This is a genomic window from Chryseobacterium sp. Mn2064, assembly GCF_049319685.1.
Classification (GTDB): Bacteria; Bacteroidota; Bacteroidia; order Flavobacteriales; family Weeksellaceae; genus Chryseobacterium.
The window spans coordinates 57,672-115,342 of sequence record NZ_JBMOUE010000004.1 but is presented as its reverse complement, the minus strand read 5'-3'; the positions used below and the strand labels follow the sequence as shown (position 1 = coordinate 115,342).

Genomic DNA, 57,671 nt, shown 5'->3' with positions numbered 1-57,671 from the left:
ACAGGGCAACCCACTTCTTCGGTACAGGAGAAGGTCAGGGTGCGAGAATGGCACTTCCAATCTGGGCTATCTTTATGAAGAAAGTATGGGCAGACAAAAGCTTAGGAGTAACTCCTGATGACAAGTTTGTCAAACCTTCAGACTGGAAAGACGGCTGTTCAAACCTTAAAGGATTAAGCGGCGGATACGGAGATGACGGAAGCCTTCAGACAATTGACGAGATCAAGAATCCGAGACCTTCAGATCCTTCCCCTAAAAAACCTACAGAAAAGAAAGAGGACAATATCAACGAAAATCTTCATTCTAATGATGAAGTAGATTTTAATAAATAATTTCTCTTTTAGAAATATACAAGACCTTTCAATAATTTGGAAGGTCTTTTCTTTTATAATGTATACCTTTGATGTATGAATATTGAACGTATCAGCCAACCTTTTATTAAGGAATTTCCCGGAGATTTTTCCAACAACACTATGCAGAGAAACACTCCGAAGGTTTTATTTGCCACCGTTAAACCTGCAGGTTTTGATGATCCTAAACTGATTGCCTTTAACGAAGCTCTTTCCGAAGAAATAGGACTGGGAAAATATGAAGACAAGGATCTTGACTTTCTCGTGGGAAATAACCTTCCTGAAAACGTTCAGACGTATGCAACCGCCTACGCCGGACATCAATTCGGAAACTGGGCAGGCCAGCTTGGAGATGGCCGTGCAATCCTCGCCGGGGAAATCACAAATGATTCAGGGAAGAAAACCGAAATCCAATGGAAAGGTGCCGGAGCGACTCCTTATTCCCGACATGCTGACGGAAGGGCCGTACTCAGATCTTCAGTAAGAGAGTACTTAATGAGTGAAGCAATGCATCATTTGGGAGTTCCTACAACCAAAGCTCTTAGCTTAGCTTTTACAGGAGAAAATGTGGTTCGTGATATTATGTATAGCGGAAACCCTCAGCTTGAAAAAGGAGCCGTTGTTATAAGAACCGCTGAAAGCTTTCTTCGTTTTGGGCATTTTGAGCTGATGTCTGCACAAAGAGAATACAACAGTCTACAGGAGCTTGCTGATTTTACAATTGAAAATTATTATCCGGAAATCACATCGTCCGATACTCAGAAATATAAAGACTTTTTCGAAAACATATGTACCCGCACGGCAAACCTTATGGTGGAATGGTTCAGAGTGGGCTTTGTACATGGCGTAATGAACACCGATAACATGTCCATTCTTGGTCTTACCATTGATTATGGACCCTATTCTATGATGGATGAATATGATCTGAATTTTACTCCCAATACAACAGATCTTCCAGGCAGAAGATATGCCTTTGGAAAGCAGGGACAGATTTCACAATGGAACCTTTGGCAACTTGCCAATGCTCTTCACCCATTAATTAAAGATGAAAAATTCTTAGAAGAGACTTTGAATAAATATGGCACCTATTTCTGGGAAGCTCACGATACAATGCTTTGCAGAAAATTCGGATTTGATAGTTTATTAAAAACAGACGAAGACTTTTTTACCAACTGGCAAGGCTTAATGCAGGAATTACAACTGGACTATACTTTATTTTTCAATCAGTTGGAAAAGATAACTTCAGGCACTCCTATTCAGGAGCATTTTAAAGACACGTCTTACACTGTTCTGAATGAAGAAAAAGCAGAAAAACTGAAAGACTTTATCAAAAATCACGAATCAAGACTAAGTTTAAACACAATTTCGAGGGAAGAATCATTAAATATGATGAAAAAAACGAACCCTAAATTCACACTCAGAAATTACCTTCTCTACGAATGTATTGAAGAGATCAATCTGGGTAAAACAGAAATGCTGGATAAACTAACAAAAGCGCTAAAGTCCCCTTATCAGGAGGTTTTCCCGGAGTTCTCAACCAAAAGGCCTCCTTATTACGATGGCACTGCCGGATGTTCTACGCTTTCCTGTAGTTCATAAACAAAATACACAATTAAAGACATTCCATTGAACAATTTGCATCATATTAGATATTTTCACTAATTTTAGAAAAATCTTTAACATGAAAAAAATTATACTGTCTTTAGGATTATTATTGGGAACGATCGCGCATTCCCAAACAGTTTTGCTCGATGAGGGCTTTGAAACGTACTCCAATTTCGTTACAACAGGAATCGGAAGCTGGCAGACACTTGATTTAGATGGCTTGAACACCTACACAGGCGGAGGCCCAACAGTTGGCGGAGTAACATCCAACTCTTGGACCGCTAACTGGCTTAATGCAGGTTCTCCAATGGCATTCCAAATCTTTACCCCTTCTGCTTCTAATGTTGTTAACAATCTAACGGTAATTGCTACAGATGATGAGGTAAGAAATTTCACTCCTCACGGAGGATTAAAATTCGCTGCTTCATGGGCTGGAGTTCCTACTGCATCTGTAACAGCTAATAATGATTGGCTTATTACACCTGCTGTAACACTTGGTGCCTCTTCCAACACTTTAACATTTTGGGTAAAAGCATTATCTCCTAACTTTACAGAAAGCTATAAAGTAGGAGTTTACACTGGAAGTGGTACTCCAACAGCAGCGTCCAATTTTACAATCATCACAGGAGCTACTGCAAGTACTGCCCCTTACGCAGCTTGGCAACAGGTAACACTGAATCTTGATGCCTACGCAGGACAAACTGTAAAAATCGGGTTCCAGTATATGTCATCTGATAAATATATGTTTATGTTGGATGACGTAAAAATTACTACAGCGGCTACTCTTTCTACGAATGAGGTTTCAAAAACAAAATCAGCCGTAAGTCTTTATCCAAACCCAACTAAAGGTGAGATCAACATCAAAACAGATAAAAAAGTAAAATCAACTTCTGTTGTCGATATGTCTGGAAAAACAATCAACAGCAGCAACTCCGAAAAGGCAGACATTTCGTCTTTACCAAAAGGAACCTATCTTCTGAAAGTAGACTTCTCCGACGGAACATCTACAACGGAAAAAGTAATCAAGCAATAACACCTGTTATATAATCTTCATAAAAACCACCAGCTTTGGTGGTTTTTTATTTTACTTTTGCAAAAAATTCCAAACGTGTCTTTTATCAAAACTAAATTTATCAATTTCTTAAGGTTGGTTTTTCCTTCATCTTATACAGAATTGGCAGTCTTTATGTTCTTCATCATCTGCTATGGGATATTAGGATCTTATATAGCCATACACTATAGGATCATATTCGACAGTAGAATTCCCTGGGATGCTTACTTCAGTTTTGATAACAAATCGATCCTGATGACTGGAGGAAGTTTTGAAAGACATCCTCTATCCTATTACTTTTTCAACTGGATCAGAGAATTTTCATTATTTGTTTCGGGAGGAAAAATGGATGCCAACTTTAGGTTAACACTTGCATGGCTAAGTAACATTGTCATCACGCTCAATATCCTTCAGATTTTTAAATATCTGAAAAATATTATCAGGCTACCTTTAAAACTCAGCCTTTTGATTATTTTGTTTTTCGGACTGTTTTCAACCAACATTATTCTCTCATTTACTCCGGAAAATTTCACATACACTCTTTTCCTACTTAGCCTTTATAATCATTATGCTGCTATAAAACTTAGAGAAGAAAAGAAAACACCTTCCCTTGCTTTATCTCTTGCAGCGGTAAGCATTGGAGGACTTACTATTACCAATTTCATTAAGGTTTTTATCCCTGTACTCTTTGAAAAAGATCTTTTTAAAAGCTGGAAAAAACTAGCAAATGCGGCATTAAGGGTGATAGTAGCGACTATCTGTTTTGTTCTTCTTTATTTGAACAGAATTGATTTCAAATACCAAAATATATTCTCCAAAACCAATCAACAGTATGAAAAGTTTTCTAATGTAGAATCTATGCCTACTTGGGATATGATCACTTCTTTCTTTTTTGGAGGGAACATTCTTTTCCCGGGATTTGTTATTTCCGATAAACACAATATGAAAGGTTTTGATTTCAAAGGATTGTATATGGTTCTTTATTCATCAGCCTTTCCCTACATTTTTGTAGGGGCACTCCTACTCCTTATAAGTTGGAGTTATCTTAAAAATTTTAAAAACAAATGGGTACAGGTCATCATGATTTCATTTTTCATTGATGTGATCATTCATTGCGTTATGAGATTCGGGCTTCACACTTCATACATTTATGGAGGACACTTTGTTTTTGTTTACCCTATCATGATCGGATGGCTTTTTTACGCTTACAGATCATCTCCTAAAATTCTATTTGTTTTAACATTATCCTTCGTGTTACTGTCATTTTATCTGCTTTGCAATAATGTATTCCGGATGTCAGAATTCTTCTGGTTTTTGGAAACCTATTACCAATAAAAAAAGCGGAGAAATTTCTCCGCTTTTTCTTTATTTTATTTAAAGTCTTCCTATTACTTAGCTTCTGCACAGAAAATTCTATATTGTACCGTAGTTGCAGATTTGAAGTATTCTCTGATCTTTGCAATATCGCTTGCCGCACTTTGCTTGGTAAAATAACTTCCAGCCAAAATCTTATAATTTGGTCGTAAAGAAGCATCTGTTTCTACCTTTAGATTAGGAAATCTTTTTCGGAAATATGACTTCACTTCGTTGGCCTCCTCGTTACTTTTTACTGTTGTAATTTGAATTTTAAATCCTAAAATTCTTGGATTTTTTTTACAAATTTCAGCATTCGTAAGCTCTCTGTTGGGAACATAGATTTTGTTCGGTTTTGTAGTCGTTCCTGTAGAAATTCCACTATCAATACTACTGATATCTTTAGAAGAATTATTCGTAGCAACTTTAGAACACTTGCCTTCAATTCCTTCCAAAGCAGCATTTATTTTGGAATCCATAGTCATGACAAGCTCTGTCCCTGAAAGAGTATCCTTTTTAACAACCTGCTGTGCATCAATACTATAAAAAGCAAATAATGATAATATCGAAAATATTTTAATCAAATTTCTCATTTAAACTTGTTTGCGCAAATTTATACAAATTAAAAAACTATACCAAACTAGTTATTTAGAATCAATACAAATTAAACGTAAATGATATTTTCCCTTTTCGATATACCGTTAAATTCCTGTTAAAAATATTATTTTTGCGGAATTGATTGAATGTTCAATAATTTACTAACATAAGATAATTTAAATGATTAGTTGGAGAAAGCATTATAAAAAAACGTTGATCGCAATAGGCTTATTGCTATCAACCAGTGCTTCATTTTACGGGCAAGACGGCGATCCTAAAAACGGAGAGAAACTTTTCAAAGCGAATTGTACTGCATGTCACGCGCTGGACAAACAAGTTGTCGGACCTCCATTAAAAGGGGTTGTAGAACGAGTAAAGACAGAAGGTGGTGTAGACAAAGATTGGCTTCACAAGTGGATCAAAGACAATAAAGCTCTTAGGGCTTCTGGGGACAAATACGCCAATGAGATTTTTGAAAAGTTTAATAAGACTGAAATGCAGGTCTTTCCAAATCTTACAGATAAGGATATAGACGACATTTTAGCTTTCACTACTAATCCTCCGGCTCCGGAAGAGAAAAAACCGGAAGCGACTCCTGCAACTGACGCAGCTGCGGCAGCTCCTGCAGACAAAACTACTACAAACGTTGTAATCATTTCACTTTTAGCGATCGCAGGTTTATTAGTTTGGATCTTAATTAAACTAAGACAATTAGTAACATTAGGCCAATCTGAAGAGCTGGCAGGTCTTAACGAGACCAGAGTTCGTTCGTTTAGCGAAATGTATGAGAAGTTCCACTATGTAGGTAAAGCTTTACTAGCTATCTTAGCTATTCTGGCAGCTTACGGAGTATGGAACTGGTTAATGTGGATTGGTGTTTACAAAGGGTATAAGCCTGAGCAGCCTATCTACTTCTCTCACAAAATCCACGCTGGAGAACAGAAAATTGACTGTCAGTTATGTCACTCTAGTGCTAAATACGGAAAGGTATCTGAAATTCCTTCTATGAACGTTTGTATGAACTGTCACAGAACTATTTCTGAATACAACAAAGATCACTACATGGAGCCAGGAAAAGACAAGGCATTCTATGACGGAGAAATCCAGAAGATCTACGCAGCAACAGGTTGGGATCCTGCTAAACAACAGTACACAGGAAAAACACAACCGGTTGAATGGACAAGAATCCACAACATGCCAGACTTCGTTTACTTCAATCACTCTCAGCACGTAATTGCTGGTGAACAAGCGATCATCAATTCTTTCAACAAAAAGAATCCTAACAACAAAATTGATGTTGTATGTAAAGCTTGCCACGGAAAAATTGATACAATGAACGTTGTTCAAATGGCTAATGACTTTACGATGGGATGGTGTATCGAGTGTCACAGAACGACTGAGATCGATATGAACAACGGTTATAATAAAGAGTACTTCAAAAATCTACACGACAAGTTGAAAAAACAATATCCACAAGATGGAGGTAAGATCACTGTAGATGCAATTGGAGGTCTTGAGTGTGGTAAATGTCATTATTAATAACTAAAAAATTAGAAGTATAAATGGCTTCAAACAAAATACAATTCAGAAGTATTCATGAACTTAAAGACCCAGCTTTAAATGGAAAGCTGGCTCTTAAAGAGTTCCAGGAAGAAATTCCGGTAGAAGATTTCCTTGGAGATGCTGAACAGAATGGTTCCAGTACTTCAAGAAGAGATTTCTTAAAATTACTAGGATTCTCTACAGCAGCGGTAACTCTTGCTGCTTGTGAAGCTCCGGTAATTAAAACGATTCCTTATGTGGTAAAGCCACACGATATTATTCCAGGAGTTCCTAATTATTACGCTTCAACATATTTTGATGGTTTCGATTTCGCTAGCGTTTTAGTAAAAACCCGTGAAGGTAGACCAATCAAAATTGATCCAAACCCAGTTGCAGGTGATTTAGGAAAAACAAATGCAAGAGCTCAGGCAAGTGTACTTTCTCTTTATGATAATGATAAAGTAAAACAGCCGAAACTAGACGGAAAAGATGAGACTTTCGATAAAGTAGACAGTTTCGTTCTTAAAGGTCTTGAAGAAGCTAAAGCGTCAGGCAAAAAGATTGTTCTTTTATCACACTCTTTTGCTTCACCAACTTTCAAAAAGTTATTTGCAGAATTCAAAGCTAAATATCCTACAGCAGAATTAGTAACTTATGATGCTTTCCCTTACTCTGCGTCTCTAGATGCAGCTCAGGAAGTATTCGGACAAAGAGCATTACCAGTATATGACCTTAAAGGTTCTGAGTTGGTAGTTGCTTTCCAGGCTGATTTCTTAGGAGACTATAATGCATCAAGCTTAGAAACTTCTTACGCAGCAGCAAGAAAGCCAGGTTCAAACATGTTGAGACACATCCAAGTGGAATCTAACATGTCATTAACTGGTGCCAATGCTGACTCAAGATACAGATTAAAGCCAAGTGCAGTAAACAAAACTTTAGTTGAAGTTTACAACGCAATCGTAGGTGGTGGTACTACTGATAAAACTGCTACTGAAATTGCTAACGAACTTAGAGCAAAAGGAAGCAAAGCTGTTGTTTTAGCTGACGGTTCTAAAGGAGCACAGGTTTTAGCACACTTAATCAACCAAAAATTAAATTCAGTTGCTTTCACAGGTAAAGCTAATTTCTTAAAAGAATTTGATAAAGCAAGATACCAGGAATTCTTAGGATGGGTAAACGCAGGTCAGGTTGGAGTATTAATTACCAACAACGTAGACCCTATCTACTCTCATCCAAAAGGAGAAGATTTCAAAAAATCTTTAACTAAAGTTCCTTATGTAGTTGCTGTAGCAGATAAGAAAAATGAAATGTACAAAGCAGCGAAAGCTGTAATTCCGGTAGCTAACTGGCTAGAGTCTTGGGGAGATATCGAACCACAGACTGGAGTATATTCATTAATGCAGCCTACGATCCAAAAGATCTACAAATCAAGACAGATTGAAGAGTCTCTATTGGTTTGGAAAAACGGTAAAAATAATGCTGCTAACAATTACTATGATTATTTAAAATCTAGTGCAGGGTCTATCTTAGGAGCAACTTCTTTCAACAAAGCATTATACAATGGTATCAATACTTCTAATAATGCAACAACATTGGCTTATGCAGGAGGAAATGCTGCTCAGGCAATTGCTGAATTAGGAAACTTCAAAGCTTCAGAATTAGAATTGGTATTATATACTAAGACTTCTATGGGAGACGGTACTCAGGCAAACAACCCTTGGTTGCAGGAATTACCAGATCCGTTAACAAGAATGTCTTGGGATAACTACTTAACAATTTCTCCTAAAGATGCAGAGAAATTTGCAATTGACAACGATCTTAACGCGAGAATGCAGTTGGATGGTTCTATTGTAAACCTTACTGTAAATGGAGTAACAATAAAAGATGTTCCTGTATTTATTCAACCAGGTCAGGCAGAAGGATCTGTAGGTCTTGCTCTTGGTTATGGTAAGAAGAATTCTGGAGCAACTGCTGATACAGGAGTAAATGCTTATCCTTTATTTGACGGTTCTAACCTTGTTGTTTCAGGTGCTAAAATCGAAAAAACAGGAGAAGATCACGAATTCGCAGGGATCCAGCTTCAAAATACATTGATGGGTCGTTACGAAATCGCTAAGGAAGTTCCTTTGGCTGATTTCATTGGAGTAGCTTTCGATGATGAGCACAAAGGATGGAACAAGCCTTTGGAATACCACACAATCAGTGGAGCTCTTCCAGCAAGAAAAATTGACCTTTGGGATGCATTTGATGATACAGATGGACCTCACTTCAACTTATCTATCGACTTGAACTCTTGTACAGGTTGTGGTGCTTGTGTAATTGCTTGCCAGGCTGAAAACAACGTTCCTGTAGTAGGTAAAGAAGAGGTAAGAATGTCTAGAGATATGTATTGGTTAAGAATTGACCGTTACTACTCTTCAACTCAAAAAGTAGAAGTTTACGAAGGATTAAAAGAAGGAATGGCTGTTCCTGAATTGTACGGAACTGCATTCGGTGGTGAAGGAGCATTAAACAATCCTGCTGAGAATCCAGATGTAATCTTCCAGCCTGTAATGTGTCAGCACTGTAACCACGCTCCTTGTGAAACTGTATGTCCTGTAGCGGCTACTTCACACGGTAAGCAAGGTCAAAACCATATGGCTTACAACAGATGTATCGGTACCAGATATTGTGCAAACAACTGTCCGTACAAAGTAAGACGTTTCAACTGGTTTACTTATAACCTAAACGACAAGTTCGATTTCAACATGAACAACGATTTAGGAAGAATGGTACTTAACCCAGACGTAGTTGTAAGAACTAGAGGGGTAATGGAGAAATGTTCAATGTGTATCCAAGAAACTCAGGCTACTATTTTAGCAGCTAAGAGAGACAACAGAAAAGTAACAGACGCTGAGTTCAAAAACTCTTGTGCTTGTGCTGCTGCTTGTTCTACTGGAGCAATGACGTTCGGAGACATGAATGATAAAGAATCTGAAGTGAGAGAATTATATTCTAGCAACAGAAGATATTATTTACTAGAGGAGATCGGAACAAAACCAAACGTGTTCTATCACACTAAAGTAAGAAACAGAGTAGAAAAATAAAGTTTAAATAATAAATAGGTAAAAAATGTCAGGACATTACGAAGCTCCGATAAGGGAACCTCTAATTATTGGTCACAAAACTTATCACGATATCACAGAAGATATTGCACGACCTATCGAAGAAAGAGCAGGTAAATTATGGTGGATCTCATTATATGCTGCACTAGTTCTATTCCTCTATGGATTCGGCTGTATCGCTTACACTATCGGAACAGGTATTGGAGCATGGGGGCTTAACAGAACTATTAACTGGGGTTGGGATATTACCAACTTCGTATGGTGGGTAGGTATCGGTCACGCCGGGACCCTAATCTCAGCAGTATTATTATTATTTAGACAGAGATGGAGAATGTCTGTAAACAGATCTGCAGAGGCGATGACGATCTTTGCGGTTGTACAGGCAGCAATCTTCCCTGTAATTCACATGGGTAGAGTTTGGGTTGGATACTGGGTATTCCCTTTACCAAACCAATTCGGTTCTCTTTGGGGGAACTTCAACTCTCCTCTACTTTGGGACGTATTTGCGATCTCTACGTATTTCTCGGTATCAACTGTATTCTGGTTCATGGGACTAATCCCTGACTTTGCAATGATCAGAGATAGAGCTAAAACTCCTTGGACTAAGAAAATTTATACATTCCTAGCATTCGGTTGGGGTGGTAAAGCAAAACACTGGCAAAGATTCGAAGAACTTTCTTTGGTTCTTGCAGGGTTAGCAACTCCACTTGTATTCTCAGTACACACAACCGTATCTTTTGACTTCGCGACTTCAGTAATTAAAGGATGGCACTCTACGATCTATCCTCCTTACTTCGTTGCTGGGGCGATCTTCTCAGGATTTGCAATGGTACAAACACTATTGTTAGTAGCTAGAAAAGTTTGTCACTTAGAAGAATACATCACTATGTATCATATCGAAATTATGAACATCGTAATCGTTCTTACAGGTGGTATGGTAACGGTAGCTTATGCAACTGAATATTTCATCGGATGGTACTCAGGATCTAGATTTGAAGATTTCACATATCTTTCTCCAGGTGCTGCTGTAGGACCTTACTGGTGGGCATTCTGGTCATTGATCATCTGTAACCTTGTAGTTCCTGCTTCATTCTGGTTCAAAAGACTTAGAACGAACATTATCTGGACATTCATTGTTGCATTAATCATCAACATCGGTATGTGGTTTGAGCGTTTTGATATCATCGTTATCAACCTTTCTAGAGACTACTTACCAGGATCTTGGACAATGTTTAAGCCAACGATCATTGATGTGGGTGTATACTTAGGAACTATCGGATTCTTCTCTGTATTATTCTTATTATACGCAAGAACGTTCCCTGTAATTGCACAGGCTGAATTAAAATCGATTTTGAAAATCTCAGGTGAAACTTATAAAGCAAAAGAAGGAGATGAGCACCACTAAAATTGTATACGGACTTTATGCTGACGACGACGATTTAATGAACGGCGTTAAAGCATTCAACGATAAAGGAATCGCAATAAACGAGGTTTACACTCCGTTTCCGGTTCACGGACTAGATAAGGCTTTAGGATTAAAGAAAACTAGAATTTCTGATGCTGCTTTTCTATACGCTCTTTATGGTGTTACTATCGGTGCTACTTTAACCTGGTATGTAATGAACCACGACTGGCCTCAGAATATCGGTGGTAAACCAGCTTTCGACTGGGCACACAATATGCCGGCATTCGTAGTTCCTATGTTCGAATTGATGGTATTCTGCGCAGCTCACATGATGTCTTTAACTTTCTTGGTTAGAAACAAAATGTATCCAGGAGCTCCAGCTCAGAATCCGGATCCAAGAACTACTGATGATAAATTCATGATGGAGTTTGTAACTGAAGATGTAGAATCTGTAAAACAGTTGCTTATTGAAACTGGAGTTGAAGAAATAACTGTTAAAGACGCTTAAAATGAAAAAGAATGTATTAAAAATTACAGCAGTTTTAGGTTTAACAACAGTTTTACTTAACTCTTGCGGACCAAAAGAAAATACTCCGTTGGTATATTTCCCGGACATGTATTTTCCGGTAGCTTATGATCCATTGATGAAAGCTCAGGACGCTTATTCAGATCATGAAAATGAAATTCCTGCTTTCGTTAAAAATAATGGAGCAACAGGTCTTTCTCCTGTAGAAGGATCCGTTCCTCAAAATAAAGATGGAGTTTTTGAAGAAAGCTTATTACCTAAGAATGTTGACCAGTACAACGCAGGGTATGATGCTTCTAAAAAACTGACAGTATCTCCTCTAAACCCAGCTAACGCAGCTAAGGATATTGAAAGAGGAAAAATATTGTTTGATCACACTTGTGCGGCATGCCACGGAACAGGAGGTGATGGACAAGGACCTATTGTACAAAGTGGAGCATTCTCAGGAGTGCCAAACTATGCTGACAGAGAAATTACTGTAGGATCTGTTCATTATGTATTAACAAACGGTAGAAACGCGATGGGATCTTATGCAGGACAACTAAACGCTGGAGACAGATGGAGAGTTGCAATGTATGTGATGAGCGCTTTCAAAAAAGGAGCAGCAGCACCAGCGGCAGCAGCGACTACTGAAGCAAAACCTGAAACTACTACTGAAACTAAAAAATAAGAAAAGAAATGTATAGTTTTTCACCAAAATTAAAATCAACTTCTTTAATACTTCTTGTTGCAGGTTTAGTACTATTTGGTATTGGTTTCTTTATGAACAAAGGAATCTCTACTGAGAAGATTAACCAAATGATGGAAGCTGTTCATGCTTCCGGTCATAATGCACCTACTCACTCAAGTGAAATGGTAGGGCCTCAAGATCATGCTGCTCACCTAGAGCACGCTACTCTACAGATCCACAACCAGCCTTTAGCGGCAATACATTTTGTAGCTGTATTTTTCTTCGGAGTAAGTTGTGCTGTATTATTCTTCTATTGTATTCAACACGCTGCACATGCAGGTTGGCCAATCATTATTACAAGAGTAATGGAAGCTATCGCTTCTTATATTCCATACGGAGGAGCTATTTTGATCATCTTAATGCTTTTAAATATCTTCCACCAAGGACACCTTTTCCACTGGATGGATCCGGATTTAACAGATCCTAACTCTGCTCATTTCGATGTGATCTTATTCGAAAAGAAAAGATTCCTGAATATTCCTTTCTATGCAATCAGAACGTTCATCTATGTACTAGGTGCTTCTTTCTTCGCTTGGAAACTGAAAGCTCAGTCTAAAAAAGTAGACGAAACAAAATCTAAAGTAGAATACCAATTCCTTTACAGATGGGCAGTAGGATATATTGCTTTCTTCGGATTTGCTTCTGCAGCTTGGGCTTGGGACTGGTTGATGTCTATTGACCCTCACTGGTACTCTACAATGTATATCTGGTATTCAATGGTTAGCTGTCTTTCAAGTGGTATTGCTGTAATCATCTTACTAAGTGTATACCTTAAGAAAAACGGATTCCTTCCTCAGTTCAATGACAACCACTTACACGATTTAGGAGTTTTCCTTTTCGCTACAAGTATGCTTTGGACATATACATGGTTCGCTCAGTTCATGCTTTATTGGTATGCGAACGTTCCGGAAGAGGTTAACTACTTCTTTGGAAGATTCCAACACTATGGTACAACGTTCTTACCAATGTTGATCGTAAACTTCTTATTACCTTTATTGGTATTAGTAAGTAGCAGCATCAAGAGAAACTACAAAGTTGTTACAACAATGGCTGTAGTAGTTATCTTAGGACACATCTTGGATTATTTCAACATGGTAATGCCTGGAACGGTAGGACCTTACTGGAACACTCCGGAGGTATTCATCCTAATCTTGGGAGCTTTATTATTCGTTATCGGATTATTTATGTTCACTGTACTTTCAGCTCTGTCTAAACTGAAGTTGATCCCTACAGGAAACCCATTCTTACACGAATCTGAAATTTATGAGTATCCTTTCTAAGGACTTATAACAGAAATAAACAAAAAAGACCAATCCTATGATTGGTCTTTTTTTTATGAGTGTATTTCAAACAATACAATGTATGTGGAAAAGAAATATCCCCTGAAAAGAAGAACCCTTCAGGGGATATTTTATATCATTAATAAAAGTATGAATACTTTATCGGACAAATTTTACCGTTCGGTGTTCAGCCTGTAAATAAACCAATTCTTTGTTTCTTAGGCTTTCATTTAAATGTTCAATCATACTTTCCGGAGTAAGATAGTTCTGGAAGTATTGCAATACGTTTGCTCTCATCCGGCTTACTTCAGATTCAGGAGTTTCAAAAAGATTGCTTAATATAGAATCCAAATGTTGTAAGTCATCAAAAATAATGGCATTCTCCCCATCTGTAAGATTAGGATACATTACTTCTGCATATTCTTTTTGAATCAGTGGAATTGTACCTACCGACATTGCTTCAATCACGTTATGACACAAGGGCATCACAACGCCAGGGCAGCAAAAGTAAAAATTGAAATGAGACAAGGTTTCTCTCACATCTTCCATCGGAAGTTCAAAGTTCTCTTTAATAGCAAAAGCATATTTTCCTTTTAAACTTTCCTCTTCTATTGCTTTCAACATCTCAGATTTTCCGGGAATAGCAACAAAATCGGACTTACTTTTAAAATAGCTGAGAAGCTCTGTTCGGGGAACCACAGAAAATTCAGTCCTCTTGATTTCAAGATAGGCTTGAGAGTCAAAATTACCATAGCAGAAAAGTGAGTTTATTCTTTTTTTATAGATGTCAACCGGACGGTTCCAAATTCCATAATGATACATCAAAGGATGAAAGCTCATGGGGATATGAAACGTATTTCCCTTTTGGTTGCCGTTCTCAAAGTAAGCAGAGAAATAATCCGGGCTGAACATTTCATCTTTTAGCTCAATGTAGTTTTCAGGTTTATATTTTTTATTGACAATTAAGAAATTATCTTCCCGAACGATCATTCCGAGATATCTTTCTTTATTGCGGATATTTCTAAAAGTGGCAAAATCCATCGGATAATAAACGTTGTATCCGGAAAGTTTGTAGAATTTAAGCAATAGGTAGAAAAACCGATGATAAATGGTATGATGCTTTATACTAACCAATACTGCTTTGGGAGTTTGTTCGGGTTTGTTCTTTTTGATTTCCTCAAAAGCCACGATGTCTTTGACGAGACGGTTTACCTGCCCCAGTTTTTTCTTAATCATAGTGTCTATTTGAAACAAAAATAATATTTTATTTTATTAAACAATTCAATCAATCTTACAATTGAGCCTTTGAATCCATATGAGGAAAGAATAGTTTACAATTTCTTAAAAATGGATTTTTCATATTTCTCTCTTTCGCCCTCCGGAATTTCTACATTCTGCTGTTGGGTAGCTTCATTCACCAATCTTCCGACAACGGGTGTTTTTTCCTGAGCATTCTCCAGATACCACATATATTCCAAGTCAACATGCCCTATATCTATAGCCCAGATATTTTCTTTGGCTAAATCAAAAGACATTATCGTAGCGGTTGGCCCCAAAGCAAGAAGAACCAGCTTATCTCTTCCATGAAGTTTGATCTCCGAAAGAATTTCATGATATATTGCAAAAGCATCTTTCGCCGGGCAAAGAATTCTCTGTAAAGAGGTAACACCATCAAAAAGGTCATTCCCTACTCCCAATCTTGAATACTCTCCTTCTACAATTAGCACATCCTGATTTTCCCAAATTCCCTTTAATTTTTTAAGAATATGGGGAATATGTTTTTTCGATTCATAGTCTAAATAAAAACGGGTAATAAAAGCATTAGAATATTTCTTCTGAGGATTCAGATAATGAGAAATCTGCACTCCAATAGTATTGATGAAATTGAGCCACCAAAATTTCACCCGCCAATTAAGATTATTCTTTAAAGAAAATGTTTCAGGAATTGCAACGAGGTGATTAGGTAAATTTGATGTCAAGACCTGACGAAGCCGGACAGTCATTTCTTCACTCCCATTTTGGAAACCAATACCTGCAGTATTCAGAACCAGTCGAAACTCTCCGTCTCCAAATCTGCTTATATTCTTTTTATGAATCGTAATATCATCAATAGTTTCCGCCAGTGAATCTACTTTATAGAATGGGAAATTCTTTCTCAACTTTCTAGTGCTGAAAAAAAAACGGTAGTAATGGTATCTCTTTTTTAAACTATTCATTAAAATCCAAAAAATTAAGGAAAACAAAAAACTTGGTAGCCTTTTGTGTATGTTATATGTAGATAAAAGTACAATATTTTTCTAATTAAGTAAAGTTGAAACAATCATCAATAGCTGATTCTTAATAATTTGTTCATTGAGAGAATTACAACTCCCCAAAAGCACTTTCTAAAGATTTGTAACAAAATAAAATTATAAAAGACTGATTGTTAAATGATCAGAATCTTATTATACAATGATGTAGCAAAGTCTTTTCAGGGAATATTCCTGTTCTTCTCATCATCATATTTAAATTCTGTGATAATATCAATCAAAACAAAATACTGCTATGAAAAGAACGTATCTGCTATACCTTGTATTCTGTCTGATTTCAATCTTCTCGAATGCACAGACCATTACTTTCGTTTCTGAAAAGACAAATAAGCCACTGCCAAAAGTTTCAGTGTTCGGTAAAGATGGAAATATACTTGCCTTCTCTGATATTGACGGAAAAATTGAGAAAAAAGCACTATCGCCTTCTCAGGAGAAATTCCAGATTGTATACAATAATTTTCCGGTAGCCAATCTTTCCTACTCAGATATCGATAAAGAAGTCGTTACTATCAATGATCAGTTTAAAGAAATAGAAACGGTAGTTATTAAGAACACCAAACCTGCCAAGTATATTCATATAAAAGGAAACTTTAATGCCTATGTAACGATGAATAACAGACTGAACAGCTATACCGATGGAGTAATCACCTATGTTTTTGACAATAAAACAAAAAAACTGAAAAGCACCAATATTGAGCAATACAGGATCTTTTATCTCGCAGATGCACAAAATGAGAAGAAAAAAGTATCATCATGGGATACCAGCAGCTCGTTAAAGCTTCCTACCCTTAAATATGTTGGCAATCCAGAAGAATATAAAACAAAAAGAAACATCATAAAAGAATTAAAAGGAGACCAGAAAGACCAGATTGAAGTCACAGATGCTGTTCTTCAGCAAAAAGAGCTTTCGTTATTTGGATTCAGGCTTTTCGATATTAAAACAATTCTAAATATGTCTTTTGAAAAAAATTCAGAGAAAAGTCTGAAAAATTTTCTGGAATATAATGAGGTCATGTACGTAAAACTTAAACACAAAAGCGAACCCGAATACAACCAGATTATTTCATACAATAATTTTTACCCAACAGAACTTAGCTTCAGCAATGATAAAGAGACTGAAAAAGTAAAATTCGACAGAGATTACAGTAATTACCAAACCCAATTCTGGAAAGATCCTTCATTTCCCAATATGCAGACCATATTCAGCAGCTTTTTCAAGGATGATCTGAAAGAAAAACAAAACAAAAAATAAAATCTACTATTAATAAAGGTTTTACTAAATTTGCAACAAACCCAATAAAAATGAAAAAGTTTTCTTTTCTACTTGTTTTCAGTCTGTTGCTTTTTACAGCATGTAAGAAAGATCATGTAGATGCTACGAATACTAAAACGCTGCAGTCGAGTATCAATGATATGACTTCCAGCTTACCTACCATTAAGCAGATTAAGTTTAATGAAGCTCTTTACATCCTTAAGACATTTGGGGTAGAAGCCGACGGTGATGTGAATGAGCTAAAAGCTTTGGGACAGCTGATCAACGGAAAAAAAGTTCCTGAAATCATGACCCTTGCTGATGAAGTAGCACAAAAGAATGGAATAGAATGGGCAAGTACTGCCCCACCTTCACTTGGAGAAATGAATATCTTCGGTGATGATAAAGCTAAAGAAAGTGATCCAAATGATGTAAAAGCAGGATCCCTTAGCATTGTAGCTACACCAACCGGTGATGACGGAACGGGAGCGCCAACAGCAATCCAGATTGTTCCAAGGCTTGTAGATACGTCAGGAAAGCCGGTAGCATTTACAGGCGCTGGTCTTGAAGCTACTTTAGAGGTTTTCAGCAACGGAGTACGTCTTGCTACAGCCAAAAACCTAATGCAGGATAATAATTTTAAAGGATTCAACTTAAAGTTCTCCTCTATTCCTGCTGCAAAAGTAGTAGATAACAAAATCGATATTACTGTTTCTGTAAAAACGACTGCAAAGACATTCAAAATGTCAAAAATCGGGCTGGATGTCAACGCAGCAGCTCTGAAAGTTCCTGCAATTCCTAAAACAGATACAACTGCAGTAGAACAGCAACCAAGTGCTGTTATAGATCCAAACAATCCTACAGCAACACCTACAACTACAGAACCCGGTACAGCGGCACCAGCAATACCGGCGGCACCTAAACAACCCGTTGCAGATCCTAAGAATACGGTGAGCAAATTTTTGAACAGTGTAAGCTCTCAAAATCTAAAAGCAGCCTACGAAGTATCCAACAACCCAAGCTGGGGAAGCTACGAGTCTTTCTCTAATCCAAATTCAGGATTTGGATCGGTGAAGAATGTAAGTGTAAAAAATATTACCACCAATGCTACCAATCCTAACGGAGCAAGTGTAAATGCTACTTATGATGTAACTGATAAAACAGGAAAAACAACTTCTTTAAAGGTAACATTCGGGCTTAAAAATGTAAACGGAGACTGGAAAATTTCCAGCTATAAAATAAATCCATAAATGGCTTCAACAGAACTGATCAAAAGACTAGAAGAAACAATTGAAAATATTCCTGATTTCCCGATTCCCGGAATACAGTTTAAGGATATTTCACCCATCTTTTTAAATCCAAAACTTTATGAAGATGTAATTGCAGAGCTTGTAGCATTCAGTAAAGGTAAAATAGATGCAGTATGCGGGATCGAAAGCCGCGGTTATCTTTTCGGAATTGCTATTGCCGTAGCTTTGGAAGTTCCGTTTATCCTGATCAGAAAAGCAGGAAAACTTCCTCCACCAGTAGTTTCAGAAAGCTATGATCTTGAATATGGAAGTGCCGTAATTGAAACCCGAGAAGGGCAAATAAAACCGGGGCAAAGAATCCTGATTCATGATGATCTTTTAGCAACAGGAGGAACAACAGAAGCTGCTGCAAAACTTGTAGAAAAGCAAGGCGCAACTGTTTCTCAATTCAGTTTCCTGATCGGCTTAAAAGGATTGAACGGAGATGAAAAACTGAAAAAATACAACGCAGAAGTTTATCATATTCTGGAATATTAAAAAAGTAAACACCATACATTTTCGGCTCTGTTCAGTAAGACAATACCTGCAAAAAGTGCAGTTTTAAAAATGTCAGATTGAACAGGGCCGAAGCTTTTTTACAACAAACAACAACAAATTCTCAACATTTACATAATAATACCAATAAAGTATTTTGTAAATCATTCAGAAACAATTAAATTTGCATTTCAATTTTTAAAAACTTATGGCAAAATTGGGAAAGAGTGCTCAGAACGAGCAAGAAGGTAAAGAAACGGTTGAGTTCTTTAAAGACCTTGACAGAGAGGCTTTAAACACTGAAAGATTCATTGAAAAATATTCAAAACCTCTAGGTCTTGTATTTGGTGTTTTACTTTTAGGAGTTTTAGGATTCTTTGCTTACAAGCAGTTTGTAATTGCACCTCAAAATACGGAAGCTGTGAAAAGTTTCCTTGCTGCTCAGAAAAACCTTGCTGAAGGTAAAGATAAAGAAGCATTAGGCGGAAAATCTGCAGCTAATCCTGGTTTCATCGGTACAGCTAACGAATATTCTTCTACTGAGATTGGTAAACTTTCTGCTTACAATGCAGGTTTATTGAAGTTCAAAGAAGGGAAATTTCAGGAAGCTTACGATTTATTAGATAAATTTTCTTCTAAAAACAAGACTTTAATGGCAATGAAATATGGTGCTATGGCAGATGCAAAGTCAGGACTTAACAAGAATGACGAAGCTTTATCTCTACTAGACCAGGCTTCTACAGCATCTGATGATCCTTATACAGCTTACTATTTCACAAGAAAAGCAGGTCTTGTTGCTTTAGGATTAAACAAAAAAGCAGAAGCTAAAAAATACTTCTCTTCAATTGACGAGAAATATCAGGATTATGACAACGGAATGTCTGATTCTTACATTGAAATGACTAAATATTATTAAAAAATGGCAACAGTTAATCTTTCCGATTACAAGCCACTTCATATAACCAATGCCGAAGATTTTTCTATCGGCATTGTTTTTTCTGAGTGGAATGATTTTGTAACGTACAATCTTCGTGATGCAGCTTTGGAAATTCTTGAAAAAGAAGGAGTAAAGCCTGAAAACATTAAACTTTTTCCTGTTCCGGGAGCTTTTGAATTGAACTATGCAAGCATGCAGCTTTGCAAAGAGAGAAAATATGACGCTGTGATTGCTATCGGATGTGTAATCCGTGGAGAAACACCTCATTTTGACTATGTTTGTTCTGCTGTAGCACAGGGAATCAAAGACTGTAATATTATGACCGATACGCCAACTATCTTCTGTGTTTTAACAGATGATACTAAAGAGCAGTCTATCGCAAGAAGCGGTGGAAATCTTGGAAACAAGGGTGTTGAAGCAGCGGTTACAGCTTTAAGAATGATTGATTTTAAAAAGAATTTATCTGATAAGAAAGGAAACATCGGATTCGGTCACTCCTAAATTTTTATCAATTTTAATTATATAAAAAGGTTGTCTCACTTCTGGGGCAACCTTTTTCTAATCAATGCTTAGATTATACTCTAAATAAATATAAAGAAAACCAAAATTCCAAGTTGTGAACTTCTGATCACTCTTAAAGATTCATAAAATTTCATTAACACACCTGATGTTTTTACTTTTTCCCGCTAAAAGTTGTACACAACAACTATCTTTGTGAAAACTAATATAGACAGTAAATACATGTTTTTAAGAAAAATAAAACCGTTCCTATACTTAGGAGTTTTCTATCTTATTATATCGTTGATAATAAGAACAGTATTCTTTTTTCATCCTATTACTACCGCTAGTTTTGGATTTTTCGAAGTCATAAAAGTCTTGCTGGTAGGACTTGTGAATGATATTTTTGTGTTCATTCTGGCCAGTTCCATCCTTGCCCTTTACTTTCTGTTCCTTTCCAATTCAAAATATAAAAAACCATACGGATATATTATTTTCGGAGCCCTGGTGCTGTTTTTTCTGTACATCTGGTTGATTCCCAATAATATTTTCAAGCAATACGGAGGTTCTGTTACAGAAGTTGCCCTAGTTTTTGTGGGAATGAAAACACTATTCTTTGGGTTGATGCTTTTTCTTCCTACCCAGAGAATTAAAATTCGAAACAGTCTCTATTTCATCACATTACAACTCTACGTTCTGGTTATTATTTTCAATGGAGTAAGTGAATATTTCTTTTATAATGAATTTGGAGTACGTTATAATTTCATTGCCGTAGATTACCTGATCTATACCAATGAAGTAATCGGAAATATCATGGAAAGCTATCCGGTTATTCCTCTATTCTCCGGTATCATGATTGTCACTCTTACCATCACATGGTTTATTTATAAAAAAACAAAAGACGAATTGCTGGAGTTACCGGACTTTAAACAAAAAATAGTATTACTGGTATCGTTTATCATTCTTTGTACGATCAGCACATTCGCATTACCGTCTTTAATGCAGATCAAATCTGACAATGTTTTTGCAGACGAAATTGAAGCCAACGGACTTCCTAAGTTTTATTGGGCTTTCACTCACAACGAACTTGATTATTTTCAATTTTACTCACAGCTTGACCAAAAGCAGGCAGAAAAGAACTTCCTGAGCCAGTATCCACAACATACATTATCAAGAAATATTGTAGCAGAACAACCAGAAGTAAAGAAAAATGTTGTCCTGATTTCCATTGAAAGCCTTTCCGCAGATTTCATGGAGCATTATGGAAATACCCAGAAAATAACGCCCTTCCTTGATAGCCTGGCAGACAAATCTCTGATGTTTACCAATCTCTATGCAACAGGAAACAGAACTGTAAGAGGTCTTGAAGCCTTAACACTTTGTATTCCGCCTACCGCAGGAGAAAGCATTATCAAAAGAAATGACAATAAAAATAAATTCACAACCGGAAGTGTTTTCAAATCCAAAGGATATGATGTGAAATTCTTATACGGTGGATATAGCTACTTTGACAATATGCAGGACTTCTTTGGAGGAAATGGTTATGGAATTGTAGACAGAAATAACTTTAAACCTGAAGAAATCACATTTGCCAATGTCTGGGGTGTTGCCGATGAAGATATGGCCAGAAAAGCCATTCAGGTGATGAATTCGGAAGCAAAATCCGGAAAACCTTTCTTCAATCATTGGATGACGGTTTCCAACCACAGACCTTTTACTTATCCTGACGGAAGAATAGACATTCCCGGAACCGCAAAATCCCGTGAAGGAGGTGTAAAATACACGGACTACTCTCTTAAGCTGTTCTTTGATATGGCCAAAAAACAGGACTGGTATAAAAATACTGTTTTTGTGATCATTGCAGATCATTGTGCATCGAGTGCCGGAAAAACAGAACTTCCTATGGATAAATACAGAATTCCTGCCCTGATCTTTTCCGAAGGATTTATACAGCCGCATAAGTTTGATGGGTTGATGTCACAAATTGATGTTATGCCTACCCTATTTGGACTATTGAATTTCAGTTATCAGTCAAAATTCTTAGGTCAGGACGTGCTTAAAAATGAATTCCAGCCTAAGGCATATATTGCAACATATCAGGATTTAGGTTTTGTAAAAGATAATCGCCTTACGATCATCTCACCGGTAAAAAAGGTGAAACAATATTCTTTAGAACTGGAAAAAAGCAGTTTAAGTCCAGAATTTAAGCTCTATTACGATGAAAAATTGCTGAAAAATACAGATCAAAAATTGGTGGACGATGCTATTTCAGCATATCAATCAACTTCTTATTGGCTGAAAACCAAACAACTTAATCGAAAATAGTATCTTGAATTCGCGATTAACAAGATATGATAAGTTTATACTTTCTGATATAAGGTATATAACTTTACTTACAAGGAGGATATTTATGATCCTCCTTTTTTTTACCATTCAAGATCCTGCTTCATTATTCCAAAACAAAAATTTTCCAATGATAAGATATTAACCTTTATAAACTTAAATTTTATAAATTTACGATACAAAAATATATTAGTATGAAATGGACAGACGACAGAGGCGGTAACGTTGATGATCGCCGTGGCTCTGGAGGCGGAGGTGGCGGTATGATCGTAGGCGGCGGACTCGGTACTTTAATTATAGCAGCAATTGTTTTCTTTTTGGGAGGAGATCCTTCGGGAATTCTGAACTCAGGGAGTATGCAGTCTTCAGGAAACTCTGGTGAAAGAAGAGAGCTCACTGCCAATGAAAAACAAATAGGAGAAATGATCAAAATGTTGGATGCCTGGAATTCTCAAACATGGAATCAGGTGTTCAAAGAAAATGACATGACTTACACAGATCCTAAAATCGTTCTTTTTGAAAATAATACAACTTCTGCATGCGGTCCAGCACAAGCCGCAATGGGTCCCTTTTATTGCCCTGCAGATCAGAAAGTGTATATGGATATGAGTTTCTTCAACGAATTACAGCAAAGATTCGGAGCTAAGGTTACAGAATTTACTGTAGCTTATGTATTAGCTCATGAAGTTGGACACCATGTACAGACACTTTTAGGAACCACACAAAAAGTAGACGCTTTACGAAGAAGCGGGAAATATTCTGAAGCAGAAATGAACCGTGTATCGGTTGCCACAGAACTTCAGGCGGATTTTTATGCAGGAGTTTGGGCTAGAAGAACGGATGAAAGCAAGCACATTCTTGAACCGGGAGATATTCAGTCTGCAATAGATGCTGCACAGGCGGTAGGAGACGATAATATACAGAAAAGGTCGCAAGGATATGTTAATCAGGAAAGCTTTACCCATGGTTCATCGGCACAGCGTAAAGAATGGTTTATGAAAGGATACAACACCGGAGATATCAGACAAGGTGATACTTTCAATGAGCTTTTAAGATAATTCAATTGTAAACTCAATAATGTATCTATAGAAAGATGTTTACATGATAACATAAAAAAACGGCTGTCTCACTTGAGACAGCCGTTTTTAATTTATTGTAATTCAATAGGATTAGAGTTTTTCTTTGCTTCTTCTTTTACTCTTTCTTCCATTCTTTTTCTCATCTCAGCAGGATCTTGGTTTCCACCGCCAGGGCCTCTTCCGCCGCCACCTATTCTCATGGTTGTGGAAAATCCTCCAGGCCCACCCATAAATGACATTGGATCTGTCTTAAACTTCTGCTGCTGTTTCAAATAATCGGTTCTTTTTACTTTCAAAGTATTTCCAAACTGATTCAAAGTAGGAAGTTCTGCAATCTTATAGTTTTTCATCAGATCAAAAGAATAGTCTCCTTTATCATCTTCCACCTTTACAACAAGCCCCGGAAGACCTCCAAACTTATAAGGTCCGTCCTGATAAGGCAGATCTGTCGTGAACCAAGCGGTCCATTTTCTGCCGGCAAAATCGGTTTCAGCTTTCTGAACTTTATAGTCTCCTATTTTTCTTGTTTCCGAAGAAATTTTCCAGTTGATGGGTCTATCTTCTTCATAAGAATAAATATCTCTTCCTATTCTGTCTTTAAAGTAGGTCTTTTGATTGGTTTTATCCTTTTCTACAGAATAGTTGATATTGGTTCTTAAGCTCTCCATCTGATCTCTGTTAAAGCTACCTCTTCCGCCACCTCCCTGAAAAGCATTCTGTATAATTGAGTCTCTCTTGATTCTGTTTTCAGAATAAAACAAAGATTTCTCAGGAGAGATATCCAGATAAGCATTTTCAGTCTTGATATCTGTTTTATTTTCGGCATCCGGCTTCATAGTAACCTGATACACAAACCGGTTTGTTTGTGCAGCAACGTTTTGTATAAAAATCGCAAGGGCGATAATTCCTAATTTTTTCATTTATATGGTTTTTATTTAATTCAACTCAATAGGATTCTGAACCCCTGTACTCTTAAAAGAAGCATTATCTATACCAGAAGGCTGCATAGGAATACTATTGCCTTCACCACCCATTCCTCTGTGCATTCCACCGCCTGAACGACCACCACCTCTCATTCCGCCACCGCCGTTCATACCTCCTTGATGCCTTCCTCCTCCAAAATTCATTGCTTCTCCCCCATTATTTCCTGCTATAGACTTTCGATTTTTACCAAATTCAAGTTCTAAAGCTGCTTTATCGCCATGAAAATTAATTCTTGTACTTTGTTTCGCCTCTGAACTTATAGGTTCTTCAAAAGCATTTTTAACCGTAATTTTCTTGACAAAATCAAACTTATAATCGCCTTTATCATCCTCCAGCTTAACAATCAGACCCGGTAAACCGGAAAATTTATAAGGTCCATCCGAAACGGGAATATCCTTTGTAAACCAGGCGGTCCATTCTCTTCCTCCAAAATTGACAACTGCCTTTTGAGCAGTATAACCATTCTGCTTTTCAATATTATTTGAAATTTCCCAGTGCAGAGGTCTATCTTCCTGATAATAGATCTGCTTACCGGCTGCCCGGTCATAATAATACACTTTCTGTTGCGGAATATTTTTGGTGATAAAGTACTCAAAAAAAGTAGGTTCCATGTGTTTTCGACCTTCCGATTTTGAGAATTCTTTTTCCTCTTTTTTTTGAGTTTCTTTCGCTTCAGGTTTGAAAGACGTAAAAAGAGAGTCCCTTATCAATTTATTTTCACTGATGAATAAAGAACGGTCTTTATTAATATCCAAAAAAGTCCGCTCACTTTTCATACTTACCAGATTAATTGAATCCGGATTAACCATAGTTTCATAAATATATCTTGTAGTCTGCCCATAAGACGTTATTATGATAAACAATGCAAAAAAGCCAAGTAATTTTTGTGCCATTGCCAATTTTCTTTATAGATAAAAAAGATGATTTAAAGTTAAATCAAACTTAAAGATTCTCAGTACGATCGGCAAAAAACAGCACAATTTTAAGATTCATTATATTTTTTAAATAATCTATTAAGATCAGAATCATTAAAATAGATATCTTCGATTTGAGATTGCGGAAATTAGTTTGTACTTTTGCATCATTAAATCATTCTAAATAAATACAATGATAAAAGTATCAGACTATGCAAAGGAGAAAGCCATTCAGTTGATGACTGAAGATGGTTTTAACCCTGCTGAAGATTATATAAGAGTGGGGGTAAAAAGCGGCGGATGCTCTGGTTTAGAGTACGTTTTAAAGTTTGACAACCAAAAAACAGACACAGATCAGATTTTTGAAGATAATAACATCAAAATTATTATAGATAAAAAATCCATCCTTTATTTAGCAGGAACAACTCTTGAATATTCAGGAGGATTGAACGGAAAAGGGTTTGTTTTTAACAACCCGAATGCATCCAGAACTTGTGGATGCGGAGAATCATTTAGTCTTTAGAGAAAAGACATTAGATCCTAGATTTCAGACCTCAGAGCTATTCTGAATTCTGAAATCTAACATCTGAAATCTAAAAAATAGTAATGAGTAAATATACAGAAGACGATTTAAGAGTCGATCTAGAAAATAAAAAATATGAATTCGGTTGGGAAACCAAAATAGATTATGAAGATTTCCCGATTGGTTTAAATGAGGATATCATCCGTGCCATCTCTGCTAAAAAAGAAGAGCCGGAATGGATGACTGAATGGCGTTTGGAATCTTTCAAAATCTGGCAGAAAATGGTAGAACCTGATTGGGCGAACATCAAATATGAAAAGCCGGATTTTCAAGCAATTCGTTACTACGCAGCTCCAAAAGTAAAACCGGAATTAGCCAGCCTTGATGAGGTAGACCCGGAATTATTGAAAACTTTCGCAAAGCTAGGGATTAACATCGAAGAGCAGAAAAGACTTTCTGGAGTAGCTGTAGATATCGTAATGGACTCAGTTTCTGTGAAAACTACTTTCCAGGATACATTGGCAGAAAAAGGAATTATTTTCTGTTCAATTTCTGAGGCTATTAAAAATCACCCTGATTTAGTAAGAAAATATCTTGGAAAAGTAGTTCCAAGAGGAGATAATTTCTACGCAGCATTGAACTCCGCAGTATTTTCTGACGGAAGTTTCTGCTATATTCCTAAAGGCGTAAAATGCCCTATGGAACTTTCTACTTACTTCCGTATCAACCAAGCAGGAACAGGACAGTTTGAAAGAACTCTTCTTGTTGCTGATGAAGGAAGTTATGTTTCTTATCTTGAAGGCTGTACAGCTCCATCAAGAGACGAGAATCAGCTTCACGCGGCAGTTGTGGAACTTATTGCATTAGACAATGCAGAAATTAAATATTCTACGGTTCAGAACTGGTACCCTGGTAATGAAGAAGGTAAAGGAGGAGTATTCAACTTTGTAACGAAAAGAGGTCTTTGTGAAAGAAATGCAAAAATTTCTTGGACGCAGGTTGAAACAGGTTCTGCTGTAACATGGAAATATCCGTCTTGTATTCTTAAAGGAGACAATTCTGTTGGAGAGTTTTACTCTATCGCAGTAACCAATAACCACCAATATGCAGATACCGGAACAAAAATGATCCACATTGGAAAAAATACCAAGTCAACGATCATTTCAAAAGGTATTTCTGCAGGAAAGTCTCAAAACTCATACAGAGGTTTGGTAAAAGTAATGCCTTCTGCAAAAGGAGCGAGAAACTTCTCTCAGTGTGATTCTTTATTGATGGGTAATGAATGTGGAGCACACACGTTCCCATATATTGAAATCAAGGATCCTACTGCACAGCTGGAACACGAAGCAACCACTTCAAAAATTGGAGAAGATCAGATTTTCTATTGTAATCAAAGAGGAATTGATACGGAAAGAGCAATTGCTCTTATCGTAAACGGATTCAGTAAAGAGGTTCTGAATAAACTTCCAATGGAGTTTGCTATTGAAGCTCAAAAACTACTGGAAATTTCGTTAGAAGGTTCAGTGGGATAAATCCAAAGATCTTTCCAATAAAAGCAAACTGATATAATGGCAAGGTTGTCAGTGTTTTTATTAGATCAAAAGCCTTTACAAACGAAAATATAAGAATAATCTTCAGTTAAGATTATTACAAACATAAAATATAAAAAGCTTCTATCGTCTTATTGAGGACCTATCCCAGATAAAGACAATCTGCTGATACAGAAGAGAAGCTCATACAATTATAAAAAGAAAAAGTTAGCAAGAATGTTACAAATTAAAGACCTTCACGCCAAAATTGAAGATGGCGCAGAAATATTAAAAGGTATTAATCTTGAAATAAAGCCAGGCGAAGTTCACGCTATCATGGGGCCAAACGGAGCTGGTAAATCTACCCTTTCTTCTGTAATCGCCGGAAAAGAAGATTACGAAGTAACTGGTGGGGAGATCCTTTTCCAGGGAGAAGATATCGTTGAAGATGCTCCTGAAGACAGAGCACACAAAGGAATCTTTCTTTCTTTCCAATATCCAGTGGAAATTCCGGGAGTTTCTGTAACGAACTTCATCAAAGCTGCTTTAAACGAAACAAGAAAAGCAAACGGATTAGAAGAAATGCCGGCAAAAGAAATGCTTGCGTTAATTCGTGAGAAGTCTGAGAAATTAGGGATCAAAAAAGATTTCCTTTCAAGATCATTGAACGAGGGCTTCTCGGGAGGTGAAAAGAAAAGAAACGAGATCTTCCAGATGATGATGCTTAATCCTAAATTGGCTATCCTTGATGAAACAGATTCAGGATTAGATATTGATGCGTTAAGAATTGTTGCAGACGGGGTAAATCATTTTAAAAACGAAGGAAATGCAGTACTTTTGATTACTCACTATCAGAGATTGCTAAACTACATCCAGCCTGACTTTGTTCACGTTTTAGCGAATGGAAAAATCATCAAAACTGGTGATAAGTCTTTAGCATTAGAACTTGAAGAAAAAGGATACGACTGGTTGCTTAACTAAGAAGAAAATCGATTATTTCAGAGATTAAAAACTTCCGCACCTCTTTTGTTGCAGAACCAAGAATCTCTCATATTAAAAATTGGATTCCCTGTTCCTCGGAATGACAATATTTTACTTCAAATAAAAAGAAAAAATGGTGCAAACCACAGATATACCAGTAATGGCATTAAAAGAACAAATTATAGAGAACCATAATGAATTTTTGGAGAGTCTTCGTCACAGATTTCTGGATGAGGACAGAAAAGCAGCTCTTCAAAAGTTTGCAGGTTTTGGTTTTCCGACTAAAAAAGACGAAGAATATAAATATACCAATCTAAAGGAGATCACGGAAAAAAGCTACAACTTCTTCCCGAAAGAGAACCATAACATCACTAAAGAACAGTTTGATGAACTGCATTTAGGAGAAGAAAATTTCGATTGGATTGTTTTTGTAAACGGTAAGCTTCACAAAGAGCTTTCAAAGGTTTCTATTGAAAATGTTGAGTTTCTTTCTTTCAACTATGCGTTGAACGATGACAAGCACAAAGAAGTTTTTGAAAAATATTTCAATACTATTGCTTCTAAAGAACAGGCTTTTACAAACCTTAACCTTGCTTATTGCAAATATGGCTTCTTTCTGAAAGTTCCTAAAAATGTAGTGATCGAAAAGCCGATCCACGTTTTCTATATTTCTCAAAACCAAGAGGAAAATACGTTCTACAATACAAGAAATCTTTTGATCGTAGAAGAAGGAGCTAAAGTAGAAATTATTGAAAGTCACCACAATTTTGACAGTACTTATGTATTGACCAATTCTGTAACGGAGATCTTTACTTATCCTAATGCAAAAGCAGATTGGCACAAACTTCAGAACGATAACAATACATCATATCTTATCGACAATACTTTCGCTAAACAGGAGAAAGACAGCTTAACGACTGTTAATACATTCTCTTTCGGAGGTAAGCTGGTAAGAAATAACCTTGATTTTATTCATAATGGATCTAACATCAATTCATTCATGAACGGAATCACCATTATTGGGAAAGATCAATTGGTAGACCACCATACAGCGGTTCACCACAACTTCCCGAACTGTGAAAGTTATCAGAACTACAAAGGAATCTTCGATGGGAATGCCCACGGAGTTTTCAATGGAAAAGTTTTTGTTGATAAAATTGCTCAAAAAACAAATGCTTATCAGCAAAACAACAACGTATTATTAAGCGAAGGAGCAAGCATTGATACGAAACCTCAATTGGAAATTTTCGCAGATGATGTGAAATGTTCCCACGGATGTACTGTAGGTCAGCTAAATGAAGATGCTTTATTCTACCTGAGAGCAAGAGGAATTTCTAAAAAAGAAGCTCAGGCATTACTTTTATACGCTTTTGCCAATGATGCAATGCAGAATATTGACATTGAGCCTTTAAAAGAAAAAATTTCAAAGCTATTGGCTGAGAAACTAGAAGTAGATATAGAATTTTAAAATTTATATATATTGATACATAAAAGCACTTCATTAAGAAGTGCTTTTTCTATTTCATATAAACTGTAAGGAGCACTATTTCTTTAACCAACTTTGGTTATCTTTATTATCAGAACGTTTCTTGCCATTATCAATATTATAAGCAAAACCAACTCCTAGAGTCTGCTTCAGCTGAGTTTTCCATATCTGATTATGGTCATAGAGAAGATCCAGTGTGATATTGGAAGAAATATATTTGTTGATTTTCATATTTAGGATCGCTCCGTAAGCCAATACAAGCCTGTCCGGATGATCAAGATAATTGGAGAATACAGACGCTGTATTGGTCAGATTAATGTTCTCCATGATTTTGATCTTATACATTGCTGTTCCCAAAAAACCGAATTGGAAAAGCGAAGAATCTCCATTATTCTTAAGGCCGTACGTTCCAGCTGTCTGAAGATCCTTATCCAAGACAAAGGTCCATCTTGCATTCGCAGGTCGTAAGGTCACCGTTAAATTATCATTAGGTCGGTATGTTACCCCCGCTCCCAGGTTCAGATATCCTGGAGCAAAGAAATTGGAAAGCTTTTTGGCTTCAGGATTATTACCGTCTTCATATCCGGGAGCAAATTGTGTTTGAAGACTGGCTCCTGCAGAAAAATACCAGTTTTTGGCAAATTCTCTACCATAGTTGGTGGAAAGGTTAATGACATCCTGAGTTTTTCTTACTCCTGTTCCCTGGGTATTATTTTGCCCGTAGCCCAGAATAATAATATTTTCCCAAAGATCTTTTCCTTTTTCGTAAGTAAGGTTGTAATTGACACCTGCAAGCCATCCTACGTTATTGGCTCCTCCGCCTACCCAATTCGAAAAGGCAGCCTGATTCAGCATTAAAGTATTTTGGCCCTGAATAGACCATGCTTTTACAGTGTCTGTTTTGGCCTCCTGAGCAGCAGCCAATGCCCCGATGGAAACGGAAGCGATTAATAAAAGTTTTTTCATATTTAACGATTTATTACAAATGTATAAATAATAATTTATGACGTGACAAAATTCACCATAAAATGAATTGATTTCAAGTTGAAAATTGTTTATAACAAAATGAAAATTAAATATTTAAACACTGAAAAAACCACGTTTGAACTTAAAAAAACTTAAAAACCCACCTCTAAAAAACAAAAAAAACACTTCAAAAATGAAGTGTTTTTCTGTTAAATTCAAGATTCTGAATTATTTCTTGATCCACCACTGGCTGTCCTTACGTTCCGAACGCTTTACACCATTTTGAACCGTGTAAGCAAACCCAATTCCCAAGGTCTGCTTAAGCTGAGTTTTCTCAATCTGATTGTGATCATACAGCAGATCCAGGGTAATATTCGATGAAATGTATTTATTTACTTTAAGGTTTAAGATAGCACCGTAAGCCAATACCAATCTATCCGGGCGATCCAGATAGTTGGAGAAGACTGATGCAGTATTCGTTAGGAAGATATCTTCCATAATTTTCAGTTTATAAGCTGCGGTCCCCAAGAAACCGAATTGTAGTAAAGAAGAATCTCCATCACTCTTCAAACCGTAATTTCCCGCTAATTGAAGTTCTTTGTCCAGCACAAACGTCCATCTGGCGTTGGTAGGACGTAAAGTTACCGTAAGATCGTCATTCGGTCTGTATGTGATACCCATCCCGACGTTCACGTAACCAGGAGCCATAAAACCAGATATTTTCTTTGCTTCAGGATTGTTGCCGTCTTCATATCCTGGTGCAAACTGAGATTGTAGACCCGCTCCCATCGAAAGATACCAGCTTTTCAAAAATTTTCTCCCGTAATTGGTTGATACGTTGATGACATCCTGGGTTTTTCTTATTCCCAAACCTTTCGTATCATTTTGCCCATATCCCAGAACAATTATATTTTCCCAAAGATCTTTATCTTTTTCATAGGTTAGATTATAATTAATCCCCGCTAGCCAACCAACATTGTTAGCTCCACCACCAACCCAGTTGGAAAAGGCCGCCTGGTTGATCATTAGGGTGTTTTTTCCCTGTATAGACCAATACTTGATAGTATCCACCACTGCGGAATCTTTTTTTAATTCTTCTTGAGCACTTGCATAAATCCCTGTAAAAAAGGAAAGAATCAATAAAAACTTCTTCATTACTCTAAATAATTTTCAATGCAAAAATATTAATATAATTTTTTTTTCAGGTAAAATCATCCTTAAAGAATCGATTTACCTTTCATTTTCATTGTTTAACAATATACTACCTAATAAATTCAGTGCCAAAATAATGAGGACAAATGTTAAAATTGATACGTTTTGTCTTGAAATCAGACCGGTAAGAAAAATTCATCGACAAATTTTCCGAAATTTATCATTGGCTTTTGATTTGACGTACACTCTTCATGTTTAAAAATGTAATTTCCAAAAGAGCGATTATATACCCGTTGCTGATGCTTTCTGCAATGTGGTTCGGGTATTTTTTACAAACACAGGGCTTTTTTGCAAGTTGCTTTGGAGCCATCATTCCTTTACTTCCAGAAGGACTTTTGGGGATTATTACGTCTCCCCTCCTTCATGGAAATCTGGATCATATTATAGGCAACTCTATCCCGATTGCGGCATTGATGTTTCTGCTTTATCAGTTCTATCCATTGGTGGCCAATAAAGTTTTCATTATCGGCTGGCTGGCTACAGGGTTGCTGGTTTGGCTTCTTCCTCCTATAGACATTCTTACCGGCGATTATATGTACACCTGTACTATTGGTGCCAGTGGTGTTGTATATGTGCTTGCTTTTTTCCTTTTCTTTAGTGGTGTATTCAAGTGGAATACCAAGCTTCTTACCATTTCTATGCTGGTAGTTCTTTATTACGGAAGTTTAGTCTGGGGAATGCTTCCTGAAGAATTATTTTATAATATGCAGGAACCCAGTAAAATTTCATGGCAGGCCCATCTTTCAGGAGCGGTAGTGGGAAGTATTATTGCTTTTGCCTTTAAAAATGTTGGAGAGAAGAAGAAAAAGTTCATTTGGGAATTTCCGAATTATTATAGCGAAAAAGACGATAAACTTTGGCAGCAATATAAAGAAAACCACCCGGAAGATTTTCTTGAACTTCCGTACAAAAAAAGAGACGATATCTGGGATCATTTGGATGAATTAAGAAAGAAATAAAAGCTTAATTTCACTACATTTGAAAAAAAACACATATGATCTCCGAAGAATATTTATACGCAATTGCTCTCCGCGAATGCAGCCAGATTGGCGATATTAATTTCCATAAACTTGTCCGAACTTTCGGAAGTGCATACGAAGCATGGAAACATGCTAAAAAAGAGCATAAAAGAATGGAGGGAATAGGGCAAAAAACGGTATCCGACATTGGCAACCCAACGCATTTGAAATTCGCAGAAGAAGAATTAAAATTTTGCGAAAAGAATAATATTCAGATAAAGCTCAGACACCTTCAGGAAACCCCTATACTTCTTAACGAGTGCACCGATGCTCCATCCATTCTTTACCAAAAAGGAAACTTACATGAATCTTTACAAAAAGTAAGCATTGTAGGAACCCGCAATATGACTTCCTATGGGAAACAGTTCATCGAAGACTTTTTTAAAACCTCACAATCCTCACAATATGCCTCGGTAAGTGGTCTTGCACTTGGTGTTGACAAAGAGGTTCATGAGCAGTCTATTCGCAGCAAGAAACCAACTATAGCGGTTCTTGCGCACGGATTTCAGTATTTGTATCCGGCAAAAAATAAAAAACTTTCTGAAAAAATTCTTCAGGAAGGCGGAGCGTTGATCACAGAATTCAGTTCATCGCGAAAACCGGACCGTGAAAATTTCATTCAAAGAAATAGAATTGTAGCCGGAATGTCACCTTCAACAATTGTAATAGAAACGGGATTTGGCGGAGGTTCTGTAAGCACAGCAGCCTTCGCTAATGATTACAACCGAGATGTTTTTGCTCTTCCCGGAAAAATCACAGATCTGCAAAGCCAAGGTTGTAATCAATTGATTTTCCATAATAAAGCAACAGCAATTTCTACCATAAAAGATCTTATTGATATGCTCGGATTTCATAAACCTCTGGAAAAAATAGAAGAGCTTTTTCCTCATAGCGAAACAGCCCTACAATTATCTGATAATCAAAAAGTAATATATCAAGCTATAAAAGAAAATCCACAGATTTCTTTGGACGATCTTACCCATGAAATTAAGATTTCTTCACACAAAATATTACCGATAATTCTAGAATTGGAACTTTTGGGGAAAGTAAAATCATTTTCCGGGAGACAATTTATTGCAATCTGACAATTAACGATTTCTTAATATTGCATTATTTCACACATAACATTTAATTTTTAATAAAATTTGGTCACAAATTATTAATTTAACAATATTACAGGACATTATTATTAAATTTTCAACAATGTTGAAATAGAGTATTGTGAATCTTGAAAAAAAAATTAAATTTGTTGACAATAATATTCAACCTTAATATATGGAACAATATAATATTGACCAGAAAATCCAAGAGTTTATTGCAAAAATTGAAGCAAAAAATCCTAACGAACCGGAATTTTTACAGGCTGTAAAAGAAGTTGCCGTAACTGTAATTCCATTCATTGCTACGAAAAAAGAATACACCGGAATGAAGCTGCTTGAAAGAATGGCTGAAGCTGAAAGAATTATTATTTTCAGAGTTCCATGGGTTGACGATAAAGGAGAAATTCAGGTTAACAGAGGTTTCAGAATCCAAATGAACTCTGCTATTGGACCATACAAAGGAGGAATCCGTTTCCACCCTACTGTAAATTTATCTGTACTTAAGTTCTTAGCTTTCGAGCAGGTATTCAAAAACTCTCTGACAACTCTTCCAATGGGAGGTGGTAAAGGAGGTTCAGATTTCGATCCACAAGGAAAATCTGATATGGAAGTAATGCGTTTCTGCCAAGCTTTCATGACAGAATTATGCAAGCACATCGGTCCTGAAACAGACGTACCTGCAGGAGATATCGGTGTTGGAGCAAGAGAAATCGGATATTTATTCGGACAATACAAGAAAATCAGAAACGAGTTTACCGGAGTTCTTACAGGAAAAGGACTTGCTTATGGAGGTTCATTGATCCGTCCTGAAGCTACAGGATATGGTGTTGTATACTTCGCAGAGCAGATGCTTAAAACTATCGGACAGGATTTCCAAGGAAAAACAGTAACGGTATCAGGTTTCGGAAACGTAGCTTGGGGAGTTATCAAAAAAGCAACTGAGCTTGGTGCTAAAGTAGTAACAATCTCTGGTCCGGACGGATATATCTACGATAAAGATGGTATCAGCGGAGATAAGATCGATTATTTATTAGAACTTAGATCTTCAGGAAACAACAGAGCTGAGGATTATGCTAAAAAATATCCTTCTGCTGAATTCCACGCTGGAAAACGTCCTTGGAATGTGAAGTGTGATGTAGCATTCCCTTCTGCAACTCAAAACGAATTAGATTTAGAAGATGCAAGAATCTTAGTTGAAAATGGATGTGTATGTGTAACTGAAGCTGCTAATATGCCTTCTACACTAGACGCTATCAACTATTTCTTAGACAATAAAGTATTATTCTCTCCTGGTAAAGCTTCCAACGCTGGAGGTGTTGCTACTTCAGGATTAGAGATGACACAAAACTCTATCCGTCTTAACTGGACTTCTGAAGAAGTTGATGCAAGATTGAAGGAAATCATGATCGGTATCCATAAAGCTTGTAGAGACTACGGGAAAGACGAAGATGGCTATGTAAACTACGTAAAAGGTGCCAATATTGCCGGCTTCGTAAAAGTAGCAGAAGCAATGTTAGCTCAAGGAGTTGTGTAACATAAAAAAACAAAGGTTGGGATAAATTCCCGACCTTTTTTGATACAGCCTGTTCCCGGGATAATGGGAAAAAAGTAAAAAGTGAAAGGAGAAAGTGCTGCGTATTGCAGCACTTTTTTTATTTTTATAAGGATGAAAAATACGTTTAAAAATATAGATGAATATATCCTTTTATTTCCCCAGGAAGTACAGAAAAAATTAACTGAGCTGAGACAGTTTATTCATTCATTAAGTCCGGGTTTTGAGGAATACATAGGATATCAGATGCCCGCTTTTAGGTATAAAGGGAAACCACTAATTTACTTTGCCGGATATAAAAATCATATAGGGTTTTATCCTGGTGCAGAAGGTATTAAGAATTTTGAAAATGACTTTAAGGAAAAAGAGTACAAGTTCTCTAAAGGCGCTGTACAATTTCCAATACATGATAATCTTCCCCTAGAATTAGCGGGTAGAATAATACAGTTCAGAATGAATGAAATAGAACAGAAAAAATCCTGAAATACAAGATTTCAGGATTGCAACTAGGGTTTATAAAGGACGATCACTTTTTCTTTTTAGATTTCTTTTCTTCTTTGGTAACATCAGCAGGCTGAGTGGTTTCCGTTGTTGGTTTCTTTTCTGCAGCAGTGTCTGCAGGCATTGTAGTCGTATTTCTCTGCGGGCTGTTAGGATCCGAAGTAGGACTAGGTTTTGAACTCGGTTTTTCTGTTTGAGTTGTTGATGGCGAATTGTTAGGATTTTCAGTGGTTTTCTTTTGCTCTGTTTGCGCCGATACTGCAATTACCCCAACTAATGTAAATGCCGCCGTTAAAAATAACTTTTTCATAATGTAATATTTTAAATGATTGTTTAATTTAAACGAAGCATCATTTATAAAATTACACGTAACAAACTTATTTAACGGACTTTATAATTATTTAAGAGGATTTTACAGAAAATTGAACTGAGTAAGTTAAGAGATGAAAAGTAATTTATATGGGTCGCTTCTCCATGATTCCTCTTGTCAACGTTTTGAACCTTGACAAGAGGAATCAGGAAAAATTATTTCCCGGCATTTTTCATCATCCTTTCCACAAACTCAAAGGCTGCAGGACAGATTACCGTATTTTTTAACATCAGGTTATTGATCTGATAGATCTTTTTACGGTCTGTATGAGGATATTCTCGGCAGGCTTTTGGTCGTACTTCGTATATGGAACAGGTATTATCACTGTTAAGGAAAAAACAGGGAAGATTCTGCAGAACTTTATCATTATCCTCATCAACTCTCAGGAATTTGGCTTCAAAATCCGCCTGCTTCATACGGAGATGCTTTGAGATACGTTCAATATCTTTTTCTGTATACAATGGGCCTGTCGTTTTGCAGCAATTGGCACACTGTAAACAATCTATTTCTTCAAAAACTTCGTCGTGAGTTTCCTGTACAATATAATCAAGATTTTTGGGCGGTTTCTTCTTCAGTCCGTCCAGAAATTTCTTATGTTCTTTCTGTTTTTGTAAAGCCTGTTTTTTATAAAAATCTAAATTCATTTACTCTTCATTTCTTACCGAAGCCGGAAGTTCTGCTTTTTGATATTCATTTATTTTATCCAGATCCAGAACAGTGGTAAGGTTATCTTTATTAGGATAATACATCGGAACAAACTTTGCTCCATACACAATTTCTCCCGTCACATAGGAAGACCTCTGAACTACTGTGTTTGAAAAGACTTCATCAAACGCACGCACCTGAACAATCAGTTCAATATCCGTACTTTTAAAATCATCCTCTGTAAAACCGTAGAACGGAGAATTTTCATCAATTTTATGAACAACGGTCCAGTTTAACGCCAAGGTATTGATCTTGCTCATCTGGGTATCAAGCCTGTAAAAATTACTTTTTGCCACCCCATTCTCAATCACTTCAATAGCCGTTGATACAATAACATCTGCATCTGTAAGCGCATTATTCTTATAAGGAGCCAATCTGAACATCAACGCTGAAGATCCCTGGAAAGGAGCAATCACCGCAATATCCGAAAACCTGAGATACGCCCGAGGTCTTGAAAATCGTCCGTAAAAAAGTCCTGTTGCAATGGCAAAGGTAAGCAATCCTAAAAAAGCTTCAAAAGTAGCCACAAGACTTGCTAAAAAGCCCACAGGGGCAATTCTTCCGTATCCAACAGTGGTAAATGTCTGGGAACTGAAAAAAAAGACATCAATAAACTCATTCATTGGATCGCTTTTATCAATTCCTGTTAAATGTTCTACGCCAATCAGATAGTAAATCATCGCAAAAAGCAGATTTACCAGAATATAGGCAATCACCAGATAGGAAATAAAACGGAATGAAGACAGATTCAGCATGGTATGGTACCAGCTTAAACTATTGAAAACATTTACGCCTCTTCTCTGAACATTGGGAAGACCATCTTTGTTGATGAACCTTCCGGATGCATTGCTCCCGAAGCCACTGTTTTCCGCATTTTTCTGGCGGATGATCTTTCTGAATCCTCTTGTCATATCGATATCATTTGTTTTTAAATAGTAAAAGGTCAAAAGGATGAATTGATAAAGTAGCCTTTCTGCTTTTCCACTGCAAAGATAAAATATTGTTTTCATGAATTTTATCAATTGGATCTTTTCATTTATCATTCGATTTTGAAGTACATTTGAAGTATGAAAAAACTGGAGTCAAGAGAAGATATCGAGCACCTTGTCAACTCGTTTTACGCAAAAGTTGTGAAGGATGATACCATCTCTTCTTTCTTTAATGATATTGCCAAAGTAGACTGGGATAAACACCTTCCAAAGATGTATTCTTTCTGGGAATCTATTCTTTTTGGGCAGATGTCTTACAAAGGAAACCCAATGGGTGTACACTTTCCTATTAATGAAATAAAAGCGATGGAACAAAATCATTTTGACCGTTGGCTTGAACTATGGCGAACGACTATTGAAGAGAATTTTGTTGGAGAAAATGCAGATATGGCGATCTATAAATCTGAAAATATAGCAAAATTAATGGCTTTCAAAATGGACCTGGCCAGAAGATTATAAGAAGTTTATTAATTTCCTTTTAAGGAACAATTACTGTAAAGATATAAGCTGCCAGATTCACAAGAAGAACGGTACCATAAAGGATATTCGTCTTTCCTCTACTCAGGGAAAGCATTACAATAAATACGGATAAAGAAAGTAAAATAATATCTTTTTTGTCCAATCCCAGTACTAATGGAATATCATACAGAATACACACTGTAGATACAGCAGGAATTGTAAGCCCTATACTTGCAAGCGCTGAACCTAATGCCAAATTTAAACTGGATTGAATCTGGTTACTACGTGCCGCTCTAATAGCAGCCACACCTTCCGGAAGTAGAACAACCGCGGCGATAATTACCCCTACTAAAGATTTAGGAGCTCCTAAGCTTTGTACCATCCCTTCAATAGTATTGGATAATCCCTTAGCCATAAGCACTACAATAACAAGACAAATAAGCAGGAAAACAAAGCTTATAAGCGTTTTAGTAAGTGATGGAATATAATGTTCCTCAGGATGCTCGTCAGGAACTATAAAATAGCTTCTATGGCGTACCGTTTGTACCATCAGGAAAACTCCATAAATGACAAGACAGGCAATGGATACAAAAACAAGCTGTGCTTCATTATAAAAGGGACCGTTAACACTGGAAGTAAAGTTAGGAAGTACCAGTGTAAGAATCAGGATAGAGACAATACTTACAAGATAAGTAGTAGCAGATGTTCTTGCGAAAAACTGTTCGTGGTATTTAACACCACCTACCAAAATACAAATTCCCAAAATTCCATTCAGAATAAGCATTACAGCAGCAAAAACCGTATCTCTGGCCAGCGTGATCGCCTGATCTCCGCCGGCAACCATGAGCGAGATGATCAACGCGACTTCAATGATGGTGATACAGAGCGCCAGGATAATGGTTCCAAAAGGCTCCCCTACTTTATGAGCTACAACTTCTGCATGATGCACTGCCGATAAAACACTTCCTATAAGCAAAACACCGGCAAGAATATCATAAAAAACACCCGTTCCCATCAATCCGGAAAAGTAATATCCTACCGCAAGGAGAGGAAAAATATAAGTATAATGTAAAAATTCTTTAGGTCTCATAAAGTGACTACAAAATACAAAAAATCTATAACTTTTTCAATATTAAAAGAAAATATTAATATTATTTTAATGCGGCCAGAGGTTAAAATCCTGAAAATCTGTTAACATATGAAATAATAACCCAATTCCTATAATTCTGATATTTCCTTTGAAAAACAACATCAAAAAATACACCGCAATCGCATAATAGGAATGCAAAAAGTGAAATCCGATACTTCCTCTTGAAGGATCAAAAATCGGGGTTGCAAAAAGATGGTCCAAATCTACCAACATTGTCGCCAGCAAAATAAGGTATACTTTCTTCCAGTTTTTGGGATAAAAGACCAACGCAATAAATACGGGAAAAACAAAATGCAGAAAATAGTGAGTAACTGTTTTAAGCAGCATAACATCTGACAGAGCCATGAATCTATTTATTTTTAATAATTAAAAAAATTACCACCTCAAAATTAAAGGAAGTTTACCTTTTTTGGCTTTCACTTTCACAAAATATTCTGTGCCTTTGTTCCGATAAAGGAGGTAATCTATATCTGAAACGATTCTTTTTTCTTTTTCACCTAATGTTTTCCGAGAAGAAATCAGAAGAGCATTATTTCTGATCAGAATATAATTTTCTTTTAATGCCGGAGATAACGGAATATTATTTTTAATTGATCGGATGACAACTCCGTTTCCTTTTTCGCTGATCATATTAGGCTGAAAGGGAATAAGCGTGAATTGATTCTGAGCATTGATCCATTTTTTATGCTGGAAATACTCCCATGTTTTCTCAGGCGCTTTACTTTCAATGCCTATGACATAATTGGGTTCTGTAATCTGCTGAATACTTTTTTTCTCAATTTCATTAAAATTGTCATCGTAACCATAGCTGATGATGGTATCATTTACCTTTTCAAGATCTACTATTGCAGTAACGCGATTGATCTGTGTTGAATCTGAGATATCTTTCTTAAAAAAACGGCTGTATTTCTTTATATTTTCAGCATCCAGTTCCATTTCCAGAAAGTGATTTCTTTGTTGAATTTGGAAATTGGTTTCGTCTAAAATCTGAGAATCTGAATCATTTTTAATCTCGATCTCATCGCTTTTTAAATCAATACTAAAATTTTGAAACTTCTGACCTGAAATAAAAGAAATACTTCCCAAACTTCCATTGATAAAATCTCCAGCATTCCATGTTTTATGATCTGAAGAGCTCAGAAGCTGCTTTTTTATGGTGGCAAAAGCTTTATCCGAAGTCCCGACAATACAACGATCTCCTTCAACAGCAATAAAAAGCTGATCTTTCTGGAAACGGTTATTTCCTTTATCAATAAACTTTTGTGACTTTAAAAAGGTTAAAAACTCCGACCTATCTTTCAGTTCCATTACAGAATACCATTCTGAATAACCTGAATTTTTAATATGGAAAACCTGCAAAAAATCCGGAATTCTGATTCCGGAATCTTGTAGAGACGTTGATTTTTCACTCTTACTTTTCTTCCCTGACCAATGGGAAGGATGTGTGATCAGGCTGTAGATATATTGTCCTGTGAATTTTTTTACATCGAGCAAAATCACTACATCTGCATTTTCAGGGATATATTTAAGGGTTTTATCCTTATGAAAAAACACAAGATAGAGCGCTGTCACTGCGAGCAACAAAATTAACGGGACAATAATCTTCTTTTTCTTCATTTATAAAATCTGGGCTTTTTTCTCCGATTCTTTGTTTTTAAAGATCTGATCAAACAGTTCAAAGAAATACATCAGACTGTTTTCGGAAGAACCTTTGATGTTGTAATTCATTTCGGTCTCAATACTTTCTCCTTTCACTTCCGTTTTGTAGTACATTTCGCCTATATTTTTTCTCAGAAAGTCCAGTGTTTTTCTTTCAGACGGGCTTTTAAACTCTTTATCCAGGCCAACAAGCAGCTTTTGAAGATCCAATCTTCCGGACAAAGGATATTTGGAAGAATCTTTGGCCCACTTTCTGGAAACTTCAGACTGAGTGGTAGGAAGAATATTTTCTGTAGAACTCATCAGATACACTACTCCATCTTTCACGGTAAAAAACAATTGATCCAGATATCCTCCCGATTTTTCATCTTTGAAGGTATAGAAGTTCCCTTTTTTCGAGAATTTCTTTGCTAATTTTTTATTGGTTGTCAGCAGCTCAAAGATTCTTTTCCAGTAACCTTCATTTTCTGTTGCAAAAGCGAAAGTAAAGTTGGGAACTGCGATATCTTTAGTTTTCTTTACTTCTTTCTCATTGAAGTCTGCATCATATTCATAATCTGTGTATTCAACTGTTTTAGACTTCAATTCATTCAATACAAAAATTCCGTTTCCTGGGGCAATTTTCGCAATGGCTTCTTCATCCAGCACAATCTTCATGGTTTCCATGATCAGTTCCATTTCTTTTTTGTATTCCGTTTCACCCGAGTCCTGAAGAAGGCTGTACATCAGATCGAAACATTTACCTCCGTTTACATTCACAGCATAATATCCAACACTTTTATCATTGATAAGATCCAGAAGTTTTCTGTTTTTCTTACCCTTATAAATTGCGGATACATTTTTCTGTATTTCCGGATTTTTATGCTGATAATTATTGACTAACCTTACTTTATCTTTATCAAAATACAGGTTGTATGCTGTACTGGAGTTGTACATATTCTGAAATACCTGTCCAAAATCATAGAGCTTCATTGTTTTACCATAGATTCCTTCGTTAACAATTCTGCCATAATCTGTGTATACAAAAACATCAGAATGATCGTCTCTGAAGGCTACCATTTCTTTAGGAACTTCGATGGTAAGATTGGAGCTGAAATATTGATCAAAATGATTTTCTACCTGTTTTTTGACTATTTTATAATTCTCTCTACGAATAGAATCCTGTTCTTTTTGGAAAGCTGTATCAGATTCGGTTTCGTCATAAGCCGGTTGCTCTTCTTCTTGCTCCGGGCTTTCCGGATATTCTTTTTCTTTTGGATATTTATGGTGCTTTTGAAGATATTTGATATCCTTCTGAATTCTTGCTATTTCAAGATTATTATCTTTTATACTTTCTTTCAGGTATTTGATATCGTCTTTTAGATTTTTTATTTCATCTTTATAATCAAAAGGTTTCTCTGGCTCTTCAATATAGGCACTATCGGCAGCATCTACAGCAACACTATCAACAGCAACGGCTACAGCACTATCAGCCACTGCTTCATCTTTCCAAACATCTTTATAAGGCTTCGTGTAACTTACAAAGCTAAGGACAGCGCGACTTCCATTCCAGGCTACAAAAATATCATCGTCTATATCTACGTAAGAATAGTTGCTTTTTTTAGAAATCTCCAGTCCTTTTTTCTTAACAGAGTTAACAAATTCCTGAAACTTTTCTTTGTTATCAATAATAAAATGCGTGTTGTACGTTTTGATAGAATCATTGAAACTCGCATAATGATACTGAGTTGCGTCGTATTTGATCCCAGTTTTAGAGTAATCGTTCCAGGAAAGTTTTTCTTTGTTCTTTTTGCTTAATTCATTCAGCAAAGGATTCAGTTTATTCCAGTTGATTTTATTGTTCAGTTCTTTCCCGTTAACTTCCATATAGAATACGGCGTCACTCGGAATTTTCATACTGTTTTGAGCAAAAACCAAGGTGAAGCCCAAAAGCAGAAAGAATATTGTTTGTGTTTTTAATAAGATCGATTTCATGATTATAGGGTAGAAATTTATTGAAATAAAATAGTGTTTTGTATTTGTTTTTTCTGAAAGATCAAGTCCAGAATATCGGCTTCCAGCTTAAGTGCCTTTTTGTTCGGAGAAAGAAGATAAGCTGTATTGGTTTGCGACTTTACTGCGTTTTCAAACTGCATGATGGAAGTATATTTTGCATCATTAAAGACTTCGCGGTCTGCTTTACTCATCTTGTCGTAATCTGCTTTGAAGGTATTTACTTTGTTCCTTGTGAAGATCTTTTTTTCGATGTTTTGGCTATAGATTTGTGTAGGAACCATTTTGCCCAAAATGTTTTGAGCTTTCAGTTTTTCCAGTCCGGCATTGATGTTTTCAATTTTTTTGAAATTACAGCTTAGTTTAATGATATAGTTATCAAAATCCAGGGAGGTTTTCACATTGCTGATTCCCTGAGTGCTTCTGAAAATTTTGGCAGCTTCATTAATTTTATTCTCAATTTCAGACTTTTTAGGAACTTTCTTGCCATTTATGGTTTCCATTTTAGAAATTGAGGCCAGTCTTGTCTTGCTTTTGCTGGCATTGAGAATGATGGTATATTCTCCTGTTCCGTCTGCTTTCAGATTTACTTTATCCAAAATATCGAAGCAGCTTGTCAGGAAAAATAAAGGAAAAAACAGCAGAAATAATTTGAGAAAATTTTTCATGATTTGGGCTTAAAAACACAAAATTACTTAATTCTGGCTTTACATCCCTACAATCTTTGTTTTTTTAGGCATAAATGGCTGTTTCCCGGTATTTTTTTAGGGGAAAATACGGTACTATTTCCGGATATTATTTAGATACGTCCTTTCAGATAATCCTGACGAAGATCCTCGTCCAGCTTTTCGATAGCATACCGAAGACAGGTTCTCGGCATTTCCTTATAGTAGAGATTCAAATAGCTGATCAGTGCTCCTTCGTTCTTATTTCCCATTTCACGCAGTAGCCATCCGTTGGCCTTGTGCATAAGATCATGAGGATGCTTTAAGTTTCTGGTTACGAATTCTTTTGTAAAATCGAATGATCCTTTTTTGATGTAATGCATCGTACCTACAACTGCAATTCTCTTATGCCACATCTCTTCCGATTCTGAAAGTTCTCTTAAAAGATGCTCTTTCTGATTTTCAAAAGCATATCTCCCCAATATTTTATAACAGCTTGAATCTACAATATCCCAATTATTGATATAAGGCAAATGGTTTAAATAAAACTGAACCACCTGTTCTTTTTCTTCAAGATCTTTAGTTTTTTCAAATTTAGAAACCAATATGAAAATCGCCGTTAAGCGGTGCTCATGATATTCTGAAGCAATCAGAGAGCTGAGATCTTTGAGATTTATTTTGGAATAATATTCTTTTGCTACAGAACGCTGATCCGGTACTTTTACGCCCAAGAACAAATCTCCTTCGCCATATTCTCCTTTTCCGGTCTTGAAGAACCTTGGAAAGAATTCTGCTTTTTCCGGAATAGATAAAACGGCTAACGCGTCCTGTATTTCTTTAATTATATTTTTCATCGATCGTTATGCGTTCTCTTCAATAGCAATACTCTCACTTTCTTCTTCCTCTTCTTTGATCTGCTTAGGATTAGCCACCTTCGCAATGGTAAGTCCCTGTACAATAATTGAGAATACTACTACACAGTAGGTAATACTTAAAATAATTTCACTGTATTCACTTTTAGGAATAGACATCGCCAACGCGATAGAAACTCCGCCACGAATTCCTCCCCAAACCAAAACTTTTACCGTTTGCGGACTGAAACTTTTTCTTAATGATGAAACTTTTGAAGGTCCCCAGATCGAAATAAATCTGGCGAATAGAACAACAACAATCGCAAGCAACCCTGGAATCATAAAGTGTTTTAGATCTTTAATCATCAAAAGTTCAAATCCGATGAAAAGGAATAATACTGCATTCAGAATTTCATCAATCAATTCCCAGAATTTGATCAAATAATCCTGAGTAATAGACTTCATTTTGAATCTGACATTGAAGTTCCCCATAAAAAGACCTGCAGCCACCATCGTTAATGGTCCTGAAATATGCATTTGTCTAGCAATCAGATAACCTCCCATTACGACCGAAAGTGTTACCAACACAGAGATAATATAGTCGTCTACTTCACGCATAAGTCTTGAAGTAATCCAACCGAGTAAAACCCCCAGTAAAATACCACCGCCTGCTTCTTTAAGCAAAAGCAAACCGATACTTTCAACTCCCAAATCCACTTCTTTTCCGATAGCAAGCTGTAAAACCACTGTAAAAACCACTACCGCCATACCGTCATTGAAAAGTGACTCTCCGGCGACTTTGGTTTCCAAAGATTTGGATACTTTGGCCTGCTTCAGAACACTCAAAACTGCTACAGGATCAGTAGGAGAAATCAAGGCTCCAAAAACAAGACAGTAGATGAACGGAAGCTGAATACCCACATAAGGCAGCAAATAAAACATTCCGAATCCTACTACAAAAGTGGAAATCACAACTCCCACTGTGGAAAATATCACTACAGGTCTAAACTGCTCTTTCAGATCATTAATATTAATATGAATTCCTCCTGCAAAGAGAAGAAAATTAAGCATTGCCCCCATGAGAACCTCTGTAAAATCGATGCTGTTCATCAGATTATGAAGATGTCCAAAAGTTCTCGGAAGTACTGTTTCTCCAAACATTACAAGGAAAATAGAAACCACGATGGCAATCACCATGATCCCGATTGTACTCGGAAGTTTTAAGAATCTGTAATTAAGATAGGCAAATATGGATGCTAATACGATTAATGCTGAAAATGAATAATATAATTCCACTAAGTGTTTTTTAGAGATTAATTGGGTTAGTCTAAGTAAAGTATTTTAATATAAGTCTGTTGGCCACCTTTCTCCCAGATGTCATACATTCCGTCTTTGGCCACTTTAGAGTTTCTGGTATAATCCTGTCCGATGTTCAGAATATTCAGCAGAATATACTCATCCCCCACAGAGTTGACGAAATAAGCTGTTTTCTCAGATTTTCCGTCTCCTGAACTTTTGATCCCATCCGTAAGAGATCGGAACTGGTTCAGATGATGCATAAAATTGTTCCCGTCTTTTAACGAGTCATATGCTCTGAGAAGAATAAGCAGAATATCGAGGTTGGTAGGATCTTTATCATACAATGCTTTTCCCTGTTTGATACAGTCTGCAAAGTTTCCTCCTTTAAAAGCTTCCGCAAGATTTTTAAAACTGTCACTCGTTGTGAGGACCTTATCGTCTCTAAAATTTCTTCCATAATACAGATATTGAGCTTCTATACTATCTAAAGATTTTGGATAACCTTTATACTTAAAGATCAGTTTCTCGTAATTGTACGGAGAATCAGAATTTTTGAGACTTTTCTCAATTGCTTTTAAATCAACCTTCGGTTTCTGGCTGAACCCGAAAACCGAAAGCATCATGAATAAAAGGAAAAAATGATATTTCATTACTTGTTTTCTTCTTCGTCGTTATCAAAATATTCGAAAAGGAAATCGTTGTAAGGAAATCTTGAAATATGAATTTTCATGACTTCATCGTAGATCATTTTCTTCATTTCAGGGAAGTTTTCCTTCGTTAGTGCAGAAATGAAAACCGTTGGATATTTAGATTTTGCCATCCAGGTTTTTTTCCATTCTTCCAGAGAAATGTTTTTACGGGTTGAAGGCGTAAGATCGTCCTCATCCTTTTTCTCGTAGCTGAAATCATCAATCTTATTGAAAATCATAATCATCGGTTTCTGATGAGCATTAATTTCCATTAAAATATGATTCACAGATTCTATATGATCTTCAAAACTCTCGTGCGAAATATCAACCACGTGAATCAAAAGATCTGCTTCACGAACCTCGTCCAAAGTAGATTTGAAGGATTCTACCAGTTGTGTAGGGAGTTTTCTGATAAATCCTACCGTATCGGTAAGAAGGAACGGTAAATTTCCGATCACCACTTTTCTTACGGTTGTATCAAGGGTAGCAAATAGTTTATTTTCTGCAAAAACCTCAGATTTCGAGATTGAATTCATCAGCGTAGATTTTCCTACGTTGGTATATCCTACCAAAGCTGCACGTACTACTTTTCCACGATTATTACGTTGCGTAGCCATTTGCTTATCGATCGTTTTCAGCTTTTCTTTCAGTAAGGTAATTCTGTCACGGATAATACGACGGTCGGTTTCAATTTCCGTTTCCCCGGGACCTCTCATCCCGATTCCCCCTTTCTGACGCTCCAAGTGGGTCCACATTCGGGTCAATCGTGGCAAAAGGTATTGATATTGTGCTAGTTCCACCTGAGTCCTTGCATAAGAAGTCTGCGCTCTTTGGGCAAAAATATCGAGAATAAGATTGGTTCTGTCCAGAATTTTCACTTCCATTTCTCTTTCCAGGTTTTTAAGCTGTGAAGGAGAGAGTTCATCATCGAAAATAACAGTTCCGATCTCGTTTTCTTTTACATATTCTTTGATCTCTATGGCTTTTCCGCTCCCGATAAAGGTTTTGGAATCCGGCTGAGTTAATTTTTGAGTAAAACGCTTTTCTACTGTTGCGCCTGCTGTGAAAGCCAAAAACTCCAGTTCATCTAAATACTCCGTCAGTTTTTCTTCATCCTGATTTTGGGTAATAACCCCCACAAGGACTGCTTTCTCATAATTATGTTCTTTCTTTTCTAACATTAAGTTCTATCTATGTTTATGATTTTTACAAGTTAATATTTTTCCGAAAAAAAACAAAATCAAATTGTGTTTAATAATATATTTTAATATAAATTTAAGTTTGGCTGTAGAGTGTTTGACAAAAAATCATTATTTTTATGTAATAATTTTCTGATTTTTAACTATTTAAATTAAGAATTAATATCCAGAAAATCATGATGACCCATATTCGATGTATGATTATTGATGATGATGAACTGGACAGGCTGGTTCTTCAGCATTATATCAAATCTTATGAAAGTATTGAGATTGTCGGCTCCTATGACTCGGCAGAAAAGGCAATTCCTCACCTTGACGCTCCCATCGATCTGCTTATAACAGAAACGCATCTGAAAGGCATGAGCGGTCTTGAGCTCCGAAAACGGTCACATAGAATACCGGCCTGCATCTTTGTGAGCTCCCATCCGGAAGAGGCCGCAAAAACTTTCGAAATCAACACCTTAGACTTCATTACCAAACCTTTAACTTCAGAGCGGTTTCATCGTTCTATGCAAAAACTTTTTGATTTTTTTGAAGTGAAAGAAAAGTGTAAATGCTATGATGCTATGGTTGGAGAAAACTGCATCAACATCAAAGAAGGCGGCACTATTCTCCAGATCAAAATGAAAGATATTCTGTATCTGGAAGCCTTAAAAGATTATACCCGCATTATTACTTTAGAAAAAAATCATTGTATTTTAAATTCCCTGGGAAATCTCCTTCAAAAAAACGTATTTGACTCTTTTGTAAGAATACACCGCAGTTATGCCGTCCCTCGTCATCTCATCCGAGGAAAAAGCTGTCATGAAATAGAATTGGCCCACCAGATCAGGCTTCCCATTGGCAGAGCTTATAAAAGTAACCTGTCTTTTTTTCATTCCTAAAAGGATACAAAATGCCGTTGGTCTATTATTTTTGCTGTTCGTCTATTATCTTCTCATCAGATTGGGATTGAAAGTAATTTAGTCTTCCCAAAGTTCCCCATAGTTGGGTTTACATTCAATAACCAATAAACCGATATCTATGAAAAAAAAATTACTTATTGTCCCGTGTTTTTCTCCTGTTGGATAATAGCATTGTATATTCCATCACCTTTTCCTTACAACTATTAAGAAGATAGCGCTACTCTTCTTCGGGATACAACAGGGTAAAACCAATCTAAACAGACAGGCATATCACAATATTATAAATTCTAGGAACACAAATACGACCATTACCAGACTGCCGAATACTGCCTTCTGGAAGAAATAAAGAAAAATTTTAAAAACTGATAACCTCTTACAAAACTAGTAACCGCTAAAACTAATAACCATCCAAAAGCTGATAACCAAACTAGATTTTTCAAACAAAAAAGAAGTCCGCAACACTGCGGACTTTTGTTGTATATAGAATAGGTTTTTATTAATCCCAATCGGCTGCCACAAACTTCATTATATTTCCTTTGCCATCAGACAAGGTCAAAAAATGTCCTTCTATGGAATACGTGGTCATTGTTTCAAATTTCTTTTGAAAGGTTGTTTCCAACTTCATGTCCTCGCATGCTTTCATTGTACTTGCTCCCTGAGATATCTTCACCTTACCGCCTTTTTTAAATTCGGAAGTAAAAGACATCCTGTTGCATCCCATGTAAGAACTTCCCTGAATTTTACCATTAACGATACTGGATGTCAGATTAATCTCAGCTTTATTGGCGATAAGCTGATCTTTGGAAAAGCCATCGAAAGAGACCATCATCCATTGTCTTTGAAGATTAAGGTTTTTATCCGGTATTGAAGAACAATTTACAACAACTCCTAAAAATAAAACGGTTAAAAGTGATAACAGTATTTTTTTCATGTGAATTATCATCCCATTTTCATACCAACCCGGGACAGAATCTCGTAAAAATTAGTAAATTAGCGACACAAAAATTATTTTATAAATGAAAAGACTATTTCTACTATTCACTTTCTTGCTGGGCTTTGCTCAGATGAGGGCGGATGAGGGGATGTGGCTGCTTATGCTCATCAAGAGACTTAACGGTGTTGATATGCAAAAAGAGGGTCTACACCTTACGCCTGAGGAAATTTACTCAGTGAACAATTCAAGCTTAAAGGATGCTATCGTAAGTTTCGGTGGTTTCTGTACGGGAGAAATTGTTTCTGATAAAGGACTTATTTTCACGAATCACCACTGTGGTTATGGTGCTGTTGCTGCTGCTTCAACTCCTGAAAAAGACTATTTGAAGAATGGTTTCTGGGCAATGAAACAGAAAGACGAGTTCAATGCAAAGGATCTTTATGTAAGATTTTTGGTTAGAATGGATGATGCTACACAAAGAATCAACGCCAAACTAAACAACAATATGACCGGAGCAGAGAGAAAAGCTGTCATTGATGCTGAAACAAAAGCGATTCAAGCAGAAAACTCTGAAAACGGAAAATATACAGTAGTGGTAAGAGATTTCTTCAATGGAAATGAATTCTACTATTTCGTATACCAGGATTATAAAGACATCAGATTGGTAGGTGCTCCACCTTCATCATTAGGAAAATTCGGAGGAGATACTGATAACTGGGAATGGCCAAGACATACTGCTGACTTCACTGTATTCAGAGTATATGCGGATGCTGCAGGAAACCCTGCTGAATATTCTCCAAGCAACACTCCTTTGAAGCCGAAGCACTTCCTTCCGGTTTCTCTTAAAGGAATTAAGCCAGGTGACTTCTCTATGATCTTAGGATACCCAGGGAGAACAAACCGTTACCTGACTTCTTACGGAATCGAGCAAATGGTAAACAAAGATTACCCGGCTTGGGTTGAAGCTTCTAAATTAGCCATGGATGTAATGAAAAAATACATGGATAAGGATAAAGCTACTCAGCTTAACTATGCTTCTCAATATGCTTCTGTAGCCAACTACTGGAAAAACAGACAGGGAACTATTGATGCTGTAGAGAAAAACGGAACAATCGCTGACAAGCAAAAAACAGAAGATATCTTCAGAAAATGGTCTATGCTTCCTGGAAATGATGCTTATGACGGTATATTAGAAGATATTCAGGCTTACTACAAGCAGGTTTCTGACAGAAATGTTGAAAGAAACTATGCGTCTCAATTCTCAAGAAACGCTAAATATATCTCTCTTGCGATACAAGTAGGATCTGTTCTTAAAGCATATGCCGCTCAGGATATGCAAGGCAGACTGGCTATGAAGGCTAAAACTGAAGCAGCGATTAAAGCAGCTTACGAAAACTTCAACCCAAATCTTGAAGGAGAGATGTTAACAGGTATGGTTAATCTTTACCAAACAAGAGTAAAAAACAAAGACATCGCTTCTGCTACTATCTTAGGATTAGATGTTAAAACGGTTTCTAACCTTGCTTACTCTTCTATTTTTGCGAACAAAACATCTGCTACAAACTTCTTGTTGAATCCAGATGCTTTAAAGCTAGATGCTGATCCACTTTGGAAAGCTGCTAACGGAATTATTGCTGACCAAAAAATGAGCAACGAAAGATTTGTTCAGGTAGACGATAACTTTGCTAAAAAGAACCGTATGTTCTTAGCAGGATTAATGAAAGCTATGCCTGAGAAAAAATTCTACCCGGATGCAAACTCTACGATGAGATTAACTTACGGTACTGTAGATAAATTACCTATCAGAAACGACAGAAACTACTTCGGTATTACTGATAACTATTATACTGATATGACAGGTCTTGTTGGAAAATACAAGAAAGGTGATGAAGAATTTGATCTTCCTCAAAGAGTGATCGATCTTTATAACCTTAAAGATTTCGGACAATATGCTGATGCTGCAGGATATATGCCAGTAAACTTCCTTTCTAACAATGATATTACAGGTGGAAACTCTGGTTCTCCGGTAATTGACGGTGATGGAAATCTTATCGGTATTGCATTCGACGGAAACAGCGAAGCATTAAGCGGTGATATCGTATTCGAGCCTGAATGGCAGAAAACGATCAACGTAGACGTTCGTTTTGTTCTTTGGACTATCGACAAATATGCTGGTGCAAGAAGAATCGTTGACGAATTGAAGCTTGTAAGAGGTGAAAACACTCCAGCTGACACAAAAACTAAAAATTCTGGGACTACAGTAACTCCTAAGAAAATAAAGAAAAAATAATCTTTTTTGATCTATTTTTGAAACCGTGAAATTTACTTTCACGGTTTTTTTATTTTTGAAAACTAAAACATTTTATCACATGAATCCTCCATCTATAGAATTTGTTGCCATTATACAGCAAAACGGACAGATGAATGCCGCTTTTGTAACATTCCCATTCTCTACAGAAGAGCTTTTCAATAAAAAAGGATTGGTAAAAGTAAAAGCTACATTCGACAATAAGGTTGAATATCGTGGAAGTCTTGCCAAAATGAAATCGGACAGTCATATTTTAGGGTTAACACAGGAAGTCAGACAACAACTTGGTAAAACCTTTGGAGATGAGGTTTCCGTTTCTTTAATAGAAGATAAAGAAGAAAGGGTTGTAGAAATTGCAGAGGATATTGTGGTCGTATTTATTGAAAATCCTGAAGCTAAAGCCCTATTCGACAAAATGAGCTACACTCATAAAAAGGAATACATCCGCTGGATTGAAGAAGCCAAAAAGCAGGAAACCAGGGAAAACAGAAAGATCAAAATGATTCAAATGATTCTGGATGGGAAAAAAGGGATTTAATATTCCCTGGAACGGCATTGTCTTTTCCCATTTTATTTCTTAATTTCAGCTGTAATGGCATCCACTAAGTCTTTTTTCTGTATTAAAGACGAATTGTCTCTTTTCGAAGCTGTAATAGCAGCAGCACGTATAGCATTCACAATCTGGCCGCCTGTTACAACAAAATTTTCAGAGATTTCTGTTAAAAAATCGGGATCCTGTAAGGTTGTATCAAATTCCAGATATTCTTTCCAAAGTAATATCCTTTCCTGAACATCAGGTTTGTTGAAGACAATTGTTTTGTAGTCTTTATTATAGAACGCATTACCTTCCTCATTTTCACCATTAATAGTGAACAATATTACACCTGGATAGTTTTTAATTTTTTCAATAAGAAAGTCCGAAATCTCAGCGTCACGATTTCTAAATAAAAGGTACGGTTCATGAAGAACAACAATCCAAACATTTTCTTTTGCTTTGATGAAAAAATCATTTAAATAATTCTTCATTTCAACCAGATTGTATAATGGTAATTTTGGGGCATTTATCCTATACACATTCTGCTTCAAAATTTTACCCAGTAAAGCTGAAGTCGTTGTTTTTCCTGTACCTAAAGGACCATACAATGTTGCTCTGTTAATCAAATGACTTAAGATATCATTTTTTATCTGGATGATATTTTCCTTAGTAGCAGAGTTTAAGATGAGATCATCCCAAAGTAAATTGGTGAAAATCTTTTCAACAGGAAAGTCATTTTCATCTGTGTGCTGTAAGTTTTCAGTCATATCAGGATGTTTTGTTTTTAGAAAAATGATACCGCCTTACGATCATTTATTTATATGGATTGGCAAAAAACAAATATAATAAGATATGCAAATACTTTAGCCTAGCTTTTTATATTTTCAATTTTCCTTCCAGATATTGGGATCCTCCTCCATTGGTAACGGTAATAAAGCCATCATAATGATTGACTTTAATTCCCAAATCATTCATCATTTCTTTAAAATATCCAGCCTGTTCTCTATTCTCCGGGATAATGTCTCCCTGCCAGTGGAATTCAGCCACCTGCCCTGTATTATTCTGAAACTCCAATGTTCCCAAAGTATCTATATACCTCGTTGATTTGATGTCTATAACAGCGCTTTCATTAGGAACAAAATCCTTAGCCAGTACAATAAAATGATCCATCTATTATTTTTTGTTTTTTGAATTAATGAAAAAGCATATGATCTCTTTTTCTGACACAAATATGGCCTGTAGCTGCGACAAAACTTGACGTATCATTTATTCCGTAAAAAATTATTTTAATTTTTTTTGTCAGGATTTGAAAAAGCTCCGACTACATTCTTAAAAATCAGTAATAATTATTAAAAATTTACTTTTATGAAAAAAACCTTTTTAAAAATCACAGCCCCTGTAACAGGTATTTTTGCTGCATTTATGCTTTTATCTTGTGACAATTCAGACCATAATATGATGGAAGACCTACCCCTTCAAAGAACCATCACCTTTGAAAATGTGGTTACTCCCAAAGATTTTGTACAAAGCGGAAGTTTTCAGGGAACAGGAGCTTCTCCTCTTATTATGCCAGGACAAACGACTTCTATTACATTCAGTGCGGGAAAAACACAGGCTTTAATGTTTGCCACCATGTATGGAGCATCAAAAGACTGGTTTTTTGCCTCTCAACAACCGGGGATCAAACTTTTTGACGCAAACGGAAATGCAATCACCGGAGATGTTTCTTCAAGCGTATTATTATGGGACAACGGAACAAAAGACAATATTTCCGGAGCGGCAGAAAGCAAAACGATCGCACAGGTTCCTAATGTAAATGCTTCTCAACTGATGAAGCTCAATCTCTCTTACAATGATGTAACCTCTCAGTTTACATTAACCATCACCAATACTTCAGGAGGAACGACCAACGAAACTCCATTTTCACCCGGAGTATGGGCGGTTTCCAATTATAATGGGTCTCAATTGCTCAACAGCGCTCCTTTCTTTACGCCCAATGCACTTTCAAATCCTGAAATTACAGATATAGCACAAATGGGAAATATTGATAAAATGAAAACAAAACTGAGTGCCAATACAGGAATTATGACTGGGCTTTCCCCTGTATTAGTGGTTGTTTACCGAGGTGATAAAAATCCGATCTATGAATTAGGAAAAGCAGACAACGGATTGGGATTAAAAGATATTGCTCAGTTTGGAAATGTGACGAAACTTCAAAACAGTCTGAAAGCTTTACCGAATGTAAAAAATGTTTACATTGCCGGAAGTGCGCCAGTAGCACCGGGGAATAAAGTGATGACAGGTTTCAAGGCCGATCCGGGAGATAAAATTGCTTATGCCACAATGTTTGGCTTTTCAAACGACTGGTTTTATGCTAACGAACAAAGTATTGACGCTAATGCTACTGGAGATCTTACTTCAAAAACTTCATTATTTGATTCCGGAACAGGGATAGACCAATATCCGGGAGCGGGAAATCATCAGGCATTGTTTGGAGGTACTCCGCAGGCTGAGAATATGGTGATTTCAAAGGTAGGAACTCAATATCCTGTTCCTGCGGTTCAAAATATAATCAAGGTAACAGTAAATTGATTGATATCATTCTGAAATATAAATCCCCAGGCAATTTCTGTCTGGGGATTGCTGTATATCATTCAACTGATCTTATATTCAATATATCTATTTTCAAATCACCCATTCCAGAATTCCCGATCCAGACTTCTATATTGTATAGCTTCAGAAATATGATGAGAAAGAATTTTTTCAGAGAGTTCCAGATCGGCTATCGTTCTAGCAACTTTTAGAATTCTGTCATAGGCTCTTGCCGAAAGATTCAGTTTTTCCATGGCCATTTTAATAAGATTGAAAGAAGTTTCATCAAGATCACAGAATGCTTCAATTTCTTTGGGACCAATCTGCGCATTACAACTAATATTTAGATTTTGATATCGTTCATTCTGAATATCCCTAGCCTTTAAAACCCGCTCTCTGATCTCTTTGCTTTTCTCCCCTTTCCTCTTTTCGGAGAGCTGATCAAATTCGACTTTCTGCACTTCAATATGAATATCAATACGATCCAAAAGCGGACCGGAAAGCTTATTCATATACCGCTGCATTTCATAAGTAGAAGAGGTATTGTTGGGATCATCTGGGAAAAAGCCACTCGGACTTGGGTTCATGGAAGCCACCAACATAAAGCTGGCAGGATAATTTACTGTAAATCTTGCTCTTGAAATAGTCACTTCACGGTCTTCAAGAGGCTGCCTCATTACTTCAAGAACTGTTCGCTTAAATTCGGGCATTTCATCCAGAAATAAAACTCCGTTATGGGCCAGGGAAATCTCTCCAGGTTGTGGATAGCTACCTCCTCCAACGAGAGCGACATCTGAAATGGTATGATGGGGAGAGCGAAAAGGACGTACGGTCATGAGAGAAGCTTCAGTTCCTATTTTTCCTGCAACAGAGTGTATTTTTGTAGTTTCCAGCGCTTCTTTCAATGTTAAAGGAGGTAAAATACTGGGCACTCTTTTGGCTAACATCGTCTTTCCACTTCCCGGAGGTCCGATCAGGATGATGTTATGCCCTCCTGCTGCGGCAACTTCCATGGCTCTTTTAGCCGTTTCCTGGCCTTTAACTTCGGAAAAATCGAACGGAAAATCATTGATCTTCTCGTGGAACTCTTTTCTAGTGTCCAGCACAATTTTATTAATAGGTTTATTCTCGTTAAAAAAATCTATAACTTCCTTGATATTTTCTACACCATATACATCCAGATCATTCACAATAGCAGCCTCTCTGGCATTTTGAATGGGTAAAATAATTCCTTTAAAACCTTCTTCTCTAGCTTGAATAGCGATAGGCAAAACCCCTTTGATCGGTTGCAAGCTTCCATCAAGAGAAAGTTCACCCATAATAACATAATTTTCAATCTCATCAGCCAAAATCTGATCTGATGCTGCCAGAATTCCAATAGCAATACTAAGGTCGTAAGCGGAACCTTCTTTTCTGAGATCTGCCGGAGCCATATTGATGGTGATTTTCTTTCCGGGAATTTTATAGCCTACATTTTTCAAGGCAGCAGAAATTCTGTAGCTGCTTTCTTTGATGGCGTTATCGGGAAGTCCAACTAAGTGGTACCCAACTCCTCCACTATCGACATTTACTTCAATAGTTATCGTCTGGGCAGAAACTCCATGGATGGCGCTTCCATAAATTTTGATCAGCATAGATGTGTTTTTGAAGTAAATATAAATAATATGTTATTTTGAAAATTTCAGATTTCGATGAACAATATCCTTTAAAATAACTGATATAAAAAAACATTTAAAGAAAAGGAAACCGCAATTTCATTACCTTTATTTTAGGAAATATAATTTTATGAAAACCTACTTTCTCCCAGACGATTTACTTACCGAACCCATTATCTGTGAAGAAGAAATCATCATACGAC

Annotated in this window: 54 protein-coding genes (2 of these 54 cut by a window edge); 31 read left to right on the top strand and 23 right to left on the bottom strand. The window is 36.6% G+C overall.

The window, feature by feature from the left end:
* The 4 genes from ACL9RH_RS15705 to ACL9RH_RS15690 all read left to right on the top strand — a co-directional run.
* On the top strand, positions 1–332 hold the 3' end of the coding sequence (locus ACL9RH_RS15705) for a penicillin-binding protein 1A (RefSeq protein WP_422694308.1). The gene continues 2,047 nt to the left of window position 1, outside the view; 332 of the gene's 2,379 nt are visible here — the last part of the coding sequence; the start codon falls outside the window, past its left edge; its stop codon occupies positions 330–332.
* A gap of 75 nt (positions 333–407) precedes the next feature.
* Complete coding sequence (locus ACL9RH_RS15700) at positions 408–1,949, top strand: protein adenylyltransferase SelO (RefSeq protein ID WP_422694307.1); 1,542 nt, start codon at positions 408–410, stop codon at positions 1,947–1,949.
* 82 nt (positions 1,950–2,031) lie between these two features.
* Positions 2,032–2,988 carry a choice-of-anchor J domain-containing protein gene (locus ACL9RH_RS15695; RefSeq protein WP_422694306.1) on the top strand — a complete coding sequence of 319 codons (957 nt, stop codon included), beginning with the start codon at positions 2,032–2,034 and terminating at the stop codon, positions 2,986–2,988.
* A gap of 75 nt (positions 2,989–3,063) precedes the next feature.
* A complete protein-coding gene (locus ACL9RH_RS15690; protein ID WP_422694305.1) occupies positions 3,064–4,341 on the top strand; it encodes a DUF6080 domain-containing protein in 1,278 nt (425 codons plus the stop codon).
* A gap of 53 nt (positions 4,342–4,394) precedes the next feature.
* On the opposite strand, the gene ACL9RH_RS15685 is transcribed toward ACL9RH_RS15690, so the two are convergent.
* Positions 4,395–4,952: an SPOR domain-containing protein gene (locus ACL9RH_RS15685; RefSeq protein ID WP_422694304.1), complete on the bottom strand. Its 558-nt coding sequence runs from the start codon at positions 4,950–4,952 to the stop codon at positions 4,395–4,397.
* Between the two features lie 184 nt (positions 4,953–5,136).
* Here ACL9RH_RS15685 and ACL9RH_RS15680 point away from each other — a divergent pair, with 184 nt between their 5' ends.
* From ACL9RH_RS15680 to ACL9RH_RS15655, 6 genes are read left to right on the top strand one after another with little or no spacing between them, the layout of a single operon-like run.
* Positions 5,137–6,495 (top strand): c-type cytochrome, encoded by a 1,359-nt coding sequence (locus ACL9RH_RS15680; protein WP_422694303.1) that lies wholly within the window; start codon positions 5,137–5,139, stop codon positions 6,493–6,495.
* A gap of 23 nt (positions 6,496–6,518) precedes the next feature.
* On the top strand, positions 6,519–9,584 hold the full coding sequence (locus ACL9RH_RS15675) for a TAT-variant-translocated molybdopterin oxidoreductase (protein ID WP_422694302.1): 3,066 nt from the start codon (positions 6,519–6,521) through the stop codon (positions 9,582–9,584).
* Between the two features lie 25 nt (positions 9,585–9,609).
* The gene (nrfD, locus tag ACL9RH_RS15670; RefSeq protein WP_422694301.1) at positions 9,610–11,007 is read left to right on the top strand and encodes an NrfD/PsrC family molybdoenzyme membrane anchor subunit; all 1,398 of its coding nucleotides are present in this window, start codon (positions 9,610–9,612) and stop codon (positions 11,005–11,007) included.
* On the top strand, positions 10,994–11,515 hold the full coding sequence (locus ACL9RH_RS15665; protein ID WP_089693017.1) for a DUF3341 domain-containing protein: 522 nt from the start codon (positions 10,994–10,996) through the stop codon (positions 11,513–11,515). Before nrfD ends, ACL9RH_RS15665 begins: the two co-directional genes overlap by 14 nt.
* A 1-nt stretch (position 11,516) precedes the next feature.
* Entirely contained in the window at positions 11,517–12,203 is a 687-nt protein-coding gene (locus ACL9RH_RS15660) for a c-type cytochrome (RefSeq protein WP_422694300.1), read from the top strand.
* Between the two features lie 8 nt (positions 12,204–12,211).
* Positions 12,212–13,543, top strand: a complete 1,332-nt coding sequence (locus ACL9RH_RS15655) for a quinol:cytochrome C oxidoreductase (protein WP_422694299.1) — start codon at positions 12,212–12,214, stop codon at positions 13,541–13,543.
* Positions 13,544–13,702: 159 nt separating this feature from the next.
* Here the strand turns inward: ACL9RH_RS15655 and ACL9RH_RS15650 are convergent, their stop codons facing one another.
* Together ACL9RH_RS15650 and ACL9RH_RS15645 are read right to left on the bottom strand one after the other, a co-directional pair.
* Positions 13,703–14,779, bottom strand: a complete 1,077-nt coding sequence (locus ACL9RH_RS15650) for a glycosyltransferase (RefSeq protein WP_422694298.1) — start codon at positions 14,777–14,779, stop codon at positions 13,703–13,705.
* Between the two features lie 95 nt (positions 14,780–14,874).
* Positions 14,875–15,702 carry a GT-D fold domain-containing glycosyltransferase gene (locus tag ACL9RH_RS15645; protein ID WP_422694297.1) on the bottom strand — a complete coding sequence of 276 codons (828 nt, stop codon included), beginning with the start codon at positions 15,700–15,702 and terminating at the stop codon, positions 14,875–14,877.
* 385 nt (positions 15,703–16,087) lie between these two features.
* On the opposite strand from ACL9RH_RS15645, the gene ACL9RH_RS15640 reads away from it, so the two are divergent.
* The 7 genes from ACL9RH_RS15640 to ypfJ all read left to right on the top strand — a co-directional run bounded on the left by ACL9RH_RS15640 (position 16,088) and on the right by ypfJ (position 23,724).
* A complete protein-coding gene (locus ACL9RH_RS15640; RefSeq protein ID WP_422694296.1) occupies positions 16,088–17,104 on the top strand; it encodes a hypothetical protein in 1,017 nt (338 codons plus the stop codon).
* 50 nt (positions 17,105–17,154) lie between these two features.
* Positions 17,155–18,354 carry a hypothetical protein gene (locus ACL9RH_RS15635; protein WP_422694295.1) on the top strand — a complete coding sequence of 400 codons (1,200 nt, stop codon included), beginning with the start codon at positions 17,155–17,157 and terminating at the stop codon, positions 18,352–18,354.
* Positions 18,355–18,891, top strand: coding sequence for an adenine phosphoribosyltransferase (locus ACL9RH_RS15630; RefSeq protein WP_422694294.1), 537 nt, complete (start codon positions 18,355–18,357; stop codon positions 18,889–18,891).
* Between the two features lie 205 nt (positions 18,892–19,096).
* The gene (locus tag ACL9RH_RS15625) at positions 19,097–19,804 is read left to right on the top strand and encodes a tetratricopeptide repeat protein (RefSeq protein WP_422694293.1); all 708 of its coding nucleotides are present in this window, start codon (positions 19,097–19,099) and stop codon (positions 19,802–19,804) included.
* Positions 19,805–19,807: 3 nt separating this feature from the next.
* Entirely contained in the window at positions 19,808–20,326 is a 519-nt protein-coding gene (ribH, locus tag ACL9RH_RS15620; protein ID WP_422694292.1) for a 6,7-dimethyl-8-ribityllumazine synthase, read from the top strand.
* A gap of 240 nt (positions 20,327–20,566) precedes the next feature.
* A complete protein-coding gene (locus tag ACL9RH_RS15615; protein ID WP_422694642.1) occupies positions 20,567–22,648 on the top strand; it encodes an LTA synthase family protein in 2,082 nt (693 codons plus the stop codon).
* 212 nt (positions 22,649–22,860) lie between these two features.
* The gene (gene ypfJ / locus ACL9RH_RS15610; RefSeq protein ID WP_422694291.1) at positions 22,861–23,724 is read left to right on the top strand and encodes a KPN_02809 family neutral zinc metallopeptidase; all 864 of its coding nucleotides are present in this window, start codon (positions 22,861–22,863) and stop codon (positions 23,722–23,724) included.
* A 92-nt stretch (positions 23,725–23,816) separates the two neighbouring features.
* Here the strand turns inward: ypfJ and ACL9RH_RS15605 are convergent, their stop codons facing one another.
* Both ACL9RH_RS15605 and ACL9RH_RS15600 read right to left on the bottom strand, forming a co-directional pair.
* Entirely contained in the window at positions 23,817–24,665 is an 849-nt protein-coding gene (locus ACL9RH_RS15605; RefSeq protein WP_422694290.1) for a GLPGLI family protein, read from the bottom strand.
* A 15-nt stretch (positions 24,666–24,680) separates the two neighbouring features.
* Positions 24,681–25,622 (bottom strand): GLPGLI family protein, encoded by a 942-nt coding sequence (locus ACL9RH_RS15600; protein ID WP_422694289.1) that lies wholly within the window; start codon positions 25,620–25,622, stop codon positions 24,681–24,683.
* A gap of 214 nt (positions 25,623–25,836) precedes the next feature.
* Here ACL9RH_RS15600 and ACL9RH_RS15595 point away from each other — a divergent pair, with 214 nt between their 5' ends.
* From ACL9RH_RS15595 to sufD, 4 genes are all read left to right on the top strand, one after another.
* On the top strand, positions 25,837–26,166 hold the full coding sequence (locus ACL9RH_RS15595; protein WP_027372006.1) for a HesB/IscA family protein: 330 nt from the start codon (positions 25,837–25,839) through the stop codon (positions 26,164–26,166).
* Positions 26,167–26,249: 83 nt separating this feature from the next.
* Positions 26,250–27,698 (top strand): Fe-S cluster assembly protein SufB, encoded by a 1,449-nt coding sequence (sufB, locus tag ACL9RH_RS15590; protein ID WP_422694288.1) that lies wholly within the window; start codon positions 26,250–26,252, stop codon positions 27,696–27,698.
* A 234-nt stretch (positions 27,699–27,932) separates the two neighbouring features.
* A complete protein-coding gene (gene sufC, locus ACL9RH_RS15585) occupies positions 27,933–28,676 on the top strand; it encodes a Fe-S cluster assembly ATPase SufC (RefSeq protein ID WP_422694287.1) in 744 nt (247 codons plus the stop codon).
* 160 nt (positions 28,677–28,836) lie between these two features.
* The gene (sufD, locus tag ACL9RH_RS15580; RefSeq protein WP_422694641.1) at positions 28,837–30,144 is read left to right on the top strand and encodes a Fe-S cluster assembly protein SufD; all 1,308 of its coding nucleotides are present in this window, start codon (positions 28,837–28,839) and stop codon (positions 30,142–30,144) included.
* Positions 30,145–30,219: 75 nt separating this feature from the next.
* Here sufD and ACL9RH_RS15575 read toward each other — a convergent pair whose 3' ends face one another.
* Positions 30,220–31,128, bottom strand: a complete 909-nt coding sequence (locus ACL9RH_RS15575) for a DUF3078 domain-containing protein (protein WP_422694286.1) — start codon at positions 31,126–31,128, stop codon at positions 30,220–30,222.
* Between the two features lie 228 nt (positions 31,129–31,356).
* Positions 31,357–32,283: a DUF3078 domain-containing protein gene (locus ACL9RH_RS15570; RefSeq protein WP_422694285.1), complete on the bottom strand. Its 927-nt coding sequence runs from the start codon at positions 32,281–32,283 to the stop codon at positions 31,357–31,359.
* 248 nt (positions 32,284–32,531) lie between these two features.
* Between ACL9RH_RS15570 and ACL9RH_RS15565 the strand changes: the two genes are divergently transcribed.
* The 4 genes from ACL9RH_RS15565 to ACL9RH_RS15550 all read left to right on the top strand — a co-directional run bounded on the left by ACL9RH_RS15565 (position 32,532) and on the right by ACL9RH_RS15550 (position 36,494).
* Complete coding sequence (locus ACL9RH_RS15565) at positions 32,532–33,299, top strand: rhomboid family intramembrane serine protease (protein WP_422694284.1); 768 nt, start codon at positions 32,532–32,534, stop codon at positions 33,297–33,299.
* A 35-nt stretch (positions 33,300–33,334) separates the two neighbouring features.
* Positions 33,335–34,444, top strand: a complete 1,110-nt coding sequence (gene dprA, locus ACL9RH_RS15560; protein ID WP_422694283.1) for a DNA-processing protein DprA — start codon at positions 33,335–33,337, stop codon at positions 34,442–34,444.
* Positions 34,445–34,634: 190 nt separating this feature from the next.
* Positions 34,635–35,993: an NADP-specific glutamate dehydrogenase gene (gene gdhA, locus ACL9RH_RS15555; RefSeq protein WP_422694282.1), complete on the top strand. Its 1,359-nt coding sequence runs from the start codon at positions 34,635–34,637 to the stop codon at positions 35,991–35,993.
* Between the two features lie 132 nt (positions 35,994–36,125).
* Entirely contained in the window at positions 36,126–36,494 is a 369-nt protein-coding gene (locus tag ACL9RH_RS15550; RefSeq protein ID WP_422694281.1) for an iron chaperone, read from the top strand.
* A gap of 43 nt (positions 36,495–36,537) precedes the next feature.
* Here the strand turns inward: ACL9RH_RS15550 and ACL9RH_RS15545 are convergent, their stop codons facing one another.
* From ACL9RH_RS15545 to ACL9RH_RS15535, 3 genes are all read right to left on the bottom strand, one after another.
* The gene (locus ACL9RH_RS15545) at positions 36,538–36,822 is read right to left on the bottom strand and encodes a hypothetical protein (RefSeq protein ID WP_422694280.1); all 285 of its coding nucleotides are present in this window, start codon (positions 36,820–36,822) and stop codon (positions 36,538–36,540) included.
* Between the two features lie 215 nt (positions 36,823–37,037).
* On the bottom strand, positions 37,038–37,526 hold the full coding sequence (locus ACL9RH_RS15540) for a YkgJ family cysteine cluster protein (RefSeq protein ID WP_422694279.1): 489 nt from the start codon (positions 37,524–37,526) through the stop codon (positions 37,038–37,040).
* The gene (locus ACL9RH_RS15535) at positions 37,527–38,498 is read right to left on the bottom strand and encodes an ion channel (protein ID WP_422694640.1); all 972 of its coding nucleotides are present in this window, start codon (positions 38,496–38,498) and stop codon (positions 37,527–37,529) included.
* A 156-nt stretch (positions 38,499–38,654) separates the two neighbouring features.
* Between ACL9RH_RS15535 and ACL9RH_RS15530 the strand changes: the two genes are divergently transcribed.
* Positions 38,655–39,035: a group III truncated hemoglobin gene (locus ACL9RH_RS15530; protein WP_422694278.1), complete on the top strand. Its 381-nt coding sequence runs from the start codon at positions 38,655–38,657 to the stop codon at positions 39,033–39,035.
* Between the two features lie 19 nt (positions 39,036–39,054).
* On the opposite strand, the gene ACL9RH_RS15525 is transcribed toward ACL9RH_RS15530, so the two are convergent.
* The 9 genes from ACL9RH_RS15525 to hflX form a co-directional block, all read right to left on the bottom strand.
* Positions 39,055–40,125, bottom strand: a complete 1,071-nt coding sequence (locus ACL9RH_RS15525; protein WP_422694277.1) for a calcium:proton antiporter — start codon at positions 40,123–40,125, stop codon at positions 39,055–39,057.
* A gap of 66 nt (positions 40,126–40,191) precedes the next feature.
* Complete coding sequence (locus ACL9RH_RS15520; protein WP_422694276.1) at positions 40,192–40,530, bottom strand: DUF6122 family protein; 339 nt, start codon at positions 40,528–40,530, stop codon at positions 40,192–40,194.
* 30 nt (positions 40,531–40,560) lie between these two features.
* The gene (locus ACL9RH_RS15515) at positions 40,561–41,802 is read right to left on the bottom strand and encodes a hypothetical protein (protein ID WP_422694275.1); all 1,242 of its coding nucleotides are present in this window, start codon (positions 41,800–41,802) and stop codon (positions 40,561–40,563) included.
* Complete coding sequence (locus ACL9RH_RS15510; RefSeq protein ID WP_422694274.1) at positions 41,803–43,740, bottom strand: hypothetical protein; 1,938 nt, start codon at positions 43,738–43,740, stop codon at positions 41,803–41,805.
* A gap of 95 nt (positions 43,741–43,835) precedes the next feature.
* Positions 43,836–44,504, bottom strand: a complete 669-nt coding sequence (locus tag ACL9RH_RS15505) for a hypothetical protein (protein WP_422694273.1) — start codon at positions 44,502–44,504, stop codon at positions 43,836–43,838.
* A gap of 131 nt (positions 44,505–44,635) precedes the next feature.
* Positions 44,636–45,355 (bottom strand): DNA alkylation repair protein, encoded by a 720-nt coding sequence (locus ACL9RH_RS15500; RefSeq protein WP_422694272.1) that lies wholly within the window; start codon positions 45,353–45,355, stop codon positions 44,636–44,638.
* 6 nt (positions 45,356–45,361) lie between these two features.
* Positions 45,362–46,648 carry a cation:proton antiporter gene (locus ACL9RH_RS15495; RefSeq protein WP_422694271.1) on the bottom strand — a complete coding sequence of 429 codons (1,287 nt, stop codon included), beginning with the start codon at positions 46,646–46,648 and terminating at the stop codon, positions 45,362–45,364.
* 26 nt (positions 46,649–46,674) lie between these two features.
* Entirely contained in the window at positions 46,675–47,301 is a 627-nt protein-coding gene (locus ACL9RH_RS15490; RefSeq protein WP_422694270.1) for a DUF4919 domain-containing protein, read from the bottom strand.
* Complete coding sequence (gene hflX / locus ACL9RH_RS15485) at positions 47,301–48,521, bottom strand: GTPase HflX (RefSeq protein WP_422694269.1); 1,221 nt, start codon at positions 48,519–48,521, stop codon at positions 47,301–47,303. Before hflX ends, ACL9RH_RS15490 begins: the two co-directional genes overlap by 1 nt.
* A gap of 194 nt (positions 48,522–48,715) precedes the next feature.
* On the opposite strand from hflX, the gene ACL9RH_RS15480 reads away from it, so the two are divergent.
* Positions 48,716–49,423 carry a LytR/AlgR family response regulator transcription factor gene (locus ACL9RH_RS15480; protein ID WP_422694268.1) on the top strand — a complete coding sequence of 236 codons (708 nt, stop codon included), beginning with the start codon at positions 48,716–48,718 and terminating at the stop codon, positions 49,421–49,423.
* A gap of 517 nt (positions 49,424–49,940) precedes the next feature.
* Here the strand turns inward: ACL9RH_RS15480 and ACL9RH_RS15475 are convergent.
* Positions 49,941–50,375, bottom strand: coding sequence for an META domain-containing protein (locus tag ACL9RH_RS15475; RefSeq protein ID WP_422694267.1), 435 nt, complete (start codon positions 50,373–50,375; stop codon positions 49,941–49,943).
* A gap of 85 nt (positions 50,376–50,460) precedes the next feature.
* On the opposite strand from ACL9RH_RS15475, the gene ACL9RH_RS15470 reads away from it, so the two are divergent.
* Complete coding sequence (locus ACL9RH_RS15470; protein WP_422694266.1) at positions 50,461–52,668, top strand: S46 family peptidase; 2,208 nt, start codon at positions 50,461–50,463, stop codon at positions 52,666–52,668.
* A 79-nt stretch (positions 52,669–52,747) separates the two neighbouring features.
* Positions 52,748–53,224, top strand: coding sequence for a DUF1905 domain-containing protein (locus tag ACL9RH_RS15465; RefSeq protein ID WP_422694265.1), 477 nt, complete (start codon positions 52,748–52,750; stop codon positions 53,222–53,224).
* Positions 53,225–53,256: 32 nt separating this feature from the next.
* On the opposite strand, the gene ACL9RH_RS15460 is transcribed toward ACL9RH_RS15465, so the two are convergent.
* Positions 53,257–53,988: an AAA family ATPase gene (locus ACL9RH_RS15460; protein ID WP_422694264.1), complete on the bottom strand. Its 732-nt coding sequence runs from the start codon at positions 53,986–53,988 to the stop codon at positions 53,257–53,259.
* Positions 53,989–54,097: 109 nt separating this feature from the next.
* Positions 54,098–54,391 carry a hypothetical protein gene (locus tag ACL9RH_RS15455; protein ID WP_422694263.1) on the bottom strand — a complete coding sequence of 98 codons (294 nt, stop codon included), beginning with the start codon at positions 54,389–54,391 and terminating at the stop codon, positions 54,098–54,100.
* 195 nt (positions 54,392–54,586) lie between these two features.
* Here ACL9RH_RS15455 and ACL9RH_RS15450 point away from each other — a divergent pair, with 195 nt between their 5' ends.
* Positions 54,587–55,813, top strand: coding sequence for a spondin domain-containing protein (locus ACL9RH_RS15450; protein ID WP_422694262.1), 1,227 nt, complete (start codon positions 54,587–54,589; stop codon positions 55,811–55,813).
* A 98-nt stretch (positions 55,814–55,911) separates the two neighbouring features.
* Here ACL9RH_RS15450 and ACL9RH_RS15445 read toward each other — a convergent pair whose 3' ends face one another.
* The gene (locus tag ACL9RH_RS15445; protein WP_422694261.1) at positions 55,912–57,447 is read right to left on the bottom strand and encodes a YifB family Mg chelatase-like AAA ATPase; all 1,536 of its coding nucleotides are present in this window, start codon (positions 57,445–57,447) and stop codon (positions 55,912–55,914) included.
* Between the two features lie 151 nt (positions 57,448–57,598).
* Here ACL9RH_RS15445 and ACL9RH_RS15440 point away from each other — a divergent pair, with 151 nt between their 5' ends.
* Positions 57,599–57,671, top strand: the beginning of a protein-coding gene (locus ACL9RH_RS15440; protein ID WP_422694260.1) for a helix-turn-helix domain-containing protein. Its footprint extends 797 nt past the window's final position; 73 of the gene's 870 nt are visible here — the first part of the coding sequence; it begins with the start codon at positions 57,599–57,601; the stop codon falls past the right edge of the window.

Coding starts and splice junctions, on each gene's coding strand:
- ACL9RH_RS15450 (WP_422694262.1), top strand. CDS start 54,587: ATGAAAAAAACCTTTTTAAAAATCACAGCCCCTGTAACAGGTATTTTT.
- ypfJ (WP_422694291.1), top strand. CDS start 22,861: ATGAAATGGACAGACGACAGAGGCGGTAACGTTGATGATCGCCGTGGC.
- ACL9RH_RS15625 (WP_422694293.1), top strand. CDS start 19,097: ATGGCAAAATTGGGAAAGAGTGCTCAGAACGAGCAAGAAGGTAAAGAA.
- ACL9RH_RS15640 (WP_422694296.1), top strand. CDS start 16,088: ATGAAAAGAACGTATCTGCTATACCTTGTATTCTGTCTGATTTCAATC.
- ACL9RH_RS15525 (WP_422694277.1), bottom strand. CDS start 40,125: ATGAGACCTAAAGAATTTTTACATTATACTTATATTTTTCCTCTCCTT.
- ACL9RH_RS15700 (WP_422694307.1), top strand. CDS start 408: ATGAATATTGAACGTATCAGCCAACCTTTTATTAAGGAATTTCCCGGA.
- ACL9RH_RS15655 (WP_422694299.1), top strand. CDS start 12,212: ATGTATAGTTTTTCACCAAAATTAAAATCAACTTCTTTAATACTTCTT.
- ACL9RH_RS15445 (WP_422694261.1), bottom strand. CDS start 57,447: ATGCTGATCAAAATTTATGGAAGCGCCATCCATGGAGTTTCTGCCCAG.
- ACL9RH_RS15635 (WP_422694295.1), top strand. CDS start 17,155: ATGAAAAAGTTTTCTTTTCTACTTGTTTTCAGTCTGTTGCTTTTTACA.
- ACL9RH_RS15665 (WP_089693017.1), top strand. CDS start 10,994: ATGAGCACCACTAAAATTGTATACGGACTTTATGCTGACGACGACGAT.
- ACL9RH_RS15570 (WP_422694285.1), bottom strand. CDS start 32,283: ATGAAGAAGTTTTTATTGATTCTTTCCTTTTTTACAGGGATTTATGCA.
- sufC (WP_422694287.1), top strand. CDS start 27,933: ATGTTACAAATTAAAGACCTTCACGCCAAAATTGAAGATGGCGCAGAA.
- ACL9RH_RS15695 (WP_422694306.1), top strand. CDS start 2,032: ATGAAAAAAATTATACTGTCTTTAGGATTATTATTGGGAACGATCGCG.
- ACL9RH_RS15490 (WP_422694270.1), bottom strand. CDS start 47,301: ATGAAATATCATTTTTTCCTTTTATTCATGATGCTTTCGGTTTTCGGG.
- ACL9RH_RS15480 (WP_422694268.1), top strand. CDS start 48,716: ATGATGACCCATATTCGATGTATGATTATTGATGATGATGAACTGGAC.
- ACL9RH_RS15575 (WP_422694286.1), bottom strand. CDS start 31,128: ATGAAAAAACTTTTATTAATCGCTTCCGTTTCCATCGGGGCATTGGCT.
- ACL9RH_RS15530 (WP_422694278.1), top strand. CDS start 38,655: ATGAAAAAACTGGAGTCAAGAGAAGATATCGAGCACCTTGTCAACTCG.
- ACL9RH_RS15535 (WP_422694640.1), bottom strand. CDS start 38,498: ATGACAAGAGGATTCAGAAAGATCATCCGCCAGAAAAATGCGGAAAAC.
- ACL9RH_RS15545 (WP_422694280.1), bottom strand. CDS start 36,822: ATGAAAAAGTTATTTTTAACGGCGGCATTTACATTAGTTGGGGTAATT.
- ACL9RH_RS15615 (WP_422694642.1), top strand. CDS start 20,567: ATGTTTTTAAGAAAAATAAAACCGTTCCTATACTTAGGAGTTTTCTAT.
- ACL9RH_RS15550 (WP_422694281.1), top strand. CDS start 36,126: ATGAAAAATACGTTTAAAAATATAGATGAATATATCCTTTTATTTCCC.
- ACL9RH_RS15455 (WP_422694263.1), bottom strand. CDS start 54,391: ATGGATCATTTTATTGTACTGGCTAAGGATTTTGTTCCTAATGAAAGC.
- ACL9RH_RS15505 (WP_422694273.1), bottom strand. CDS start 44,504: ATGAAAAATTTTCTCAAATTATTTCTGCTGTTTTTTCCTTTATTTTTC.
- ACL9RH_RS15630 (WP_422694294.1), top strand. CDS start 18,355: ATGGCTTCAACAGAACTGATCAAAAGACTAGAAGAAACAATTGAAAAT.
- ribH (WP_422694292.1), top strand. CDS start 19,808: ATGGCAACAGTTAATCTTTCCGATTACAAGCCACTTCATATAACCAAT.
- ACL9RH_RS15595 (WP_027372006.1), top strand. CDS start 25,837: ATGATAAAAGTATCAGACTATGCAAAGGAGAAAGCCATTCAGTTGATG.
- nrfD (WP_422694301.1), top strand. CDS start 9,610: ATGTCAGGACATTACGAAGCTCCGATAAGGGAACCTCTAATTATTGGT.
- ACL9RH_RS15685 (WP_422694304.1), bottom strand. CDS start 4,952: ATGAGAAATTTGATTAAAATATTTTCGATATTATCATTATTTGCTTTT.
- ACL9RH_RS15510 (WP_422694274.1), bottom strand. CDS start 43,740: ATGAAAATTCCGAGTGACGCCGTATTCTATATGGAAGTTAACGGGAAA.
- ACL9RH_RS15660 (WP_422694300.1), top strand. CDS start 11,517: ATGAAAAAGAATGTATTAAAAATTACAGCAGTTTTAGGTTTAACAACA.
- dprA (WP_422694283.1), top strand. CDS start 33,335: ATGATCTCCGAAGAATATTTATACGCAATTGCTCTCCGCGAATGCAGC.
- ACL9RH_RS15460 (WP_422694264.1), bottom strand. CDS start 53,988: ATGACTGAAAACTTACAGCACACAGATGAAAATGACTTTCCTGTTGAA.
- hflX (WP_422694269.1), bottom strand. CDS start 48,521: ATGTTAGAAAAGAAAGAACATAATTATGAGAAAGCAGTCCTTGTGGGG.
- sufD (WP_422694641.1), top strand. CDS start 28,837: ATGGCATTAAAAGAACAAATTATAGAGAACCATAATGAATTTTTGGAG.
- ACL9RH_RS15680 (WP_422694303.1), top strand. CDS start 5,137: ATGATTAGTTGGAGAAAGCATTATAAAAAAACGTTGATCGCAATAGGC.
- gdhA (WP_422694282.1), top strand. CDS start 34,635: ATGGAACAATATAATATTGACCAGAAAATCCAAGAGTTTATTGCAAAA.
- ACL9RH_RS15650 (WP_422694298.1), bottom strand. CDS start 14,779: ATGATTAAGAAAAAACTGGGGCAGGTAAACCGTCTCGTCAAAGACATC.
- ACL9RH_RS15540 (WP_422694279.1), bottom strand. CDS start 37,526: ATGAATTTAGATTTTTATAAAAAACAGGCTTTACAAAAACAGAAAGAA.
- ACL9RH_RS15675 (WP_422694302.1), top strand. CDS start 6,519: ATGGCTTCAAACAAAATACAATTCAGAAGTATTCATGAACTTAAAGAC.
- ACL9RH_RS15465 (WP_422694265.1), top strand. CDS start 52,748: ATGAATCCTCCATCTATAGAATTTGTTGCCATTATACAGCAAAACGGA.
- ACL9RH_RS15500 (WP_422694272.1), bottom strand. CDS start 45,355: ATGAAAAATATAATTAAAGAAATACAGGACGCGTTAGCCGTTTTATCT.
- ACL9RH_RS15605 (WP_422694290.1), bottom strand. CDS start 24,665: ATGAAAAAATTAGGAATTATCGCCCTTGCGATTTTTATACAAAACGTT.
- ACL9RH_RS15565 (WP_422694284.1), top strand. CDS start 32,532: ATGTTTAAAAATGTAATTTCCAAAAGAGCGATTATATACCCGTTGCTG.
- ACL9RH_RS15470 (WP_422694266.1), top strand. CDS start 50,461: ATGAAAAGACTATTTCTACTATTCACTTTCTTGCTGGGCTTTGCTCAG.
- ACL9RH_RS15515 (WP_422694275.1), bottom strand. CDS start 41,802: ATGAAGAAAAAGAAGATTATTGTCCCGTTAATTTTGTTGCTCGCAGTG.
- ACL9RH_RS15600 (WP_422694289.1), bottom strand. CDS start 25,622: ATGGCACAAAAATTACTTGGCTTTTTTGCATTGTTTATCATAATAACG.
- sufB (WP_422694288.1), top strand. CDS start 26,250: ATGAGTAAATATACAGAAGACGATTTAAGAGTCGATCTAGAAAATAAA.
- ACL9RH_RS15520 (WP_422694276.1), bottom strand. CDS start 40,530: ATGGCTCTGTCAGATGTTATGCTGCTTAAAACAGTTACTCACTATTTT.
- ACL9RH_RS15475 (WP_422694267.1), bottom strand. CDS start 50,375: ATGAAAAAAATACTGTTATCACTTTTAACCGTTTTATTTTTAGGAGTT.